We start from the raw sequence: 56,117 nt of genomic DNA, 5'->3' as shown, positions 1-56,117 counted from the left end.
GCGCTCCCACGTTTGCTGGCCCTCCAGTTCGACGGACTTCCGGGTGGCCCGGCTGGATACCACCGTCTGTCGTCGCGCGGACGTCCGCCGAGGAGTGCGAGCGGCTGAGGGAACGTGTGGCGGCTCTGCGAGCAGTCGGCGGGTCGGCCCGTCGACGGTCCGCGGACGACAGCCCGAGCCGCACGCTCGCCGGACGTGGCCGCGCCGCGGGACTGGTCTTGCCCGTGCGTGACGTCGCTGCTCGGCGTTCCATGGGGACATGGCCCTCCAGATCCGCCGCGTCTACGCGGACCCCGCGCCCGACGACGGCTACCGCGTCCTGGTCGACCGGCTCTGGCCGCGGGGGCTGAGCAAGGAACGTGCCCAGGTGGACCGGTGGCTCAAGGAGGTCGCGCCGTCGGGCCAGCTGCGCACCTGGTTCCACCACGACCGTGCACTGTTCACCGAGTTCGCCGCGCGCTATCGCGCCGAGCTCGACCAGAACCCCGCAGTCGGTGAGCTGCGGGAGATCGTCGCCGTGCACCCGGTGGTGACGCTGCTCTACGGTGCGAAGGACGAGCAGGACAACCAGGCGGTGGTGCTGTGCGACTACCTGGGCACGGCGAGGTGACGTGGCGTCCGGTCCTCGCTAGCAGGCACTGGGGCCGGTATCGGTGGCCGCGCGCGAGGGACCCGATATCTCCCGGAAGGTCGGATCGTCCCGTTCGGCGAGCGAGACGCGACGGAGCGTGTCAGGATGCCACCTCCGTCGACTCGAAGGAGAAGCACCGTGCCCACCGGTACCAACCGCACCACGTCAGGGACCGCCCAGCAGCTCCAGCAGAGCAAGGGCTTGCGGGTCCTGGCACGCACCGGGTATGCCGTCAGCGGTCTGCTGCACATCATGATCGGGATCATCGCCATCCGGATCGCCACCGGGTCCGGCGGCGGCCAGGCGAGCGAGACCGGCGCCCTCCAGGAGATCGCCGGGACGACCGGCGGTGAGTTCGTCCTCTGGTTCGCGGTCGTCGCCTTCGTCGCGCTGGGCCTCTGGCAGATCCTCGAGGTGATCGCCGGCACGAGCGGGAGCGTGAAGGACCGCAAGGCCTACCGGGCCAAGTCGGCGGGCAAGGCTGTCGTCTACCTCGCGCTCGCCGTGCTGACGTTCAAGGTCGTGAGCGGCTCGGGCAGCGGCGGGCAGCAGGACAGCCTCACCGCCTCGCTCCTCGCGAACGGCGCGGGCCGGGTCCTCGTCGGTGCGGTCGGGGTCGGCATCGTCGTCGCCGGCGCCTATCACGTGGTCAAGGGGTGGAAGAAGCGCTTCCTCCAGGATCTCGAGGGCAATGCCGGCGGCCAGGTCGGCCATGCCGTCGTCGTCCTCGGCAAGGTCGGCTACATCGCCAAGGGCATCGCCCTCGGCGTGCTCGGAGCTCTCGTGGTGGCCGCCGCCGTGACGGCCGACCCGGCCAAGGCGAGCGGCCTCGACGCGGCCCTGCGGACCATCGGCGAGCAGCCCTTCGGTGCCTTCCTGCTGGCCGCGACCGGCATCGGTTTCGCGGCCTACGGCGTGTACTCGTTCGCGCGTGCCCGGTACGCACGGATGTGAGACGGGCCGGGGCGACATGGAACAATGGCGCCCATGGCGATGAGAGAGATCCGTGTGATCCCGGACCCCGTGCTCCGCACACCGTGCGACGAGATCACCACCATCGACGACCGGGTGCGCTCGCTCGTCGCGGACTTGGTCGAGACCGTCGACTACGAGGGCCGGGCCGGGCTCGCCGCCAACCAGATCGGCGTCAACCTGCGCGCCTTCTCCTGGAACATCGAGGACGAGATCGGCTACGTCCTCAACCCGAAGATCGTCGAGCTCTCGGACGAGGTCCAGGACGGTGACGAGGGCTGCCTGTCGGTCCCCGGGCTCTGGTACCCGACCCGACGCGCCTGGTACGCGCGAGTCGTGGGCATGGACCTCGACGGCAAGGAGATCACGGTCGAAGGGACCGAGCTCATGGCTCGCTGCCTGCAGCACGAGACGGATCACCTGGACGGCATGCTCTACCTCGACCGCCTGGACCGCGCGGTCCGCAAGAAGGCCATGCGGGAGATGCGCGCCCAGCTCTGAGTCACGCCACGTTCCCCCCCGTCCCCGTCCCGGAGTCGGCTGACGAGGGGGGAACGTGGCGTCCTCCCACAGGCGCACGGCTGAGTCGGAACGTGTCCGCATAGGGGCACAAAGCCGTCGGGGAGCGCTACCGCAGCGGGGTGAGATCTGCCATGGGGAGTCCTCCCCTCGCGATCCGGTCGACTCTCAGGCAAGATATGGCTCGTATACCGCTGGTTGATCAGGCATGATGATCCACCCCTGGTGAGGACGTTGGGGAAGACGAAACCTCGACCTAGGGAGGAACGACATGACTGGTGCCATCACACGCGGTGTTCTTTTCGTGCACTCGGCGCCCCGGGCGCTGAGCCCGCACCTGGAGTGGGCTGCCGGGAACGTCCTGGGCGTGCGCGTCACGCTGGACTGGACCGAGCAGCCTGCCGCGCGCGACCTCTACCGCGCGGAGCTCGCCTGGCAGGGCGTGCAGGGCACGGGAGCGCGCCTCGCCTCGGCGCTTCGCGGGTGGTCCCACCTGCGCTACGAGGTCACCGAGGACGCGAGCCACGGCTCCGACGGCGCCCGCTGGTCCCACACCCCTGACCTCGGGATCTTCCACGCCGTGACCGACGTGCACGGCAACGTCATGATCCCCGAGGACCGGGTGCGTGCGGCGCTCGAGGTCTCGCACGACAACCGCGCCATGCGCGACGCCCTCCACCTGGCCCTCGGCAAGGCGTGGGACGACGAGCTCGAGCCCTTCCGCCACGCGGGCGAGGACTCGAACGTGCGCTGGCTCCACCGCGTGGGCTGACCCGCACCTCTTCCAGAGGACCTCGCGGCCTCACGGTCGCTCGATGCCTGCCGGCAACTAGGAGCCGGCAGGCATCGCCGTCTGCGGGGGAGCCGCCTGCGGGTGCGGAGCCGGTACCCCGTCCGGTCCGTCCGTCGCGCCGGAGGGCGGGCCTGGGGCGGCGGCGACCGGTCGGAGGTCGTCGACGTCGGCCGCGGGTCCGGGAGCCTCGGTCGGCGTCGCGGGGCGCCGCCGCACACGGTCCCACCCGCGGCGCAGCACGGGTGCCAGACGGCGCTCGACGGCCTGGTAGGTCACGTCCCGGATGAAGATGGCATCGATGGCGATCATGGTCATCGAGAAGTACATGAGGCCCATGAGCACGCCGATCCCCAGGTGCATGCCCGTGATCGCGACGAGCGCGAGGATGCGCGTCGAGCGACGAAGCAGCAGGAACGGGAAGAAGAGCTGCACGAACACCGCGCTGTAGCTGAGGATCGCGACGAGCACGCCCGAGCGCCCCATGACCTCGGTCACGGCGGGCCAGGTCGAGAACTCGTCGAGCTGGAACACGTAGTAGATCGCGGTGCCGTGCTGCCACATGCCGCCCTGGATCTTGTACATGGCAGAGGCCACGTAGACCACGAAGATCTGGAACGCGATGAGCACCACGGCCCCGTTGTGCAGCAGCGTCGCGAGCCATGCCCAGGACGCGGACCGCGAAGGCTTGCCGGCTTCTGCGGCCGCGCGCCGCCGTCGGGCGTCCAAGGACCAGCGGCCTGACGTGTCGACGAAGACCATGTACAGCAGCACCATGCGCATGAGCTGGATGCCGCCGTCGCCGATGTACGCGTTGGTCCGGAACAGCGCGATGTACAGCACCAGCAGCACCGGGATGACGATGCGCGAGCGCCACCCCAGCACCAGCAGCACCGAGAGCGCGATCAGGGCCAGGTACTGCAGGTCGAACGCCCAGGGCGGCGCCGAGCCGTTGAAGAACGTGTCGAGCCAGGACGGGAACTCGTCGACCTCGACGCGCCCCTGCGCGAACGTGCGCCCGGCACCCCAGGCCAGGCTGCGGTCGCCCCAGTTGGCCGCGAGCTGCACCGCGATGATCAGGCCGAAGCCGATGCGCAGCACCGCCACGCCGTAGGAGGCCTTGCGGGAGTCGAGCATCCAGGACTCGCCGGCCGCCCAGGTGCTGCGCGCCCAGCCGGTCGCGCTCGTCCACAGGCCGGTCGTGCCCGTGGCGCCGGTGTCGCTGCTCATGAGACCCACCCTCCGAAGACGCCGCTGAACCCGGCCCGGGCCTCGGGGGTGACCGGCGACGGGTCACGCCAGCCCAGCCTGGTGAACTGCTCCTCCGGGCGCTGGATGCCCGGCGTGAGCCGTTGCTCGAACGGCACGACGCCCTGCGTGGACGTGCTCATCTGGATCGCGACGAGCTCCGTGTCCGCCCACAGGTCCATGGCCGCGAGCGTGCCGAACTCGTAGAGCGAGTCCTCCGAGAGCAGGTAGTCGTCCATGCTGCTCACGCTCATGCCCGTACCCAGGAGGGCCTTGGCGAGGTCCTGGCGACCGCTGTCGCCGTCGGCCGAGACGTGGTCCCCGTGGACCACGGCCTGCTGCTGGCCCTCCAAGGTGCTGTAGGACGTCGTGTAGAAGCGGTTCATGCTGACCGGGATGCGCCACGTCCGCGTCGGCAGGATCTGGTGCCGGACCTGCTCGTTGAAGACGTCCCCGAGGTTCGCCCACTCGGAGACGGTCTCGACACCTGCCTCGTCCTTCGTCGTCGCGCGCACCCACACGCGCAGGTCCACCGACTGGGGGTCCGGCGCGAAGATCTGCCAGTTCTGCGCGAACAACGGGTACATGTGCTTGGACGTGACGGGGGAGGCCGTGTCGTTGATCGCGGACGTGGGCGCGGCCCAGAGGAAGGTCGAGAACATGTGGAACGCGACCAGCGCGGCCACGACGACCAGGGCGGCGCGTTGTGCGACCGTGCGGGAACCCGCGGAGCTCACCGTGTACCTCCACATCGAGGACGGCCCGAACGACCGCGTTCGAGGAATGATAACCGGTGCTAACGATCCCACGGAATCCCCGCTCGGCCGCGTGAACGCCCGACCGACGGGAGACGTGCGACGCGAGCACGACGACGCCCGGCGGTGGGAGGACCACCAGGTCCTCTCCGCCGCCGGGCGTCGTCGTGTCCCCGGGCGCTCACGCCCAGGAGGGGATCAGGCGTTCGTCACCACCAGGGCCACGTTGTGCCCGCCGAACCCGAACGAGTTGTTGATCGCGGCGATGTCGCCCGCAGGGAGCTCGGCCGGGACGTCGCGCACCAGGGGGACCTGGAGCTCGGGGTCCGGCTGTGCGACGTTGATCGTCGGCGGAGCCAGGCGCTCGTGCACCGCCTTGACCGTGAAGATGGTCTCGAGCGCGCCCGCGCCACCCAGCAGGTGACCGGTCATGGACTTGGTCGCCGAGAGCAGGACGTGGTCCGCGTCGTCGCCCAGCACGGTCCGGATGGACCGGGTCTCGGTGAGGTCGCCGACCTTGGTCGAGGTCGCGTGGGCGTTGACGTGCACGACGTCGCGCGCCTCGACCTTCGCCTCGGCCAGAGCACGGGTCATCGCCGCGACCTGGCCGCGGCCCTCGGGGTCCGGGGAGGTGATGTGGTAGGCGTCGGCCGAGAGGCCCACGCCGCCGATGCGGGCGTAGACGCGAGCGCCGCGCGCCGCGGCGTGCTCGGCGCTCTCCAGCACGACGATGCCCGCGCCCTCGCCGATGACGAAGCCGTCACGGTCGACGTCGTAGGGGCGCGAGGCACCCTGCGGGTCGTCATTGCGCAGCGAGAGCGTGCGCGAGGCCGCGAACGCAGCGATCGGCATGGGGTGGATCGTGGCCTCCGTACCACCGGCCACCACGACGTCCGCGCGACCCGCGCGGATCATGTCGACGCCGTAGCCGATGGCCTCGGCACCCGACGCACAGGCCGAGACGAGCGCGTGCGCACCGGCACGGGCACCGAACTCGAGCGAGACGTACGCGGCAGGGGAGTTCGGCATGAGCATGGGCACCGTCATGGGCAGCATGCGCCGTGCGCCGCGCTCCTTGAGGGTGTCCCAGCCGTCGAGCGTCGTCCAGATACCGCCGATGCCCGAGGACACGACGGCTCCCAGGCGGTCGCCGTCGACGTCGGGGCTGCCCGCGTCGGCCCAGGCCTCGCGCGCGGCGATCATCGCGTACTGCGTCGAGGGGTCCATGCGCTTGATCTCGGGACGCGGGAGGACGTCCTCCGGCTTGACCTTGATCTGGGCCGCGAACGTCACCGGGATCTCGTAGCGCTCGGCCCAGTCGTTCTCGAGCGAGCGGGCGCCGGACTGCCCGGTGAGGGCGGCGGCCCACGTGGAGGCCACGTCCCCACCGAGCGGCGTGGTGGCGCCGAGGCCGGTGACGACGACGTCGCGGAGGGAGGTCATGGCAGCTCCAGGTGTCTGAGGGGGAAGGGAAGGGGGCGGGCAGGCCGGCGGTTCGTCGACCGCCGGCCCGCACCGGCCAGGTCCACGGGACCTGGCGCAGATCGGAAGATCAGGCCTGCGCGCCCGTGATGAAGGACACGGCGTCGCCGACGGTCGCGAGGTTCTTGACCTCTTCGTCGGGGATGCGGACGCCGAACTTGTCCTCGGCGTGCGTGACGATCGTCATCATCGACAGCGAGTCGATGTCGAGGTCGTCCGTGAAGGACTTCTCGGCGAGGACGGCGTCCGTGGGGAGGCCGGTCTCTTCGCTGACGATCTCCGCGAGACCAGCGAGGACTTCCTGCTCGGTGTAAGCCATGGGGTTTCTCCTTGTGATGGGTGCCGGGGCCGTCCGGCACCGGGAACTTGCTGTGGAACGGTGGAAAGGTCGTACGTCGCCCGCCCCTGGTCGGACCGCGGGGAACGCGGCCGGGGGGACGGACAGGATGATTCTCCCCTACGGGAGGACGATCACCTGCGCCGCGTAGACCAGGCCCGCGCCGAACCCGATCTGCAGCGCGAGGTCTCCCGACCTCGCGAGGCCCTCGGCGAGCAGGCGCTCGGTCGCGAGCGGGATCGAGGCGGCCGAGGTGTTGCCCGTCTCCGCGATGTCGCGTGCGACCGCGACCGACTCGGGCAGGCCGAGCTGCTTGATCATCTGGTCGATGATCCGCATGTTCGCCTGGTGCGGGATGAACGCCTGGACGTCCTGCGCGGTCACGCCTGCGGCGGCGAGCGCCTTCTCGGCGATCGGTGCCATCTGGAACGCCGCCCACCTGAAGACGGTCTGCCCGTCCTGGCGCAGGGTCGGCCAGCCCAGCTCGGGGTGCTCCCGCAGGTCCGACCAGGCGTGCGTCTGGCGGATCGCGGGAGCCTTGCCGCCGTCCGAGCCCCAGATCGTCGGGCCGATGCCGGGAGTGTCCGACGGTCCGACGACCGCGGCGCCCGCACCGTCGCCCAGCAGGAACGAGATGGTCCGGTCCGTCGGGTCGACGAAGTCGCTCATCTTCTCCGCCCCCACCACGAGGACGTGCTGCGCGGCGCCCGAGCGCACCAGGGCGTCGGCCTGCGCGATCCCGTAGGCGTAGCCCGCGCACGCGGCCGAGACGTCGAACGCGGCCGCGGGGGTCGCACCGATCCGGTCCGCGAGCACCGCCGCGGCGGCGGGGGTCTGGTGGAAGTAGGTCGTGGTCGCGAACAGGACCGCGTCGATGTCGGCCCCCGTCAGGCCCGCGGCGGCGATCGCCTTGAGCGCCGCGGCCTCCGCCAGGTCGACCACGTCGACCCCGGCGCCCGCGCGGCGGCGCGTGACGATGCCGGTCCGCTGGCGGATCCACTCGTCGGACGAGTCGATCGGTCCGGCGAGGTCGTCGTTCGTCACGACGTTCTCGCCGCGGACCCCGCCGACGCCGAGGACGCGCGAGTACTCGGCGCCCGCCGCCTGACGGATGGTCAGCGCGCTCACGCGGTGGTCTCCGCGGCGGCGGCGCCGTCCGCAGCACCCTCGGGTCCAGCGGCCGACGAGGTGCCCGCGGCGTCGCTGTGACGCGCGATCAGGTCGCGGGCCTTGTCGATGTCCGCGGTCGACTTGACCGCGACCGTCTCGACGCCGGGGAGCGTGCGACGCGCGAGGCCCGTGAGGACCCCGCCCGGGGCGAGCTCGAGGATCGCGGTCACGCCCAGCGAGGCGAGCGTCTCCTGGCACAGGTCCCAACGGACCGGGGCCGCGATCTGAGCGGTGAGGCGCGAGAGCACGTCCTCCTTGACCCCGAACAGGCCACCGGACTCCGCACCCGAGATGCTCGCGTACGCGGCGCCGTCGGCGTTGGAGAGGAACGGCAGGCGCGGGTCCGTGGCGTCCCACCCGGCCGCGACCGGGGCGAACGCGTCGAGCGCGGGCTGCATGAACGGGGTGTGGAAAGCACCCGCGACCTGGAGCGGGATGACGCGCGCCTTGGCCGGCGGGTTCGCGCCCAGGGTCGCGATGCCCTCGAGCGAGCCCGCGGCGACGACCTGGCCGCCTCCGTTGACGTTCGCGGGCCACAGGCCTGCGGCCTCGATCGCTGCGAGGACCTCCTCGGCGTCGCCGCCCACGACGGCGGCCATGCCGGTCGGGGTCGCGGCGGCGGCCTCGGCCATGAAGCGTGCGCGCTGGGTCACGAGGCCCACCGCGGCGGCGTCCTCGAAGACCCCGGCGACGGCAGCGGCGGCGAACTCGCCGACCGAGTGACCCGCGGTCACGTCGACGACCTCGCACGTGTCGCGGCCGTCGAGGATCGCGCGCAGCGCGACCAGCGAGGCGGACACGATGAGCGGCTGGGCCACTGCGGTGTCACGGATCGTGTCGGCGTCCGACTCGGTGCCGTGGGCACGCAGGTCGAGGCCGGACGCGGCGGAGAACGCGTCGAGCTGCGCGGGGACCCCGGGCAGCTCGAGCCAGGGGGCGAGCATTCCGGGGGACTGGGAGCCCTGTCCAGGGCACAAGACGGCTAGCACCCGTCAACTGTGTCAACCCGGTCACCCGGCGTGACGTCACGACGCGCACCAACCTTGTCCGGGCCGTTTGTGTCGAACCTACAAGAGGCGCGGGATGGCGTGGTCCACGCCGGGCTGTCGGACCAGGTGCCCCACGGCTCTCAACGACCCGAGGGCCCCGACGAGAGCTGGCCGAGCGCGAGCGCGACCTGCAGCACGAACGACTCGCGCGCGTCGAGCGGGTCCCAGCCCGTGATCTCGGCTACCTTGCGCAGGCGGTAGCGGACCGTGTTGGGGTGCACGTACAGGCTGCGCGAGGCCGCCTCGAGGGACCGGCCCGTGCCGAGGTAGGCCGACAAGGTCTCGAGGATCGCACCCGTGCTCTCCAGGAGCGGGCGGTACGCCTGGACCACGAGGGTGCGTCGGGCCGTGGTGTCGCCCGTCAGGACGCGCTCGGGCAGCAGGTCGTCGGCGAGGACCGGGCGCGGGGCCTGGGGCCACGCGGGGGCCGCGGCCAGGCCCGCGAGCGCGGCCTGGGCCGAACGGGCGGCGTCGTCGAGCGAGGGGACCGTGGGACCGATCACGACCGGTCCCGGCCCGAAGCGGGGCAGCAGCGACGCGGCCGCGGCCTGCAGGTCGCCCGGCCCGCCGAGGACCAGGACGAGGCGGTCGCCGTGGATGCCCACGAGCGCGTCGCCGGCAGCGCGCCGGGTCGCGCGGCGCAGCTCGGCCGTGCGCAGGTCGTCGAGCGCCGACGTCGCGGTGCCCACCATGACCAGCGTGGATCCCTGGCCGCCCCAGCCGAGGGCCGAGACGCGCGAGCGTAGCGAGTCGTCGCCGTCGCCGCGGATGAGCGCGTCCACGATGAGGGCCTCGAGGCGGGCGTCCCACGCGCCGCGGACCTCGGCCGCACGCGCGTAGACCTCAGCGGCCGAGAACGCGACCTCGCGCGAGTAGCGCAGGACGGCCTCGCGCAGGTCGCGCTCGCCACCGGGGATCGCGAGGCGGTCGGAGTACGCCTCGACGACCTCGACGACGATCCGCACGAGCTGGAGGGTGTGCTGGAGCGAGATGGACCGGGTCAGCTCGGAGGGGGCCGCGGCGAAGATCTCGCTGACGCCGTGCGGCGGGGAGGCCGGGTTCGCGTACCAGGTCACGAACGCCGTGATGCCGGACTGCGCGACCAGCCCGACGTACGAGCGGTCCTCCGCGGGCAGGGCCCGGTACCAGGGAAGGTCCTCGTCGAGTCGCCGCAGGGCGGCGGCGGCGAGCATGCCGCTACCGTCCCGAAGTCGCTGCAGGTTGTCGGTGTTCCCCGTGATCGGCACGCCCCGAGCATACGGCGTGGTTGTGGGGAGTCCACAAAACCTGGACCCGCGCTGTGTGACCTTCCGGGGGCGAGGCGCACCGGAGCCGCTAGTGTCGATCCATGGCCTTGATGCCCCGACTCCGACAGCTCATGCGACGCCCGTCCTCGGCGTCGAAGGTGGGCGCGCGCCGTCCGACCAGCGCCGAACGCCGCGGCGACACGGTGCACGAGGACGCCCTGCGCGCGATGCTCGTCGACGACCCCAACGACGAGCGGGCCTTCCAGGCCCTCGCCGAGATCGTCCGACGCCGTGCGGCCGAGTCGCACGTCTCGGCCGACCCGCTCGCCGCCCCGGCCGACGAGAGCGAGAAGCAGCGCGCCGCCGACCTCGCGGTCTGGGCGCTCGCGGAGGAGCTCGCGGGCCACCCGCGCGGGTGGTACCCGCTCGTCGAGCTGGGGCGGCTCTCGCTCGAGGACGACCAGGAGGCTGCGCTGCGCCGCTTCGCGACGGCCGCCGAGCGTGACCCGTCGGGTCTGGCGCTCGCCGAGAGCATGGAGATCCTGCGCGAGGCGGGTCTGCCGGTCGAGGCGCTGGGGCTCGGGGTGGGTCACTGGCGGGCCAAGGAGCACACGCCGGCTGCGGGCCGCCAGCTCGTCCTGGCGGCGATCGAGGCCGACCGCATCTTCGAGGCCAAGCACCACCTGGCGTCGCTCGCGATGCACCCGGACGCGGCGCTCGTCGCGCCGCTCCAGTCCGAGCTCACGCTCGCGATCGCGCAGGCAGAGCAGCACCGCTCGGGCACGTAGCCCACGAACGCCGACGGCGCCGCCCACCTCGTGAGGTGAGCGGCGCCGTCGGGCACTACGGGCGGGGGACGATCAGGAGTCGCCGCCCGCGTTGCCGGACGTGCCGGCCGTGACGTCCATCAGACGGTACTTCTCGATCGCCTGGGCCGAGGCCTCCGCGGGGACCTTGCCCTGCTTCGCGAGCTGCTGGAGCACACGGACCACGACCGAGGGGCCGTCGATCTTGAAGTGGCGGCGGGCAGCGGCACGCGTGTCGGAGAAGCCGAAGCCGTCCGCACCGAGCACCGCGTAGTCGCCCGGGATCCACTGGCGGACCTGGTCGGGGACGAGGTGGTCGTAGTCGCTCGTCGCGACGAACGGACCCTCGACGCCCTGGAGCTTGGCCGTCAGGTACGGCACGCGCGGCGTCGCGGCCGGGTTGAGGAACGCGTCCTGCTCGGCGGCCAGGCCGTCGCGGCGCAGCTCGTTCCAGCTCGTGACGCTCCAGACGTCCGCGGAGACGCCCCAGTCCTTCTCAAGGAGCTCCTGCGCCTCCAGCGCCCACGGCACGCCCACGCCCGAGGCGAGGATCTGCGCCTTGGGGCCCGAGGCCTCGGACACCTTGATGCGGTGGATGCCGCGCAGGATGCCCTCGACGTCGACGTCCTCCGGCTCGACCGGCTGCTGCATGGGCTCGTTGTAGACCGTCAGGTAGTACATGACGTTCTGGTCGCGCCCGTCCTCGCCGTGACCGTCCTTGCCCGGCCCGTACATGCGCTCGATGCCGTCGCGCACGATGTGGCGGATCTCGTAGCCGTAGATCGGGTCGTACTGGACGATCGCCGAGTTGGTGCCCGCGAGCAGCGGCGAGTGACCGTCCGCGTGCTGCAGGCCCTCACCGGTGAGCGTCGTGCGCCCGGCCGTCGCGCCGATGATGAAACCGCGGGTGAGCTGGTCGCCCGCGGCCCAGAACTGGTCGCCCGTGCGCTGGAACCCGAACATCGAGTAGAAGATGTAGAACGGGATCATCACCTCGCCCTGCGTGGCGTACGAGGTGCCGACCGACTGGAACGCGGCCGCGGAACCGGCCTCGTTGATGCCGGTGTGCATGATCTGCCCGGCCTCGGACTCCTTGTAGCTCAGCATGAGCTCGCGGTCCACGGCGAGGTAGTTCTGGCCCTGCGTGTTGAAGATCTTCGCGGACGGGAAGATCGAGTCCAGACCGAAGGTCCGGGCCTCGTCCGGGATGATCGGCACGATGCGCTTGCCGATCTCCTTGTCCTTGATGAGGTCCTTGAGCAGACGGACGAACGCCATGGTGGAGGCGATCTCCTGGTTGCCCGAGCCCTTCTTGAGGATCTCGTACGTCTTGTCGCCCGGCAGCGTGACCGGGGCCGGCGCCGCACGACGCTCGGGCACGTACCCGCCGAGCTGGCGGCGACGCTCCTGCATGTACTGGATCTCCGGCGCGTCGGCACCCGGGTGGTAGTACGGGGGCTCGTACGGGTTGGCGTCGAGCTCCTCGTCCGTGATCGGGATGCGCAGCGAGTCGCGCAGCGTCTTGAGGTCCGCCAGGCCGACCTTCTTCATCTGGTGCGTCGAGTTGCGCCCGGCGAAGCCCGAGCCCAGACCGTAGCCCTTGACCGTGTGCGCCAGGATGACCGTCGGCTGGCCCGTGTGGGCCGTGGCCGCCGCGTACGCCGCGTAGAGCTTGCGGTAGTCGTGGCCGCCGCGCTTGAGGGCCCAGATGTCGTCGTCCGACATGTTCTCGACGAGCTGCTTGGTGCGCGGGTCGCGCCCGAAGAAGTGCTCGCGGATGAACGCGCCGCTCTCCGCACGGTAGGTCTGGTAGTCGCCGTCGGGCGTGACGTTCATCAGGTTGACGAGCGCACGGTCCTTGTCGGCGTTGAGCAGGGTGTCCCACTCACGGCCCCAGATGACCTTGATGACGTTCCAGCCGGCGCCGCGGAACTGCGCCTCGAGCTCCTGGATGATCTTGCCGTTGCCGCGGACCGGGCCGTCGAGGCGCTGCAGGTTGCAGTTGACCACGAAGTTCAGGTTGTCCAGGCCCTGCTGCGCGGCGAGCTGCAGCATGCCGCGGCTCTCCGGCTCGTCCATCTCGCCGTCACCGAGGAAGGCCCAGACGTTCTGCTGGCTCGTGTCCTTGATGCCGCGGTTGTGCAGGTAGCGGTTGGTCCACGCCTGGTAGATGGCCGAGGCCGGGCCGAGACCCATGGAGACCGTGGGGAACTCCCAGAAGTCCGGCATGAGGCGCGGGTGCGGGTAGGACGGCAGGCCGCCGCCCGCGTGCGACTTCTCCTGGCGGAACCCGTCGAGCTGGTCCGCCGAGAGGCGGCCCTCGAGGAACGCGCGGGCGTAGACGCCGGGGCTCGCGTGACCCTGGAAGTAGACCTGGTCACCGCCGCCCGGGTGGTCCTTGCCGCGGAAGAAGTGGTTCAGGCCCACCTCGTACAGCGTCGCGACGGACGCGTAGGACGAGATGTGCCCGCCGACCCCGATCCCGGGGCGCTGCGCGCGCGTGACCATGACGGCCGCGTTCCACCGGTTCCAGCTGCGGTAGCGGCGCTCCATGGCCTCGTCGCCGGGGAAGTACGGCTCTTCGTGCACACCGATGGTGTTGACGTAAGGGGTGTTCACCGACGTCGGGATCGCCACGTTGCGCTCGCGTGCTCGCTTGAGCATGTTGAGCAGGACGTAGCGGGCGCGGGGGCCGCCACGGTCGTCGATCAGTCCGTCCAGGGACTCGACCCACTCGCTCGTCTCAGCGGGGTCGATGTCCGGTACTTGGCTGAGCAGACCGTTGATCAGCGGTCCGGTCTCGTCAAACGAAGCCACCAGCAACCTCATATCTTGTTCGGAGCGGTATTCGGATTGAATCACGGCGCGGTACACCGTGCCCGCTCACCTCCAGCCACTCCTGCGCGGCGGTAGCAGTCGCTGGTGGCGACTGTGCCTCCACACTCTCGGGTGGTCGAACCATTCTGTTACCCCGCGGCCTGGAAGTCACACCACAAGGGGGTCAAGAGAGCGTGATCTCCACGACACAAGAGTGTGTGCGTCCGGTGCGCAGAGCGTGGAGGAGCGGTTCTGGCGTGGGTCCTCGTCCGTCCGCCGGGCGCCACCGTGGTCTCGACGCGGCCCGACGGCGGCACGTCCGTCGCGCGCTCGGCGAACCTCCCGTGGCGCGCCGACGTTGTGCCGAGTGCCGAACACCGCAACACTGGTGCAACTGCACGGTGAAGAGGCCCGAGCGACGCACCCGCCTCTGCTGAGGCACGCGGGAGTGGTGTGGGCTACCTTTGCCAAGCAGGTCACAGATCATCGAGCAGTACGAAGAAGGGAAAGAGACACAAGTGGGAGCGACGCCGGACCCCCAGGGTGCAGGACGCCTGGGGTTCCTCTCTGGCCATGTGGTGCAGGAGTTCGGTTGGGGTGAGGACGTCGACGACGACCTCCGCGCCGAGATCGAGGAGCTCGTCGGCTCCGAGCTGGTGGACGAGGACTACGGAGACGTCACCGACGGTGTCGTGGTCTGGTGGCGCGAGGACGACGGCGACCTGACCGACATGCTCGTCGACGTCCAGACGGTCCTCGACGACGGCGGTCTCATCTGGATCTTCACGCCCAAGGCGGGCCGCGACGGCCACGTGGGCCACAACGACCTCCAGGAGGCCGCGACCACGGCCGGCCTGCACGCCACGAGCACCTTCGCGATCGCACCGGACTGGTCCGCGACCAAGCTCGGCACGCGTGGCCGTGGCCGCTGAGGCCCCCGAGCTGACGGTCCGGCCGGGCGACCTCGCCCCCGACTTCACGCTCACCGACACGCACGGCACCCCGGTCCACCTCGCGGACCTGCGCGGTCGGCCCGTCCTGCTCGTGTTCGTGCCGTTCGCCTTCTCGGGCACGTGCACGAGCGAGCTGTGCGAGCTCCGCGACAACATCGCGGACTTCGAGACCGCGGGCGTCTCGCTCTACGCGATCTCGTGCGACCCCGTCTTCTCGCTCAAGGCCTGGGCCGCGCAGGAGGGGTACACGTTCGACCTCCTCTCGGACTTCTGGCCGCACGGCGAGGTCGCCCGCCAGTACGGGGTGTTCGACGCCGAGCGCGGCCTCGCGATCCGCGGCAGCTTCCTGATCGACGCAGAAGGCGTCGTGCGGTGGTCCGTCGTGAACCCTCGCGGGCAGCGCCGGGACCTCGCGGGGTACCGGGCGGCGCTCGCGGAGCTCTGACCCGCCCCCTCTCGACGGGCGTGCCGTGGCCTCGTGCCGTGGTACGCCCGTCGGTTGTTCCTGGCCGGGTCCACCCGTGGCAGCCGTACGCCGTCGGGCACGGGATGCCCGATGTGCGGCGGATGTGCGAGGCAGGGCCGGTGACCCGGTAGGCTGTGCACCGCTGTTCTGGGGCCTGTAGCTCAGTTGGTTAGAGCGCCACGCTTACACCGTGGATGTCGGGGGTTCGAGTCCCTCCGGGCCCACCCCAGCTCTCGCTCGGCGAGGGCGTGCGAGGTCGAGCGAACGCCAGGCTCCCTCGCCCCCTGCCCGCCGCACCGCCTGCGTCCTGTCGACCACGGGTCGGAGGCAGCCAGCACCACGCCGGACCCGGCCACCGGGGCCGCGCGGCGCCGTCGGGCGGGGAGGGGGCCGGCCGCGGCGGGCGTCCCCGACCGATTCACCCGGCCGCTCTCCACTGGCAGCATCGACGCCTGTCGGTGGCTTCTCCTACTGTGACCGACGACGCCGCGCCGACGGAGCGCGGCGGCCTCCGGACGCGGTCCGGCGGCCCGGAGGAGACGGTGGGACGCGTGTTCGACAAGATCAAGGGTTGGCTCCAGGGAGACCACGACGGCGCGGTCGAGGGCGGCGGCACGGCGCCCGGCCGTGCAGAGGGTCGGCGGCGCGCCGAGCCCTCGGCTCGGCTGGTCGACGGACTGAAGATCCTGGACGCGGCCACCGAAGGTCTCGCGGCCCGCGCGATCGCCTACGTCCACACGGGTGACGGACCGGAGCTCGTGACCGAGCTGTCGCAGCGCACCGACGACGCGGTGGACCGGTTGCTCAACCGGCCCGCGACGCTCGGCGCCTGGACGTACACGACCCAGGCCGAGGACAAGGCCATCAAGGAGCGCGTGCCCGGCTGGAACGTCAACAAGGGTGCCACCGCCCGCAGCAACCTGTACACGCTGACCGAGCCCGTCGGCATCGACGCGCTCGTGCGCCTGGGCCGCCTGCTCGCGGCCGTCTCGCCCGACGTCTCCCGGGCCTCCGACCGGCTCCCGGCCTGGTTCGCCGCCCTCCTGACCGACGTCGCCAAGACGTGCGGCGACCGCCGCACCACGGGCAAGAACGGCAAGCCGGGCGTGCGCAGCCAGTGGACCCCCGAGCTCCTGACCGCGATCCTGCGCGACGGCGGCGTGGCCGAGGAGAACATCCCGACCGCCGTCGTGGCGGGGATCTTCGACCGCCCCGTCACCGCGGACTACTACGGCGACCCGCTCGCGGTGTTCGCGGCGCAGCCCGGTGTCGAGGAGTACCTGGTCGCGCACCCAGCCGACGTCGCAGCGGTCGCACCCCTGCTGCGCGCGACCGGCAAGGTCGAGCTCCTGCAGTTCCTGCGGACCCGGCCCGCCGCGCTGGACGCGTTCGTCGGGCTCGTCGCCCAGCTCGCGACCGACAACGCCAAGTCCGTGCGCGAGGAGGCTGCCGGGAACCTCGCGGCCCTGCCCGCCGAGCGCCAGGTCACGCTCCTCGAACCCCTGCTCACCACGATGCCCGCGAGCCGGCTCGGGGGACTCGTGACCCACCTCGTCGGGGTCGAGGGCGGCATCGACGCCCTGCGCCGCGCCCATGCGGCCGATGGCCGGGGCGCGCGCGGCACGTTGCTGTCGAACGCGATCGAGCGGGCCACGGCCCTCGACGTCGCGACGGTCGTCGTCGACGAGCCCCTCGACGTCCCGCCGTTCACGCCCCTGCCCGAGGTCGCCCTCGGCGACGCGTTCGTGCGCTCGGCCCGCGACGCGGTGGACCGCAGGCTCGCTGCGGCCCGCGACGAGCTCGCCGCGCTCGAGGCGCTCCCCCAGGCCGAGGCCCAGAGCTGGCGCCTGTCGCACGCCCGGGGAGCCGTCAAGGATCTCGCGGCCATCACCGACGACCACCTCACGCAGGTCGCGCAGTACCTCTCGGGCGCCCTGACCAAGGTGCCGCCGCGCACCGTTCTCGTCGAGCTCCAGGCCCCCGCGATCCGGGGCCGGCTCGACGGTCTGACCATGCTCCACGACATCCGCTTCGCGCGCTCGCACGGTGGCGGCAGGCAGCGCTACCCCTGGTACCAGCTCAACGCGACGACCGACATCGCGGTCGACCTCCGGGTCCTCGCCGACGGGGTCGAGCGGGCCGGTGTGCAGGACTCCGAGTCGGCCGTCGCCGAGCTCGTGTTCGACTCCTGGTTCGCTCGCGGGACGTTCGCCCCCGAGCACCTGTGGCCCTACTTCGCCGAGCACCCGCGCGCGCTCGACACGATCCTGGGGCTGCGGCCGTCGGGCACGGTCCAGACGTACAGTCGTTCGGAGCGGCTCGAGGTCGCGCTCACGATCCTCGGCGGGTTCCCGACGATCCCGAACCGCTACCTCCCGCGGCTGGCCGAGCTCGCGCTCGGCGAAGGCAAGACGCACCGCGTCGCGGCGCAGAAGGTGCTCGAGTCGCGCGTCGGGGCCCGCGAGCTGGCCGAGCAGGGCCTGCGCGACGGGAAGGCCGAGATCCGCGTCACGGCCGCCGTCTGGCTCCAACGCCTCGGCGACCCGGCAGCGGTCCCGGCATTGCGAGCCGCGCTCGCCAAGGAACGTCGCGAGGTGGCCCGCGCCGCGCTCCTCGGGGCCCTCGAGGCGCTCGGTGACGACATCGCCCTCGAGCTCGCACCCGCGACGCTGCTCGCCGAGGCGACCAAGGGCCTCAAGGCCAAGGCACCCGCGAGCATGGCCTGGTTCCCGCTCGACGGTCTGCCCGCGCTCCGCTGGGCCGCCGACGGCGAGCCCGTGCCCGTCGAGGTCGTGCGCTGGTGGGTCGTGCTCGCGGTCAAGCTCAAGGACCCCAGCGGACTGGGCCTGATCGCGCGCTACGAGTCCCTGCTCGACGACGAGAGCCGCGCGGCGCTCGGCCGGTTCGTGCTCGACGCGTGGATCGGCAAGGACACCCAGGGCCCGACTGCCGAGGAGAGCCGGGCTTACGCGGACGGCGAGGCCCAGCAGCGGTACGACCGCTACCAGCACTGGTACAAGCAGCACCCCCAGTACTACGAGGCCGAGGCCTCGCGGACCGTGGACCAGCACCACCAGGACGCGTTCCGTGAGCACCAGGCGAACTACCTCGGGTCGGCCATCGCCGACAAGGGGCTGCTCGCGCTGACCGTCGGCATGCCCGGCGCTGACCTGACGCGTGCCGTGCAGCAGTACCTCAAGACGCACATCACGCGCCGTGCACAGATCGAGGCCCTCGTGCGGGCGCTCGCGGCCAACGGCGATCCCGCGTCGATCCAGCTCCTGCTGTCCGTGGCGCGGCGTCACCGCCAGGCCACGGTGCAGGCGGCCGCGCAGCAGCTCGCCGAGGACCTGGCCGAACGACGGGGCTGGTCCGCCGAGGAGCTCGCCGACCGTACCGTGCAGACCGCGGGCTTCGAGGACGACGGCATCCTGCACCTCGACCTCGGGTCACGCGAGTACACGGGGCGCATCACGCCCACGTTCACGCTCGAGCTCACCAACGACGCGGGCAAGGTCGTCAAGGCCTTGCCCGCGCCCCGCGCGGACGACGACCCCGACCAGGTCAAGGCCGCCAAGTCGCAGCTCTCGACGAGCCGCAAGGAGCTCAAGGCCGTCGTCGCGCTCCAGACCCAGCGCCTCTACGAGGCCATGTGCACGGGGCGCGAGTGGCCCGTCGCCGACTGGCTCGAGTTCGTGGCCGGGCACCCCGTCATGTCCCGGCTCGCGGCCGGGCTCGTGTGGCTCGAGAACCCCGGTCCGGACCAGCGGGCGTTCCGACCGGGCGACGCCGGAGCGCTCATCGACGTCGACGACGAGGACGTGACCCTCGCGCAGGGAGCGACGGTCTCGGTCGCGCACGGCGTGCTGCTCGGCGCGGACGAGGCCGGTCGGTGGCGCGAGCACCTCGCCGACTACGAGATCCGGCCGCTGTTCGACCAGCTCCAGGTGACGGTGCCCGTGACGGACCGCAGCGCGACCGCGATCAGCGACCGCAAGGGCTGGCTCACGGACAGCTTCACGGTCCGCGGGCGGGCGACCAAGCTCGGCTACGCGCGGAGCCAGGCCGAGGACGGCGGCTGGTTCTCGGGCTACGAGAAGGCGTACCCGAGCGTCGGGATCACCGCGGTCATCGAGTTCACGGGCGCGTTCCTGCCCGAGGAGAACATCCCCGCGGCGATCACCGACCTCGTGTTCCGCCGCTCGACCCGGGCCTACGGGCAGAGCGCCGAGGCGCGCCTCGCGGACCTGCCGCCCGTCCTCGTCGCGGAGTCCTACCGCGACTACCTGACCGTCGCTGCCGGTGGCAGCTTCGACGCCGCCTGGGAGAAGAAGAGCGCATGGTGACCACCCCGACCCCCTCGGCGAGCACCCACGACGAGGCAGCGGTCCTCGACCGCGGCCCTGCCCAGGAGATCCGCCCGCCCGCCGAGGTGCGTTTCGCGGACGAGCTCGCGGTCCTCGAGGCGGCCGACCGGGCCAAGGGCTCCGAGCTGCCGCCCGGGTGGCGGCTCAGTCCACGGGCCGTGCGCGCCTTCGTCGTGGGCGACGCCGAGCTCGGGGTGCGACGGAAGTTCTACGGTGACGACCCGCTCGTGGACCGAGCCGTCGTGTCCTTGCTCGGCCGCCAGGGACTCATGCTCGTGGGGGAGCCCGGTACCGCGAAGTCGATGCTGTCCGAGCTGCTCGCGGCCGCCGTGAGCGGGACGTCGAACCTCACGGTCCAGGGCACCGCGGGCACGACCGAGGACCACGTCCGCTACTCGTGGAACTACGCGCTGCTCATCGCCGAGGGACCCAGCGAGCGCTCGCTCGTCCCGTCGGCCGTCCAGCAGGCCATGAGCGCCGGGAAGGTCGTCCGGTTCGAGGAGATCACGCGCTGCGCGCCCGAGATCCAGGACACCCTCGTCTCGATCCTCTCCGAGAAGCAGCTCATGATCCCCGAGCTCGGCAGCGAGGCGCGGGTCTCGGCCCGCCCCGGGTTCAACGTGCTCGCAACCGCGAACCTCAAGGACCGGGGAGTCCACGAGATGTCGGCGGCGCTCAAGCGACGGTTCAACTTCGAGACGATCAAGCCCCTCACTGACCGCCAGTTCGAGATCGACCTCATCGAGGCCCAGCTCACGGCCGAGCTGGGCCCGGCGGGCGAGCGCCCGCCGCTCGCGCGAGACGTCCTGGACGTGCTCGTCACGGCGTTCCAGGACCTGCGGACCGGGGCCACGAGCAACGGTGCGCCCGTCAAGCGTCCCGAGACCGTCATGTCGACGGCCGAGGCCGTGAACGTCGCGGTCGCCGCGTCGCTCGAGGCCCGCTACCTGGGCGACGGCACCGTGACCCCGGCCGAGGTCGCGCGCCAGCTCGCGGGCGTGGCCTCCAAGGGCGACGAGGAGGACGCCCGGCGGCTGCGGCACTACGTCGACAACGTGGTGCGCGAACGGGCGCGACGTGACCCGCGCTGGAAGTCCTTCCTCTCCGCGGCGGAGTCCCTGTGGCAGTAGCGCAGGCGCCGGCGCGAGCCGCGTGGGGTCGTGCGCCCGAGCGCATGCAGGCCGCCGCCGCCGCGGTCCAACGCCTGCGGGCCGACGGGATCTACCTCGCGCCGGTCCGCCACCACAGCCCGGCGTGCGCGCTCGCGGTCGGGGCGCTCGTCGAGGAGGTGCGGCCCGCCGTCGTGCTCGTCGAGGGGCCCGAGGAGTACGGGCGGCTCCTGCCCGCGCTGCTCGACCCGCGCACACGTCCGCCCGTCGCGGTCCTGAGCCTGGGGACCGAGGGCGGCGGCGCGGGCTTCTACCCGCTCGCCGAGTTCTCGCCCGAGTGGGTGGCTCTGCGCACCGGGGCCCGGCTGGGCGCGGAGGTCGCGTTCGTCGACCGGTCGTGGGGCGCGCGCGCCACCGGCGACCGGTCCGGCGAGGTGGCCGGAGGAGTCGCACCCGACGACGGCACGGAGGGAGCAGGCGACGACGCGTTCGCCCGCACGCTCCAGTCCGAGCGCAACCTCGCGCACTCGCGGACGATCGCCGCGGTCGCCGAGCGGCTGGGGTGCCGCGACCACGACGAGGTGTGGGACCACCTCTTCGAGGCACGCACGAGCGAGCGGCTCGCGGACTGGCGCGAGCTGTTCGACGACGTGTTCGCGTGGGCAGGTCTCGCACGTCTCGACTACGAGGAGGAGGTGCTCGACGCCGACGGGTCGCTCGCGCGCGAGGCCCTCATGTCGGCCCGGGTCGCCGAGCACCGGGCCCGGGTCGAGGGGCCCGTGGTCGTGGTGACCGGCGCGTTCCACACGCTCGCGCTCGTCGAGGCGCTCACGGGCGCTCCCGAGGGCGAGGCGGTCCTGAGCCGCCGTCCCGCCGGGGGCTACGGCCCGCCGGCGTCGGCCGACGCCTGGCTCATCCGCTACGACCACGAGCGGCTCGACGGGCTGCGGGGCTACGGGGCGGGCATGCCGTCGCCCGGCTTCTACGAGCGGCTCTGGGCCGCGCACCGGGAGCCGGGTGGGCCGAGCGCGCTGGGCACGTCTCTGCTCGTGGACGTCGCCGCGGCCGCGACCGCGCGCGGGGCGCAGGTGAGCCTGGCCGAGATCGCGTCGGCGGCCGAGCAGGCGACCCGTCTCGCGGACCTGCGCGAGCGCCCGTGGCCGGGGCGGACGGACCTCCTCGACGCGCTCACGTCGTGCTTCGTCAAGGACGACGGCGGGCTCGACGTGGGTATCGGACGCCCGCTCGGGCAGGCGGTCGCCGAGGTGTTCGGCGGGCGCGCGCTCGGCGAGGTGCCGCCCGGCACCGCGTCGCCGCCGCTCGTGCAGCGCGCGAGGGAGCGGGCCGAGGACCTGCGTCTCGTGGTGACGGACTCGACGCCGCGTCGCACGCGTCTCGACGCGCGCCGCACGCCGCGCCACCGCGAGCGCCGGGCCTTCCTGGCGCTCATGGACTTCGTCGGCAGCGGGTTCGCACGCCAGGTCTCGGGGCCCGACCACGTCGCGGGGCGCGGCCTGGGGCTCCTGATCGAGGAGTGGGAGTACGCCTGGACGCCCCTCGTAGAGGCGTCGTTGGTCGAGCTCTCGCACCAGGGTGCGACGCTCGAGGCCGTCGCGGTGCACCGCCTCCACCGCCTCGAGCACGAGCTCGCGACGACGGGGCGCTCGGCGCTCGGTGTGGCCCGCCTCGTGGCCCAGGCCGTCGTCGCGGGACTGTCGGAGCATCTCGACCGCCTGGTCGCGCTCCTGCGCTCGACGCTCGACGTCGACCCCTCGCTCGAGTCCGTCGTGGGCGGGCTGCACCGCCTCGTGGACCTGTGGGACGCTCGCGTCGAGCTGGGCCTGGAGGACCACGCGGACGACCTCCTGGACCTGCTCGACCACGGCCTCGCCACCGTCGCCTACCTCGTCCCGGGCCTCGGTGCGGTCGACGCGGACGCGGAGCCTGCCGCCGTCGGGACGCTCGTCGCCCTGCGCGACCTCCTGCGGGAGGCGGGGCGCGCCGCACGCGCACCCGGTCCCGACGACGGAGCGGACCCCCGCAGGGCAGCGCGCCCCACGAGTGGTGCCGTACCCGCGACGGACCGAGCGGAACCCGTGCTCCGCGAGCTCGACCGGCTCCGCGGAGACCGCAGCGCGGCGCCCGGCGTCCGAGGTGCCCTCGTGGCGCTCGCCGCGACCGACGACGCCCTCGACGACGACGTCCTGGTCGCGGAGGTGCGTGCCCAGCTCAGCCCGGGCGCGGACCCGGTCGCCGCCGTCCGCTTCCTGGGCGGTCTGCTGCGCGTCGCCCCGGACCTCCTGCTGCACACCCCCGAGCTCTTCGACGCCGTCCACGCAGGTCTGCGGGACCTCGACGGGGACGCGTTCCTGGCCGTCCTGCCGGACCTGCGCCGCGCGTTCACGTGGCTCAAGCCCGCCGAGACGCACCGGCTCGCGCAGCAGGTCGCGACACGCACGGGCTCCCGGGCCGAGCGGATCGACGTGCACCTGGCCGCGACCGAACAGGACCTCCACGCCGGGCTCGCGCTCGAACGCGAGCTCTCCGCGATGCTCGCGCGCGACGGGCTCGGCACGTGGGTCGTCAGCACGTCGCAGCGCCCCCCTGCCAACCCTCCGTCCGACCAGGAGAACCTGCCGTGACCGTCCCGACCGCCCGTCCAGGGGCGACCGCCGAAGAGCTCGAGGCCGCGCGCCGCTGGCGGCTCGTCCTGGGCCGCTACGCCGCCCAGGAGCTCCCGCAGGACCCGGCCGACGCCGGTGTCGAGCGCGCGCTGCAGTACCTGTACGACCGCGAGTACGTCGAGCGCGGGCACCGCCTGGGCAAGGCGCCGGGCGGGCGCGGCGGCGGAGGGAGCCTCGACCCGTCGGCGCTCAAGGCTCTCGACTGGCTCGGCCAGGCTCGCACGCTCTTCCCGCGCGAGACGTTCGAGCGCATGCAGGTCGACGCCGTGAGCCGGTACCGGCTCACGGACCTGCTCGCCGACCCGGAAGCGGCCGAGGCCCTCGAGCCCAGCCGGGAGCTCGCGACCGCTCTCCTGCAGGTGCGCGGACGCCTCGACGAGCGCGCCGCCGCCGGGCTCCGCACGGTGATCGCGCGCGTCGTGGAGGACATCGTGCGACGGCTGCGCCCGCAGTTCGCGACCGCGCTCACCGGCCGCAAGGACAGGTCACGCCGCTCGGTGCACAAGGTCAGCCAGAACTTCGACGGCAAGCGCACCCTGGCGGCCAACCTCTCGCGCTACGACCCGGAGTCCGGGCGACTGATCGTGCAGGACGTGCGGTTCGTGTCGAGGGCGCGCCGCACGCTCACCTGGGAGGTCGTGCTGCTCGTCGACCAGTCGGGCTCCATGGCGGCCTCGCTGCTCTACAGCGCGGTGTGCGCGGGGATCATGTCGGCGCTGCCGGGGATCACGGTCAGGCTCGCGGTCTTCGACACCAACGTGGTCGACCTCTCGCACCTCGCGCACGACCCGGTCGCGGTCCTGCTGACCGCGCAGCTGGGTGGTGGTACCGACATCGCCAAGGCGGTGCGCTACGCCGAGCAGCAGGTCACGAACCCGAGCCGCACGGTCGTGGTGCTCGTGAGCGACTTCGAGGAGGGCGGCTCGGTCACCCAGCTCCTCGCGGGCGTGCGGCGGCTCGCGGAGTCCGGTGTCCGGATGCTGGGGCTGGCGGCGCTCGACGAGGCCGCGGAGCCCGTCTACGACCACGGGACGGCCCGCCGCCTCGCCGAGTGCGGCATGCACGTCGCGGCCCTCACGCCCGATCGGTTCGCCGAGTGGCTCGGGGAGGTGCTCGTATGACGCCGGACTGGCTCGCGGTCTTCGCGGGATACGACGACGCCGCGCTCGTCGCGCTCGCCAACGCGGGTCTGCTGCGTCGCGCCCGCAAGGACCTCGCGGCGGGCGACGTGTCGCTCACGTCGGAGTCCGCGGCCGAGGTCGTGGTCGCGTGCGGGAGCGCGGTGGTGCGGCTCGGGCCCAAGGGTCCGGTGGCGGCGTCGTGCTCGTGCCCGACGGCGGGCGTGTGCCAGCACGTGGTCGCGGCGTGCCTGTGGGCCCGCGAGCGCGAGCCCGGCGGCCCGCGGGAGCCCGCCGAACCGGCGCCGGCCACGGCCGACGAGGGCGTCGCCGCGGACCGAGGCGCGCGCGACCGTGCGACCGCCCCGGACGCCCTGGCCGACCTCCTCGCGCTCGAACCCGTCGCCGTGTGCCGGGCTGCGGGCAGGCCCGCGCTGCGACGGGTCGTCGAACGGCTCCCGGCCGCGCTGCTCGCCGGGCTCGCGCAGGACGGCCCGGGCGCGCCCGCCGCGTGCGAGGTCGCGGCCGACGGTGCGCGGCTCACGATCACGTGGACGGACGGCACCGGCACCCCGACCCAGGTCGTCTTCGTGGCCCCCGCGGGGTTCGCGGGCATGGTCGTCGCCGGTGCACGCTCGGCCGGCGAGCAGGCCGCAGCACGGCTCGAGGCAGTCGTCCGGGTCTTCGCCCGCGAGGGCAGGTCGTGGCCGTGGCCCCGTGAGATCGAGGCCGAACGCTCGGGCGAGCTGACCACGGCCCAGCGTGCGGGGATCGAGGAGGCGAGCGCCGTCGTCGGGCACGTGGTCGACGCCGGGCTGTCCCACCTCGGCGCCGACGCGGCCGACCGGCTGCGGGGCGCCGCTGCCCGCGCGCGGCTCGTGGGCCTGCTGCTGCTCCACCGGCTGCTGCTCGTCGCGGCGGGACTCGTCGACGGCCTCGCGACGCGCGACGACGACGTGAGCGAGTCCGACGCGCTCGGCGCCCTCGCCGAGGCGTGGGCGCTCGCGGCGGCGCTGCGGGACGCACCCGCTGGAGCCCTGCCCGACCTGGTGGGGGCACCAGTGCGCAGGTCCGCCGACGCGGAACCCGGCGACGAGCTCCCCGGTCGCCTGGTGCCGCTCGGCGTGCGGTGGTGGCAGGCACCCAGCGGTGCCCGCGGCCTGACGCTCACGGCCTGGGACGCACGCCACGGGACGTTGCGGACCGCGACGGTCGCGCGGCCATCTGGCGCGGACCCGACCTTCCGCCGGGACGTCGACCTGCCGCTGCTCTGGAAGGCGTCGGTCACCGCGGTGTGCGCGGGTCCGTTCGAGCTCGCCGACGCCGAGCCGCGGCCGGACGGGTCGATCAGCACGACCTCGCGCACGAGCCTCGTCCCCGGCGGGGGCTTCGACGTCGCCGAGCTGCGGGAGATCGCGCAGCACCTGGACGGGGTGACCGCCGGGACGGTCGGGTTCGGCCGGGCTCGGCGCCGCGTCCGTCTCGTCATGGTGCGCGAGACCGGGGCCGTCGGGGTCGACGAGGTCCGTCGCGACGTCACCTGGCCGGTCACGTCCGCCGACGGCGTCACGCACGTCCTGCGCGTCGGCGTCGAGCACGAGCGCAGCGTCGAGGCCCTGCTCTCGGTCGTGGCGTCGCGCAAGCAGGTGGTCGCGGTCCTCGTCGAGCGCGACGCCTCGAAGGGGTCGGAGGAGCCTGTCGGAGTGTTCCTACGGACCGGACAGGGGAGCGTCGAGCTCTTCTCCCCGTCGATGTCCCCGGCGTTCCGTGCGGTGAGCTGGACGGCGTTGCGCCGGCTGCGGGCGCGGATCGCCGCCCTGCACCGCGGCGCGGCGGTCCACGTGGCCGAACCGGAGCCGCGCGGACCGGTGACCCGCGTGTGCGAGCCCGCACGCGACGTCGTGGACTCCCTCGGCGCGACCGGACGCCGCAGGCTCACCGCGCACCAGCAGAGCGTGCTCGACGACCGGGCGCGGCTCGCCCACGACCTCGGGATGGTGACCGTGGGACGCACGATCGAGGCGCTGACGACCAGCACGACGACCGCGACGCTCCTCCGGGCACGCTTCGTGCTCGGACGGGCGGAGGCGCTCGCGGACGCGTAGCGCAGCGCCGCGACGTGTACGGGTGGGCGTGGCGTCTTCGCACCTCGCAGAGTTCTGGTCATTTTCGTCACGGCGTTTTCGGTGCCCTGAAGTGCATTCTTCGTTGCCCCAGGCGATGTGAAGATGATGTGTTTGAGGTGTCGACGTCCTGTTTGTGGCTCAATGATCGGCGAATTGTGCGCATAGTGTCCTGCGGGCCGGACGGGGGAAGACGTATCCGGCCGGAAGGATTCGGCGCACCGTCGATTTCTTCCGCCATGTGCGACCGATACCTGTGATCGGAGTTCCGTATGACGAAGTACGCAGCTTTCTACGTTCCCTTGACCGCCGCGGCGCTCGCCCTGACCGGCGGCGTGTCCGCGTGGGCGGCGCCCGCGAGCGCACCCACGAGCACCGCGGCGCTCGCCCCGGCGAGCATCCCGGCGGGCGCGCTCGAGCTCGCGCCTCCCGGCGGCGGATGGTCCTCCGAAGGGGGTACCGGCCCTGAGCACCGGGGCGAGATCGCCTCGACGTGCGCGTCGACGCCGACGAGCAGGCAGTCGCCGGTAGACATCCGGCTGCGCTCCCTCACGGAGAGCCGCAAGGTCAAGGCGCCCGTGCTCGACTACGAGCGGTCCGCGTTCACGGTCCGCGACACCGGGGAGACCATCCAGGGCGACCTGACCACGGTCGGCTCCAACGCCATCACGCTCGACGGCACCCGCTACGAGCTCCGGCAGTTCCACCTGCACACCCCGAGCGAGCACACGATCGACGGCGAGCCGGTCGCGATGGAGCTCCACCTGGTGCACCAGAGCGCCGAGGGCGAGCTCGCGGTGCTCGGGGTGCTGCTCGAGCTCGGCCGGGAGAACGCAGCGCTCGCCGGGTTCTTCGACGCGATCCCGTCGGCCGCGGCCGCGACCTCGTCGGTCGCGCCCCGGCCTGTCGAGATCAACCCTGCGCACCTGGTGCCCGGGTGGTCGGACCTGATCCGCTACGACGGGTCGCTCACCACTCCGCCGTGCAGCGAGGGAGTGCTCTGGAACGTCTACGAACGTCCTCGGACGATCTCGACGTCCCAGCTCGCCGCCTTCACCGCGGTGCACCCGGAGAACAGCCGCCCGGTGCAGCCGCTCAACGGTCGGAGCCTGTTCGAGGTCGACGCGGACTGACGCCTCGTCCGGCGGGAAAGGCGTTCGGTCGCCGACTTCTGGTCGGCGGCCGGGCGCCTTTCCTCTACCGGCTCCGGAGGTGCAAAGGGGAATGCTCTCGTTCGGCGGGCGGATTTCTGGATCCGTCGTTCAGGAATCGCCGACAATATCTGTGATCGTGACGGCGCGTATCGATGGCCCCGGCAGGCGGGCAGCGGGAAGCCCCGGATGTCAGACCCTCGCGGCAGACTCTGGGTCGTGTACTCGGTCCCGCTCCGCACGTCGTCCGCAGACCCGGGCGTCGTCGACGTCGAGGACCTCGACCCCCGCGGCGGCCGGCAGCGCCCCGCCCCGCGCCGCGCGACCTGGCCGGGTGCCGTCCTCGAGCAGCCCGACCCCCCGAGCCCCGCGGTGGACACGGCCACCCCCGGCGCGCCCCCGGCCGCGACGCCCACGACCCGCTGGGTGTGGGACGACACCAACCTCTGGTACCCGGCCGCCCTCGCAGCGGGCCTGCGCGTCGAGCGCGCGCACGACCTGCGCCTGACCCGGGCCGTCCTGCGGCGGTCGGTCCTCACGACGAGCACGCCCCTGGCGCAGGCCCCGCGGGACGCCTGGGACGACATGCAGCCGGTCCCCACGGCCCCCGTCCCGGGGATCGAACGCCCGGACGCCCTCTTCGACCTGGGTGACCGGCGGGCCGTCGCCCCACCCGACCCGGTGGAGGAGCTGCGCCGACAGCTCGAGGCCGTCGCGACGTCGTCGGGCCCGGGACGGCTGCGCCTGCTGATCGCGGCCGAGTCCGCGGGCGCGCTCGTGGCCGCCGAGATGAGCCACGCCGGACTGCCGTGGCGCGAGGACCTGCACGACGCGATGCTCACCGGCATCCTGGGTGCGCGGCCGCCGCTCGGACTGCGGCCCGCGCGGCTCGAGGCCCTGGCCGAGCACGTGCGTGCGGCGCTCGACGCGCCCGCCCTGAACCCCGACTCGGCGCCCGAGCTCCTCAAGGCCCTCGAGTACGCGGGCGTCGGCGTGAGGTCGACGCGCAAGTGGGACCTCGAACGCGTCGACCACCCCGTCGTCGCGCCGCTCCTCGAGTACAAGAAGCTCAGCCGCCTCCTGACCGCCAACGGCTGGAACTGGCTCGACACCTGGGTGCGGGACGGCCGCTTCCGGCCCGAGTACGTCGTCGGAGGAGTCGTGACCGGACGCTGGGCCGCCAACGGCGGGGGAGCCCTCCAGCTCCCGCACCAGGTCCGCTCGGCCGTGGTCGCGGACCCCGGGTGGAAGCTCGTCGTCGCCGACGCCGCACAGCTCGAACCCCGGGTGCTCGCCGGTCTCTCAGGCGATCTCGTCATGGCCGAGGCCGGGCGCGGTGGCGACATGTACCAAGGCATCGTCGACACGGGTGCGGTCGAGACGCGCGCCCAGGCCAAGATCGGCATGCTCGGCGCCATGTACGGCGGGACGACGGGCGAGAGCGGGCGCATGCTCCCACGGCTCGCGAAGGCGTTCCCGCGTGCTCTCGACCTCGTCGAGCAGGCTGCGCGGGCGGGCGAGCGCGGCGAGATCGTCACCACGCGCCTCGGCCGGAGCTCGCCCCCACCCGGGTCGGGCTGGGACGAGACGCAGGGCAGCGCGTACGACGAGTCCGCGTCGAGCGACGCCCAGTCCCGGGCCCGCAGCCAGACCCGCGCCTGGGGCCGGTTCACCCGGAACTTCGTGGTGCAGGGGACGGCCGCCGAGTGGGCGCTGTGCTGGATGGCCTCCCTGCGCGGGCGCCTCGCCGCGATGCCCGGGGCGGCGCGGCCGGGACGCGCCCCCGCGCCCTTCACCGAGCAGCCGCACATGGTGTTCTTCCTGCACGACGAGATTATCGTGCACGCCCCCGCAGAGCTCGCCGAGCAGGTCGCGGACGAGATCCGGGCCGCGGGCGCAGAGGCCGGGAAGCTGCTCTTCGGAGACTTCCCCGTCGACTTCCCGCTCACGGTCGCGATCGTCGACGACTACTCGCAGGCGAAGTAGCGCTCTCGCTCAGGCGGCCCGCGGCTCGCCCCGGTACGTCCCGACCGACCAGAGGTTGCCCTCGGGGTCCGCGAGCACCAGCTCACGGCTGCCGTAGTCGGTCTCGCGCAGGGGAGCGAGCACCGCGCCGGCGCGCTCCGCCCGGCCCGCGATCTCCTCGATCCCGGTCCCGCTGCCGGGCTCCCCGGCGACCACGTAGCCGCCGAACGCTCCCGGCGGACGTGACCACTCGCCGTCGGGCTTGAACGAGCCCAGCATGATGCCGCCGCCCGGCGGCCAGTCGAGCTGGGCGTGCGCGACGCCCCCGTCGCCGGTCATGACCGTGTTGCGTCGGAAGCCCACCACGTCGACGAGGAAGTCGATCAGCCCGGACGCGTCGTGCGCCTGGAGGGTGGGCCAGACCTGAGCCGGGGGTGCCTGTGTCGTGTACGTGTCCATGACCTCAGCCTGCTCGCGGTGCACCGCCCCCGGCTTGGATGTTTGCGCGCTCCTCGGCGAGCCACGCCGTGGGGCTCAGGCCCGCGAACGCGTGGAAGTCACGCACCAGGTGGGAGTGGTCGGCGTACCCGGTGCGGGCCGCGACGTCCGCGAGGCGCGGGCCCGACGGCGCCAGGAACCCCGCGCGCACCTCGTCCCTGGCCGCGTCGAACCGGACCAGGCGGCACGCCGCGCCGGGGCTCAGGCCGAGCTCGGCCGAGAAGAGCGACGTGAGCTGGCGAGGGCTGAGCCAGACGTGCGCGGCGACGTCGGGCACGGACACCCGGCCGCCCCGGCGCAGGATGTGGCGCCACGCCTCGGCGACCTCGACCCGGACCGGTCCGAGGCCAGGGCTGCGGGCAGCGGCCACGCGACGCAACGCCTCGCCGACGAGCGTGAGCCGCTCGTCCCACGACGCCGTCCCGCCGACCCGCTCCCGCAGGTCGCGCGAGAGAGGGCCGAGCACGTCGTCGGCGTCGGTCACCATGCCCAGCTCGCGAGGCGGCACGCCCAGCAGCGCGCGGCTCGCGAGCGGGTCGAGCGCGAGCTGGACACCCTCCTGGTGCGCGGGCTGATGGATGTAGGCGGGGGACAGGTGCAGCCCCCCGACGAGCGAGGAGTACCGGTGCAGCGGTGCGTCACCGGGACCCGTCGCGGTGGGTACAGGACCGTCGAGGCTGATGACGAACGTCAGCCACGGCGAGGGCAGCCCACGGTGGACCGAGGGGGCCTCGTCCGAGATCTCGTAGCCCAGGATCGAGCCGACCGCGGACCCCAGCGGCCCGGTCGGGGAGGCGCGCACGTAGTGCTGTCCCATGCCCCCACGGTAGGTCGCGGGGGTCGCTCGGCGCGCGTCGTCGCCGGCCCGCGGCGGATAGCCTGGTCCCGTGACCGCACACCCCACGCTCGCCGACGTCGTCCGGACCCTCGAGGCGCTCTACCCGCCGTCGACCGCGGAGGGGTGGGACGCCGTCGGGCTCGTCACCGGGGACCCTGCCCAGCCCGTGCGCAAGATCCTCTTCGCGGTCGACCCCGTCGCGACCGTCGCCGACGAGGCGATCGAGTGGGGCGCCGACCTGATCGTGACCCACCACCCGCTCTTCCTGCGGCCCGTGCACTCGATCGCCGCGACGACGTTCAAGGGTTCGCTCGTGCACCGCCTCGTGCGGGCCGGGACCGGGCTGTACGTCGCGCACACCAACGCCGACGCCGCGCCGCGCGGGGTCGCCGACGCGCTCGCGGACGCGATCGGCCTCGTGGACCGGACGCCCCTCGTCCCGTCCGCACCCGACGGCGCCGCCGCCCTCGCGGAGACCGGCATCGGACGGGTGGGCCGCCTCGAGGAGCCGACGACGTTGCGCGCCTTCGCCGAGCGTGTCGCTGCCGCGCTGCCCGAGACCGAGCAAGGAGTGCGCGTCGCGGGCGACCTCGACGCGACCGTGCGCACCGTGGCCGTCGTCGGCGGCTCGGGCGACTCGCTGTTCGACGCCGTCCGCAGCGCGGGCGCCGACGTCTACGTCACCGCGGACCTGCGCCACCACCCCGCGTCCGAGCTGCGCGAGCGCGCCGAGTTCGAGGGGGGCGCCGCGGGCGGGCCGTTACTCGTCGACGTCGCGCACTTCGCGAGCGAGTGGCCCTGGCTGCGCTACGCGGCCGCCGACCTGACCGAACGGCTCGCAGATACGGGTACGGTGGATACCCGCGTGAGCGTCCGCCGGACCGACCCCTGGACCGCCCGGATCGGCTCCGCGCACCGCGCCTGACACGGCGCCCCACAACTGCATCGAAAGGAACGCATCCTGTGAGCACTGCACCCCCCGAGGACCAGCGACGACTGCTGGAGGTCCAGGCACTCGACACCCGCCTGCAGCAGCTCACGCACAAGCGCGCCTCCCTGCCCTCGATCGCCCGCATCGCGGAGCTCGACGCGCAGATCTCCGACCTCAGCACCTCGCTCGTCGCGTCCCGCACCGCCGTGAGCGACCTCAAGCGAGAGCTCACCAAGGCCGAGGGCGACGTCGAGCAGGTCCGCAACCGCGCGGCGCGCGACCAGACCCGCCTCGACTCCGGCCAGGTCGGCGCCAAGGACGCCCAGGCGCTCGTCGGTGAGCTCGAGTCGCTGTCCCGCCGCCAGGGAGTTCTCGAGGAGATCGAGCTCGGCGTCATGGAGCGCCTCGAGGCCCACGAAGAGGCGCTCGCCAAGCTCGACGCCGCCAACGACGAGCTCGTCGCCGCCAAGCGCGAGGTCGAGGCCGAGCGCGACGCACAGCTCGCCGAGGTCGACGCCGAGGTCGCGACCGTCACCGCCGCACGCGCCAAGGCCGTCGACGGGATCGACGCCGGGCTCGTCACCCTCTACGACCGCCTGCGCAACCAGCTCGGAGGCCTGGGCGCCGCCGTGCTCAACGGCCGCCGCTGCGAAGGCTGCCGCCTCGAGCTCAACCCGTCCGACGTCGCCGCGATCAAGGCCAAGGGACCCGAGCAGGTCGCGCGCTGCGAGGAGTGCTCGCGCATCCTGGTGCGGCTCGACGCCTGACCCGTCCTGCTGCGGCCTGAGGCCCTGTCCCCGTCGTCGGGGGCGGGGCCTCGGTGGTTTCCGGGGGGTTCTGCTGGGGGCGGTGTGCCGGGGCGGGGGCGGGGTCGGTGCCGGGGCGGGTCGCCGAGAACGAGGTTGAGGTCGTTGCGGGGCGGTTGACGGCCTCAAGGTCGTGGTCGAAGCGGCGGAAGGTCGTGGTCGGGGTTCCCGTTCCGATGGATGGCAGTGGCTGCTGGGTGGTTGCGGAACGAGGCGTCGAGTGGCAGTTCGGGTGGTCGGGACGAGGGTGTGGGCGACCTGAACTGCACACTCGGTGGGCGTGGTCATGCCCGGTCTCGGGCTTGAGGGCGTCGGTGCCGAGCATGCGGTTGGCGTCGTGTTCTTCGGGGGTCTCGGCGTCGAACATGCTGTTGGCGTTGAGATTGGGCCGGATTGGGACGCCAACCGCATGCTCGGGTGACGGTAGCCGCATCTTCGGCTCGTGCTGGGTGCTGGGTGTTGGGCTGCGGGTTGCGGGTTGCGGGGCGGGACCAGCGTGGGCGAGAGATTGATGGTTGTCCACAGCCTGGGACGAGGGGTTCCGGTGGGGTGGTTTGACCCGTTAGGTTCCTGGGGAGGCAGGGGCGGTGTGGCCCTGTGCCGGGTACCTACCGAGGGGGCAGGGATGGGTTCGCAGGGGTTGGCCGGGCGCGGCAGACGGCGTGCCGCACAGGTCGTGGGCTGGGAGGGTCCGGGAAGCGGTCCTGCTCCCGCTGCAGGTGCACGACGGCGTCGGGGTGCGCTGGTGCTGATGGGCGCGGTGCTCGCCAGCCTGGTGGCGGGGTGTTCGTCGACTGATCCGGTGATCGAGTCGCCGGCACCGGTGGTGAGTGAGGAGCCGAGCCCGACGCCCACGTCGACACCGACGGCGACAGGGCCGGTCAAGCCCGAGAGGCCAGCGGACATGGACCGTACCGACGAGGTCGGGGCTGCTGCGGCGGCGACGTACTTCCTGGAGCTCTATCCGTATGTCATGGCGACCGGCGATCTGACGGAGTGGGACGCCATGACCTGGGCGGAACTCTGCGGATTCTGCACCGCGGTGCGAGACCAGGCGCAGGAGATCTCTCGTGATGGAAACACCTATGTCGGGGGCGCGGTCGATGCCGAGGTGATCAGGACTTACGCTCTTGACGATCTGGTTGGCGGCTACCCCCTAGACGTCCAGGTCGCGATCGCGAGCGCGGTTCTCCTTGATCCGTCGGGAGTGGAGGTTGATCGTCAGGAAGCGCAGTCCGACCCGTACCGGGTTGAGTTGCTGCATGACGGCACCACATGGCGTCTCCTAACGGTTTCGACCGAGATGCCAGTCTCGTGACCCTTGGGGCCGTGGCGACGGCGGTGACAATCTCGACCCTTATCGGTGGCCTCCTTGTAGCATCGAGCTCCATCGACTTCGATAGCAAGGCGGAGAAAGACTCAATCGACGTCAAGGCTGTCGATGTGTCCGCCGACGGATCCGCGCATCGGCCGCGGAATGCGGATGGTTCGCCAGCGTCGGAGGAGTTTCGGCGGATGCCCGCGTCGATCTGTTTCACGGATGACTTCCCGACGACCAAGGGGCAGGTGGGGGCGTGCGGGCCGGGGGAGCGTGAGGGGGCACTGGTCGTGGCGTGCGACGCGGAGCAGGTGGCGCTGGACCCGATCTTCAAGCGGACCTGGGTCAACAACCCGGACGGCACGATCAGTGGCCTGTCCGGCTGGGAGCTGCAGAACCCGGCCGATCCGGGGGACTGCCTGGCCGCAGTGGACCTGGTGCCCCTGGCCGAAGCCGAGTTCCAGCGCCTGACGATCGCCCCGTCCCCGGTCACGATCCAGCCCCCTGACGGGTGGACCCTGGTCAACGTCGACACGATCACCTACACCAGCCCCACACCCCAGACGTTCACGACGACCCTGCTGGGTATCCCCGTCACGATCGAGGCCACGCCGGTCAGCTTCACCTGGAACTACGACGACGGCACCACGCCCGTGACGACCTCGGACCCGGGCCAGGCCTACCCCTATCACACCGTGGCGCACGTCTACACCCAGGAAGCGACCGCGACCATCACCTTGGCCACGACCTGGCAGGGCCGCTTCCAGATCACCGGCTCCGCCACCTGGACCCCCATCACCGGCACCGCCCACACCACGACCACCGCCCCGCCCCTGACCGTCCACGAAGCCCGCTCCCGCCTCGTCACCGAGCCCCTCGACTGAACGAGATGCTGCTCGTTGTCGCCCGGCAGCACTCACGAGCGACAACGAGCAGCATCTCGGTGCCAGCCAGCGACCCAGCCAGCCAGCGACCCAGCCAGCCAGCGACCCAGCCAGCCAACGACCCGGCGAGCCAGCGGCCCCGCAGCCAGCCGCTGCGGGGAGTGCCTCCAACGCCGTCGGTTCGACGCCAGCAGCCGGCGCGAGGAACACTGAGGCGACCGCTCGGTGCGGGTCCCGGCCATGAACGGCGACTCAGCGGGGTCCGGACAGCGACGTTCGCCCGGGACGGACGGCCGGTCAGACCGACCGACCGGACAGACCGACCGACCGGTCAGACCGACCGACCGGACAGACCGACCGGCCGACCGGTCAGACCGACCGGGCACACCGACCGAGCGGATCGACAGGACGATGGCAGACGTGGAGGACGAGGCATGGGTAGGACGTTGATCGTCGAGGCGGACGGGGGGTCGCGCGGCAACCCCGGTCCTGCGGGATACGGTGCGCTCGTCCGCGACGCCCTGACGGGCGAGGTGCTGGCTGAACGCGCTCGGTACCTCGGCGTCGTGTCGAACAACGTCGCCGAGTACTCCGGGCTGGTCGCGGGGCTCGACGCCGCGCGGAAGATCGACCCCGAGGCGCGCGTGGTCGTCCGCATGGACTCCAAGCTCGTCGTCGAGCAGATGTCGGGACGCTGGAAGATCAAGCACGAGGACATGCGGCGGCTCGCGGCCGAGGCGGCGCTGATCCTGCCCGCGTCGCAGGTCACCTACGAGTGGGTGCCGCGCGCCGACAACTCCGATGCCGACGCCCTCGCAAACCAGGTCATGGACTCGCGCGGTGAGATCGCCCACGACTACTCGGCGGCCGACACCACACCTGTGACCGACCAGGGGCAGGCGGACCCGGACCCGGCAGTCGAGGAGCCGGCCGACGCGAGCGGTGCGCCCGGTGCCGTCGCTGCTGGCCCTGGTTTCGACACACCCACGCGCCCCTCGGGGGCCCGCGCCCGGTTCGACGGTGCCGAGCCGTTGACCGTCGTCCTGGTCCGGCACGGCCAGACGCCGCTCACCGTCGCGGGGGCGTACTCGGGCTCATCGGTCCCTGGCCCGTCGCTCACGGCGCGGGGTCGGGTACAGGCCGCCCAGGCGGCCGACCTGATCTATCGCGTCGGTCGGGACCGCTGGACCGACCTGCCGAAGCCGACCGAGATCGTCGCGTCGCCCATGGTCCGTGCGCAGGAGACCGCGCGGGCGGTGAGCCGCCGACTGGGCCTGCACGTCCGCACCGACGAGCGCTTCGCCGAGGTCCACTTCGGCGAGTGGGAAGGGCTGACGGCTGGCCAGATCGCCGAGCGCTGGGACGGGCATCCCGAGCAGTGGCTCGTCTCGGGCACCGAGGTGGCGCCGGGCGGAGAGTCGATGGCTGACGTCGGGGACCGAGTCTGGGCCGGGCTGCAGGATCTTCTCGCGCAGGGCACCGGCCGGACCGTGGTCGTGGTGGGTCACGCGGTGCAGGTGCGCGCCGCCGTCGGGCGGGCGATCGAGGCACCGCCCTCGCGCTGGGCGGGCTTCCGGGTTCCGCCGGGGTCGGTGAGCATCGTGCGGCTGTGGGCCGACGGCGCGACCGAGCTGACCGTCGTCGGGTGCCCGAGCGAGCCCTGAGCCCCCCGCTCGCCAGTGCGCGCCCGGTGCCGAGAACGACCTCGAGGTCGCCATGAGGCCCCCATCGACCTCCACCTCGTTCTCGACCACGCGGAACCTCGTCCTCGGCGACCTGACGCCCCGGTCTCGAGCATGCGCGGCACCGTCAGGTCGCACGGCTTCGACAGAACCTCAGGAGACGACGAGCTCCAGCGTCGACCTACCGCGCGCCCCGGGGAGCAGCGTCGCGTCGAGCAGCGCGGTCCCGACCAGCTCGTACGCGGCCTTGAGCAGCTCGTCGGCCGTGTGCACGGGCTCGGCGCGTGTCAGCAGGTGTCCGGTGAGGACGCCGCGCGTGTGCTTGGCGTTGTGCGACACCACGCTGCGCTTGCCGTCGAGCTCGCGCAGCACCCGCACCGCGACGTGCTCGGCCCCGGCGGGCACCTTCCACGCGGCCGCGTAGGGCGCCGAGCGGCAGTCGATCACGACTTCGCCGGTCGCCCGCGGGTCCAGGGCTGCGGCGAGGTGGGGGCGCCACGTCGGGGCGAGCGCCCCGAGCGGCGGGAGCTTGGTGCCCATCGACAGCCGGTAGGCGGGGATGCGGTCGGCGGGGGAGACCGCGCCCCACAGCGCCGACACGATCCGCACCGAGTCCTCGGCCCGCGCCGCAGCGGCGGGCGGCAGGTCGGCCAGGCCGGCGGCGGCGTACAGCACCCCGCTGTAGATCTCCGCGGCGGGAGCGGTCGGTGCGGTGGCGAGCGACACGTTGCGCGCCACCTCGTCGGCGAGACCGCTGCTCACGCCCAGGACGTCGAGCGCGTCACGTCGCCTGCTCGCGGCGACGAGCGCCTTGAGCACGGCCTTGCGGTGCCGGGTGAGCTGCGGCGAGCTGAGGGACGTGAGGTCGAGGGGAGCGCCGTCGTCGGGCACGGACTTTCCCTCGGAGGGCGGCAGGAGCAGAAGCACACCGCCACTCTAGGGCGGGCGCGGCGGCCCTCCCGCCCGTCGCGCGCGTGGCGATGGTCACCCGTGGCACACCCCGGGCTGCGGCGCTAGGTTGTGCCGCATGGTCCAGGTCAAGATCTACGGCACCCGCACTGTCTGGGAGATGAAGCGCGAGGACATCTCCGACGCGATCCACCGCGCGGTCGTCGGCGCCTGGGGGCTGCCCGAGGACAAGCGGTTCCACCGCTTCCTCCTCATGGAGGACGGCGACCTGGTCGCACCGGCGCGCAGTGACGCGTACCTCGTGATCGAGGTGGTGTGCTTCACGGGCCGCTCGCGCGAGGCCAAGCGGGCGCTCATCGCCGCGATGTTCGACGACGTCGCGCCCTTCCTGGGACTGGCGGCGGACGACCTCGAGGTCGTCATCCTCGAGAGCCCGCCCGAGAGCTGGGGCATCCGCGGCAAGAGCGGCGACGAGCTCGCGCTGGGCTACCGCGTGGACGTGTAGGCTGCGTGAGCGGATGAGTCGGTCAGACGGCCGCGTCGGCGCCCTCGTGGCGTCGCCGAGGAACGTCCGGGCTCCACAGGGCAAGGTGGTGGGTAACGCCCACCCGGGGTGACCCGCGGGACAGTGCCACAGAGAACAGACCGCCTCCCACGACTCCGGTCGCGGGCGGTAAGGGTGAAACGGTGGTGTAAGAGACCACCAGCGGGCCAGGTGACTGGTCCGGCTAGGTAAACCCCACCTGGAGCAAGGTCAGACAGACTGTGTTGGAGGGCGGCCCGCCCGATTCTCTGGTGAGAAGCACAGTCGGGTAGACCGCTGGAGGCGTGCGGCAACGTACGTCGTAGATGGATGGCCGTCACCCGTGCGGGGGCAACCGCGCGCGGGGACAGAACCCGGCGTACCGACCGACTCATCCGCCCTGTCGTCCATCTCTCCCCGTCAGTAGGCTAGCGGGATGAGGATCGTCGAGTGCTTGGCTCCCCTCGTGGGGCAGTGGCAGGGCGTGCACCGCCAGCGTCTCCTCCCGACCGACGAGTTCGTCGCGTCGGCCGCGACCGCGTCGGTCACGGTCACGGCGCGCGAGTACGTCTCGCTCGCCTACACGTGGTCCGACGGCGACGCACCCCAGGAGGGGCTGCTCCTCCTGAGCGGCGGCTCGGGCGAGGAGGGGGTGTCGGCGGTGTGGCTCGACTCGTGGCACTCGTCGCCCGCGTGGATGCTCTTCAGCGGGACGGTGGGGGACGACGCCGTCGTGCGACTCACGGGGAGCTACGCGGCACCGGAGGGCCCCGACTGGGGCTGGCAGATCTTCGTCGCGCCGGTCGAGGGCGGTGGCGGGCGCATGACCATGCTCAACCTGGTGCCGGGCGAGGCCGCGTACGAGGCCGTCGAGGCCGTCTACGACCACCGGGTCTGAACGCCGCGACCGGCTACTCTTCGCCCGCTCGCCCTACTCGTCGCCCGCTCGCGCCCGCCGCATCAGCCCGAGCGGCAGCGCGACCCAGAGCAGCGCGAACAGCACGAGCGCGCCGACCGCTGCGATGACCGCGGCCGTCCAGCCGACGACGACGTCGAAGATCAGCAGCACCGTCCCCGTGACGACGAGCGCGAGGACCACGAGCCCTACCCGCGCCAGCCGGTCGGCCGACGTGACGAGTCGCGCTTTGAGGTGCTGGCGGAACAGCATGCGGTGCAGCGAGACGGGGGCCACGAGGAGCCCCGTCGCGAGCACCGAGAGCACCACGAGGCACAGGTAGACGTTGCGCTGCGCGGAGTCGAGCTCGCCGAAACGCTGCTGGAACGGCAGCGTGAGCAGGAAGCCGGTGAGGATCTGCACGCCCATCTGCGTGACGCGCAGCTCCTGGAGGAGCTCGGCCCAGTTCCGGTCGGCCCGCTCGTCGTCGCTCTCGTCCCGCGAGTCGTGGCGCGGTCGGTCCCGCACGCCATCGGGCTGCCCGGTGCCGGCCCCGTCGCCCGAGGTACCCGATCCCGCGGGGCCGCCGGCGTCGGCCCCTCTGTTCATCCGGCTGCCCCGCTCAGTGGTTCCGCAGTGCGGAGATGAGCTCGCCCTTGCGCATGGTCGAGCGGCCCTCGACGCCGACCTCGCGGGCGCGCTTGCGCAGCTCGGCGACGCTCCACTCCTCGTAGGCGGGTGAGGAACCTCCCTTGGCCCCGACCTCGCTCCGGGACGACGCGGCGGCCGCGTTCGCGATCCGCGCGGACTTCTCCTTCGAGTTCCCCTCGTCGCGCAGCGACTCGTACAGCTCCTTGTCCTTGACGGACGGGCCGGGGTCTCGCCTGGGCATGGTGTCCACCTCTCGGGTCGGGTAGTGGCAGGTCGTCCGACCGTACGACGACGGCGCTCCACTCGCGCGAGAAGGTGCGCTCAGGTGGTGCAGACCCGGTCAGACCGCCACGAGCAGGGGGAGGATTCGCCCGGAGATGCACCTGATGCCCGCTCCAGGTAAAGCAATCCCCAGAATGCTGTCATGCGGGCGCCTGGAGGGGGTACTCTTGCTCTGTTGGCGGCACTGCAGGCGTCGGGTGCCGAGAACGCGACGAGCGGGGGCTCACGTCATGACTGCGAGCAGGACAACGACGACGACAGGCGGGATCACGCTCTTCGAGCAGCCCGACACGAGCGTGGTGGACATGTGGGGCGAGATCGACGTCGCCCTGCGGAGCGAGGCGAGTGCGGCCCTGGCGAACGCCCTGGACCGTGACGTGCCCGTGGTGATCGACACCTCGAAGGTGACGTTCATGGACTCGACCGGGATCGCCTTCCTGGTGCAGTTCTACACGATCGGCAGCGAGGAAGGGCTCCAGGTGAGCCTGCGCAACCCGCCGACGGTCGTGACCGACGTCCTGGAGATGCTGGGCGTGATCGACATCTTCCCGTCGCTGCCGCACCACCAGATCGAGCATCCGGTCGAGGACAGGCATCACAGCACGGTCTGAGCCCGGACGACCGGTCGGCCTGACCCGCCGGGCGGGTCAGGCCGAACCGAGCCAGGCCCACAGGCGGAGCCAGGCCGACCGCACGTCGGGCGACCGGCACGGGCTCTTACGCGAGCCCTGCCCCTTCGGCGGCCAGCGCCGCCGCCCCGACGATCCCGGCCGCGTTGCGCAGCTTCGCGGGGACGATCGGCGCCTTGAGGTCGAGCAGCGGCAGGAAGTTCTCGTGGTGCTTGGAGATGCCGCCACCGACCACGATGAGGTCGGGAGAGAAGAGCATCTCGACGACGTCGAAGTAGCGCTGGAGCCGCGCGGCCCACTCCTCCCACGAGAGGTCCTCGCGGCTGCGCGCCGACTCCGCGGCCCGGGACTCGGCGTCGAACCCGTCGATCTCGAGGTGGCCCAGCTCGGTGTTGGGCACCAGGACGCCGTCGACGACGAGCGCGCTGCCGATGCCCGTCCCGAGCGTCGCGAGCAGCACGGTGCCGCGTGCGTCCTTCGCGGCGCCGTAGCGGACTTCGCCGATCCCCGCGGCGTCGGCGTCGTTGACGGCGACGACGTGCCGACCGGTCTCCTTCTTGATCAGCGCGGGCAGGTCGACGCCCTTCCACGACTTGTCGAGGTTCGCGATGAACCCGATGACGCCGTGGCGGATGGGCCCGGGGAACGCGACGCCGATCGGGACGTCGTGCGGCAGGTCGTACTCGTCGACGAGCTCGGCGATGACCTTGGCGACGGCCTCGGGGGTCGAGGGCTGCGGCGTCGGGATGCGGTGGCGCTCCTGGGCGAACTCGCCCGTCGAGAGGTCGACCGGCGCGCCCTTGATGCCGCTGCCACCGACGTCGATCCCGAACGCGAGGCCGTGGTGGTGGTGTGAGTGCTTGCTCATGGCAGGGTCAGGATCTCCGCTCCGTCTTCGGTGACGACCAGGGTGTGCTCGAACTGGGCGGTCAGTGACCGGTCCGCGGTGACTACGGTCCACCCGTCGTCCCACATCTGCCACTCGGGGCCGCCCAGCGTCAGCATGGGTTCGATGGTGAAGACCATCCCTGGTTCGATGATGGTGTCGTGGTCGGGGGCCGCGTCGTAGTGCGGGATCACGAGGCCCGAGTGGAAGGCCTCCCCGACGCCGTGACCGGTGTACTCGCGCACCACGCCGTACCCGTGGCGGTGCGCGTACTTCTCGATGACGCGGCCCAGGACGTTGACCTCGCGCCCTGGGCGCACGGCCTTGATGGCCCGGTCGAGGGATTCGCGCGTGCGCTGGACGAGCAGCGCGGCCTCCTCGCTGATCTCGCCGACCGCGAAGGTCGCGTTGTTGTCGCCGTGGACGCCGCCGACGTACGCGGTGATGTCGACGTTGACGATGTCTCCCTCGACCATCTCGGTCGAGTCGGGGATCCCGTGGCACACGACCTCGTTGAGGGACGTGCACAGGGACTTGGGGAACCCGCGGTAGCCCAGCGTCGAGGGGTAGGCGCCGTGGTCGAGGAGGAACTCGTGCCCGATGCGGTCGAGCTCGTCGGTGGTCACCCCCGGGGCGACGTGCATCCCGACCTCGGCGAGGGCCTGGGCCGCGATGCGGCTCGCGACGCGGATGCGGTCGAGCGTCTCGGGGTCCACGACGTCGTCGCCCGTGAACGGCTGCGGGCCGGGCTTCCCGACGTACTCGGGCCGCGCGATCGAGCGCGGCACGGCGCGTGGCGGTGAGACCGTCCCGGGGACCAGAGGTCCGCGCGGGGCGGTCAGGGCGGGGGGACCGGGCATCGTGCCAGTCTACGGAGGTGAGCGCCGCCGGGTCGTCCATCCTCGCCGCGCGCGTCCGCCCGTCGCGCGCGAGGACGCGTCGGTGCGGCAGGATCGTCCTATGACGAAGGAACGATTCTCCGACGACGGTGACCCGGCCACCGAAGACCAGTACTACTTCGACACGCGCACGGGTGAGGTGTCGAAGGGCCCGCAGTCGACGTGGTCGTCGCGCATGGGGCCCTACCCGACGCGGGAGGCCGCGGCCAAGGCGCTCGAGCTCGCGCGTGCTCGCTCCGAGGCGTGGGACGAGGAGGAGCGCGAGCGCGAGCAGGACCGGTGACGTCCTGCCCGACGGCGCCGCTCGCCCGGGTGCACCGGTGCACCCGGGCGCGCGCCGCCGTCGGGCGGGGGAGGGCTACTTCTCGAAGCTGTGCGCCGAGTCCGGGAACGTCCCGCCCTTGACCTCGGCCGCGTAGTCCTGCGCGGCCCTGCCCAGGGCCGCGCCGATCTCCGCGAAGCGCTTGGCGAAGCGCGGCGACCACTCGGTCATGCCCGCGAGGTCGGTCCAGACGAGGACCTGGCCGTCGCAGTCAGGGCCGGCACCGATGCCGATGGTCGGGATGCGCACGATCTCGGTGACGCGCGCGGCGACCTCGACCGGGACCATCTCCAGGACGAGGGCCACTGCCCCGGCGTCCGTGACCGCGAGGGCGTCCTCGCACAGGATCTCCGCTGCCTCGTCCCCGCGGCCCTGCACGCGCGGCCCGCCCAGGATGTTCTCCGACTGGGGCGTGAACCCCAGGTGCGCGACGACGGGGATGCCCGCGTCGGTCAGCGCACGGATCTGCGCGGCCGACCGGCGCCCGCCCTCGAGCTTGACCGCGTGCGCGCCCGTCTCCTTCATGATGCGCACGCCCGTCGCGAGGGCCTGCTCGGCCCCGGCCTCGTACGAGCCGAACGGCAGGTCGACGATCACGAGCGCGCGACGGGCGGCCCGGGCGACGCCGCGCGCGGCCGGGATCATGTCGTCGACCGTCACGGGCAGCGTGGTCTGGTGACCGTGCATGGTGTTCCCGATCGAGTCCCCGACGAGGAGCATGTCGATGCCCGCCTCGTCGAAGATGCGGGCGGTCACCGCGTCGTACGCGGTGAGCATCGTGAGCTTCTCGTGCCGCGCCTTGGCCTCCGCGAGGTGGTGGACGCGGAAGCGCTTGACGGGCGTGGCCGGGGTCTGGCCGGGCTGGGTGTGTGCGGACATGCTCTCGTCTCTCCAGGTCGTGCGGCCCGTCGGTGGTCGGCGGGCCGGTCGTTCGGGAAGCGGATGGGTGGCGTGCGGCGGGCGCGCGGGCCTGCCGGTCGGGGCTACTCGACCGGCTCGCGCCAGCGGGACGTGACGGGCAGGCGACGGTCGCGGCCGAAGGCCAGCGACGTGACCTTGGGGCCGAGCGGGTACTGGCGGCGCTTCCACTCGGCGCGGTCGACGAGCGTCACGACCTTGTCGACGACCTCGGGGTCGAACCCGCGCGCGAGCAGCTCGGCGCGCCCCTCGGCGTGCTCGATGTACGCGTCGAGGACCTCGTCGAGCAGGTCGTAGGGCGGCAGGGAGTCCTGGTCGGTCTGGCCGGGGCGCAGCTCGGCCGAGGGCGGCTTGGTGATCGAGGACTCGGGGATCGGGGGGAGCTCGCCCGCGTCGAGCGCGGCGTTGTTGCGCCAGCGGGCGAGGGCCCACACGCGCGACTTGTCGACGTCCTTGAGCGGGGCGTACCCGCCGATGCTGCCCGCGTCGTAGATCGTCGCGTACCCGACGGCGAGCTCGGACTTGTTGCCGGGCGCGATGACGAGGTGGCCCTCGCGGTTGGAGATCGCCATGAGGACCACGCCGCGCACGCGCGCCTGGAGGTTCTCCTCGGCGACGCCCTCGAGCGCGAGCTCACCCTGGAAGGCGTCGACCATGGGCGCGATGGGCTGCACGCGGTAGTCGGCGCCGAGCCTCTTGGCGAGGTCGGCGGCGTCGTCCTTGCTGTGCTCCGACGAGTACGTCGAGGGCATCGAGACGCCGACGACGTTCTGCCCGCCGATCGCGTCGGCCGCGATCGTCGCGGACAGCGCCGAGTCGATCCCGCCCGACAGGCCCAGGACGATCGACCGGAAGCCGTTCTTGCGCACGTACCCGGCCAGGCCCGTGACGCACGCCCGGTACACCTCCTCGTCGGGGGGCAGCGGGGCCGCGACGCGGCCCGTCGGGTAGGTGGTCGCCGCGGCGTCGCCGGCGATGCCAGCCGCGGACGAGGGTCGCTCGGGCAGGTCCCAGACCAGCAGGTCCTCGACGAACTGCGGCGCCGAGGTGAGCAGCGCGCCGTCGGGCCCGACGACGAACGACCCGCCGTCGAACACCAGGTCGTCCTGGCCGCCGACCATGTTGACGTACGCGACCGGGGCGTCCACCTCGCGCGCCCGACGCGCGGCGAGGTCGGTGCGGACGTGCCCCTTGCCCTCCTCGTAGGGCGAGCCGTTGAGCACGAGGAGCAGGTCGATCCCGTGCCCGGCCTCGTCGAGCGCACCGAGCGTCGCGACGGGGCCGCCGTCCTGCCAGATGTCCTCGCAGATCACGATGCCCACCGATCGACCGGCGATCTCCAGGACGAGCGGCTCGGTGCCGGGCGCGAAGATGCGGAACTCGTCGAACACGCCGTAGTTCGGCAGGTGGTGCTTGTCGTAGGACGCGACGACCTTCCCGTGCTGGATCGCGACCGCTCGGTTGGTCGGGAGGTCGGCGGGAGAGCCCGACGCCTCACGCTCGGTGGCGCCCGCGCCGCGCGGGAGCGCGGTCTCGGAGGTGCCCACGGTGCCCAGGACGACCGTCACGTGACCCAGGCCCTCGCGCTCGAGCTGGGCGGCGACGTCGGCCGCCGCGTCCCAGGCCGCGCGACGGAACGAGGCACGCAGCGCGAGGTCCTCGATGGGGTAGCCCGTGAGGGTCATCTCGGGGAAGGCCACGACGTCGGCGCCCTCGCCGGCCGCCCGCCTGGTCCACTCGAGGATCGCCGCCGTGTTCTGGTCGATCGCTCCCACGCACGTGTCGATCTGTGCGAGGGCGATCCGCAGGTCTGCCATGCCCGCCAGCCTATGCGAACCCGCCGGTCAGGTGCCCACCCGCCCCCGACCTGCGCCGGTCGTGGCACGCTGGGGACACGTCGGCCGCGTCAGGGCGCGACGTAACCCGCTCGTCACACTCTTCAGGCAGGATGTAGCCCATGGACAGGCAGCAGGAGTTCGTGCTCCGCACGGTCGAGGAGCGCGACATCCGCTTCATCCGTCTCTGGTTCACCGACGTGCTGGGGATGCTCAAGTCGGTCGCCGTGGCTCCCGCGGAGCTCGAGTCCGCGTTCGCGGAGGGCATCGGCTTCGACGGCAGCTCGATCGAGGGCCTCACTCGTGTGTACGAGGCCGACATGATCGCGCGCCCCGACCCCACCACGTTCCAGGTGCTCCCGTGGCGCGGGGAGCGGCACGGGACCGCGAGGATGTTCTGCGACATCCTCACCCCGGACGGCGAGCCCTCGCTCGCGGACTCGCGCAACGTGCTCAAGCGCGCGCTCGCCAAGGCGAGCGACAAGGGCTTCACGTTCTACACGCACCCCGAGGTCGAGTTCTACCTCTTCAACCACCCGGCCGACGCCTCGGCGCCGCTCGTGCCGGTCGACCAGGGCGGGTACTTCGACCACCTGGCCCGGGGATCGACGCACGACTTCCGCCGCGCCGCGATCACGATGCTCGAGTCGATGGGCATCTCGGTCGAGTTCTCCCACCACGAGGCGGGCCCCGGCCAGAACGAGATCGACCTGCGCTACGCGGACGCCCTGACGACGGCCGACAACCTCATGACGTTCCGCACGGTCGTCAAGGAGGTCGCCCTGGAGCAGGGGGTCTTCGCGTCGTTCATGCCCAAGCCCATGGCGGACCAGCCCGGCTCGGGGATGCACACGCACCTGTCGCTGTTCGAGGGGGACCGCAACGCGTTCCACGAGCCCGGCGCGCAGTTCGAGCTGTCGAGGACGGCGCGCTCGTTCATCGCGGGCCTGCTGGTCCACGCGGCGGAGATCACCGCGATCACCAACCAGTACGTCAACTCGTACAAGCGCCTGTGGGGCGGGGCCGAGGCCCCGAGCTACGTGTGCTGGGGCCACAACAACCGCTCGGCGCTCGTGCGCGTGCCCATGTACAAGCCGGGCAAGGGGAACTCGAGCCGCATCGAGTACCGCGCGCTGGACTCCGCGACCAACCCGTACCTCGCGTACGCGGTCATCCTCGCGGCGGGCCTCAAGGGCATCGAGGAGGGCTACGAGCTGCCCGAGGCGACCGAGGACGACGTGTGGGAGCTGACCGACGCAGAGCGCCGCGCGCTCGGCATCAAGCCGCTGCCGCAGTCGCTCGACGCCGCGATCCAGATCATGGAGACGTCCGAGCTCGTCGCCGAGACCCTGGGCGAGCACGTGTTCGACTTCGTGCTGCGCAACAAGCGCCAGGAGTGGGACGCGTACCGGTCGCAGGTCACGCCGTTCGAGCTGAAGCGGTTCCTCCAGGTCCTGTGAGCCAGTCCTCCCGTCGGTCGGTCGGGTCCCGGTGGTCGTCATGACCTCGGGGCCCGACGACGTCACGCCCCTCGGGCGCATCGGCGCACCGAACGGGTCGCGCCGCCCCACCCTGAGCTCGCGCCTGCGCCGGCTCGGGTTCGCCGACGTGACCCGCTCGGCGTCGCTGCTCGACGACAAGGACCTCGTGGGCGTCCTCGGGCCGCTGCCCGAGGACGTGCTGGTCGCGCTCGGCGCGACCGCGGACCCCGACCTGGCCCTGCTCCAGCTCGCGCGGCTGTCGACCGCAGCGGCCGGGGACGAGGCGTCGTGCCGGACGTTCCGCGACCTGCTCACCGGGGAGCCCCCGGCGACGGAGGTCGCGACCCCCTCGGGGCGCGACCGCCTGCTCGCGGTGCTCGGCGCGTCGGTCGCGCTCGGCGACGAGCTCGTGTCCCACCCGGACCTGCTGGCGGTCGTCGCCGACCCGGCGCCCGGGACGGGCGTCGACGCGGGCGCCGTCCGGGCCGAGCTGCTGCGCGCGGTCGAGGCGGACGCCGAGGCCCACCAGCCCGTCGCGGCGCTGCCGGCCCCCGTCGCGACCGACGTCATGCGCCGCGCCTACCGGTCCCACCTCCTGCGCATCGCCGCGACCGACCTCACGTCGCACGAGCCGCTCACGCGGATGCCGGCCGTGGCGGCGGCGCTCGCGGACCTCGCGGCCGCGGCGCTCGAGGCCTCGCTCGCGATCGCGCGCTCCGAGCTCGACGACCACGGGGCCGGCGTGCGGCTCGCGGTCATGGGCATGGGCAAGTGCGGAGGCCGCGAGCTCAACTACGTCTCGGACGTCGACGTGGTCTACGTCGCCGAGCCGGTCGACGGCTACGACGAGGCGTACGCGACGAGCGTCGGCGCGCGGCTCGCGACGGGTCTCGCGCGGGCCTGCCAGGGGACGTCGTCGGAGCCGCCGCTGTGGCCCGTCGACGCGGCGCTGCGCCCCGAGGGCAAGAACGGCCCGCTCGTGCGCACGCTCGCGAGCCACCTCGCGTACTACGAGCGCTGGGCCAAGACGTGGGAGTTCCAGGCGCTGCTCAAGGCGCGCCTGGTCGCGGGCGACCAGGAGCTCGGGGCGGCGTACCACGACGCGATCAACCCGTTCGTGTGGTCGGCCGTGACGCGCGAGAACTTCGTCGAGGACTCCCAGGCCATGCGCCGGCGCGTCGAGGACCACGTGCCCGCGGCGGAGGCGGACCGCCAGCTCAAGCTCGGCAAGGGTGGCCTGCGCGACGTCGAGTTCACGGTCCAGCTCCTGCAGCTCGTGCACGGGCGGGCCGACGACTCGATCCGCAGCCCCAGCACCCTCACGGCGCTCGCGGCCCTGGCCGCGGGCGGCTACGTCGGGCGCGAGCATGCCGCGCGCCTCGCGGTCTGCTACCGCTTCCTGCGCTCGCTCGAGCACCGCATCCAGCTCTTCCGGCTGCGCCGCACGCACCTGGTGCCCACGGGCGAGGACGACCTGCGCCGTCTGGCACGGTCGTTGGGCATGCGCGCCGAGGGGGCCGAGGGGCTGCTCGAGCGGTGGCGTTCCACGCGCCGCGAGGTGCGCGCGCTGCACGAGGAGCTCTTCTACCGGCCCCTGCTCCCGGCCACGGCCCAGCTCTCGGCCGAGGAGGCGAGCCTGGCCCCTGAGGCCGCCAAGGCACGCTTCCAGGCGATCGGGTACCGGGACCCGGCGGGCGCGATGCGGCACGTGCTCGCCCTGACCGAGGGCGTGAGCCGGCGTGCCGCGATCCAGCGCCAGCTCCTGCCGGTCATGCTCGGCTGGTTCGCCGAGGGCGCGGACCCCGACGCGGGGCTGCTCAACTTCCGCAAGCTGTCCGAGGAGCTCGGCTCGACGCACTGGTACCTCAAGCTGCTGCGGGACTCGGGCTCGGCCGCGTACCGGCTCGCGACGCTCCTCTCGAGCTCGCGGTACATGGCCGACGCGCTGTCCCGTTCTCCCGAGTCGGTGGCCTGGCTCGCCGACGACGCCGACCTGGTCCCGCGTGGGGCCGAGCGCCTCGCGAAGGAGGCCGACGCGATCCTCACGCGCGCCGACGTCGCCGCCCCGGCCGCCACCGCGCTGCGGGCCGTGCGCCGCCGCGAGCTCGCGCGCACCGGGGCCGCGGAGATCCTCGGCGTCGTGGACCCGGTCGACGCCGCGCGCGCGATCTCCGACGCCGCCGACCTCGCGCTCGTCGGCGGGCTGCGGGTCGCGCAGTTCGTCGCCCGGGGCGAGCTCGGCGTCGCGGGCCCGGACGACGACCCGGCCCGGTTCGCGATCATCGCCATGGGCCGCCTGGGCGGGCGCGAGATGGGCTACGGCTCGGACGCCGACGTCATGTTCGTCCACGAACCCACCGAGGGCGCGAGCGACCGCGACGCACAGGCGTTCGCGCTCGTCGTCGCGACCAGGTTGCGCTCGCTGCTCGGCGACATGGGCCCCGAGCCCGGGCTGCCCGTCGACGCCGACCTGCGCCCCGAGGGACGCAACGGCCCGCTCGTGCGCTCGTTCGACTCCTACGCCGAGTACTACGACCGCTGGTCGGCCCCCTGGGAGTCCCAGGCGCTGCTGCGCGCCCGACCGGCCGCGGGCGACGCGGGGCTCGGCGAGCGGTTCATGACGCTCGTCGACCCGCTGCGCTACCCGGCTGGCGGGCTCGATGCCGCGACCGTGCGCGAGGTGCGGCGCATCAAGGCACGCGTCGAGTCGGAGCGGCTGCCACGCGGCGTCGACCCGTCGCGCCACCTCAAGCTCGGCCGGGGCGGCGTCTCGGACGTCGAGTGGACGGTCCAGCTCCTGCAGCTCCAGCACGCCCACGAGGTCGCGGGCCTGCGCACGACGTCGACCATCGACGCGCTCGAGGCCGCGGCGCTCGCGGGCATCGTCACGTCCGACGACGCCGCGACCCTGGGGGAGTCGTGGCACCTCGCGTCGCGGTTGCGCAGCGCGCTCGTGCTCTGGTCCGGTCGCTCGGGCGGACCCACGGCTGACGTCCTGCCGCACGAGATCCGGGCGCTGTCCGGGCTCGCACGGGTCATCGGCGACGAGGAGTCCGGGGCCGAGCTCGAGGAGCGCTACCTGCGGACCGCGCGACGGGCCCGGGCCGTCATGGAGCGCGTGTTCTACGGCGAGGACTGAGCCCGGCCCTGCTCGTCGCACGGCGGGTCGACCGTCAGGCCCGCCGCGCTCACCTGCTGGTCGATCAGCACGAGCGTGCGCTGCATCGCGACCGGTTGCAGCTTGCCCACCTGGTGCCCGTGCGGGTGGTCGAAGAACACGAGCAGGCTCAGCATCAGGGCGATCACGAGCGTCACGCTGCCCATGAGGACCGACTGCGTGACGGCACCTTCGCCCGAGTCGGCGAAGAACAGCATGAACACGAAGATCGTCGCCGAGATGACGAACAGGACGAGCCACAGGGGCAGCGGGATCAGTCCCTCGGCGCCGTGGACGCGCGCCTGGCGCGCCTGCTCCCGGTCGGACGTCTGGTCCATCCACCGGTCGTACGCGGACTGCTCGGTGTCCGTCGCCGGCTCGACCCCGCGGATCGTGCGGAACATCTCGACGCCCCACGGGTTGACGGCCTCGCCCAGCCGGCCGTCGGCCATGGCCTCCCACTCGGTCGTCGCGACCGACCGGGCGTAACAGACGAGCTGCCCCGAGAGCTCGGCCGCGGCGTCGGGTGGGAGGAACTGCGCGGTCTGGAGCTGCTGCGCGACGACCTGCGCCTCCTCCTCGGCACCGCTGCGGGCGTCGTCGTAGGACTCGAAGGCCAGGAAGATGATGAAGCCGAGCAGCACAGAGAAGCCCGTCGCGAGCACCCCGAAGACCCCCGACGCCCGGTCGCCGTCGCGGAACCGGCTGCCGTCGGGCGCGCGCGAGCGCACGAGGAGCATCGCGGTGACGGTGATCGCGGTCGCGCCTACCGTGCCGAGGGCGGCGATCAGGAGGTTCATGGCCTCACACCTTGATCGGGTAGGCGAGGAGGACGCCGAGCGTGGCCAGCAGCACCACCGCGCCGAGCCCGACCATGGCGAGCCGCAGACGGGGGGACGCGAGCTTGGCGCCGATCCCGCCGAAGAAGAGCACCGACGCGCACATGACCGTGGCCAGGACGTAGTTGTCCTTGACGCCGTTCGCCTGGTGCGCCCGCGCGGCCAGCACGTCGGCCTTCTTCTCGAGCCGCTGCGACTCCTGGGACGAGGCCAGGACGTACTCGTCCATCGCGAACGGGCTGGGCGGCGCGGCCGGGTTGGTCGAAGGGTCCTGCGCGACCCACGCCTCGACCGCGGGCTGGAACTCCTCGCGGAAGCGCGCGTAGAGGAACCCCGAGTAGGTCGCCGGGTCCGGCTCGTAGCCGGGGGCCGGTCCGACCCTGCCCTGCTCGGCATCGAGCGCGCTGAGCCAGCCGGTGAAGAGCTGGACGTCGATGATCGTCTCCTGACCGGCGCGCGTCGAGGCCCGGTTGCTCTCGGTGCGCGCCGCGCCGGCCGCGCTGTACGACGTCGCCATCTCACCGCCCCAGCGCGCGCTCTGGAACGCCGACCACGCCGTCATGACCGTCGCGATCGCGAGCAGCACCGCGGCGACGAGCTCGAGGTGCCGGTGCACCGACGCCACCGGGCCGCGGGAGTCGCTGCTCCCGCGGTCGGCGGCGTCGGTGGGGCCGCGCGTGTCGGCCGTGCCGGCCACGTCGGTCCTGCGGCCCGGTCCTGGGACGCCCCGCCCCTCAGGCCAGGGCCTTCGCCTTGAGCGCCGCGAACTCGTTCTCGTCGATCACGCCCGAGTCGAGCAGGGCCTTGGCGTCGGCGATCTGGGTGACCGGCGAGGAGTCGGCCCCCGCCACGCCTCGGATGTAAGCGTCGGTCTGCACCTTGGCCTGCGACATGTCCTGCATCTGGCGCTCGGCCATCCCGCGCCCGCGGGCGATGATGTAGACCAGCGCGGAGAGGAACGGGACGACGATGAGGGCGACGACCCACAGCGCCTTCCACCACCCGTTCAGCGTGTGGTCGCGGAACAGGTCGGCGAGGATCCTGAACAGGATCATCAGGTACATGAAGAAGAAGAACCACCAGACCATCAGCCAGAACCAGTCCATGAAGCTGTCCATGCGAACTCCTCCTCAGGTGGGTGCCGGTCAACCGGCGAGGATCTGAGCCTTCTGCGCCTCGAACTCGGCAGGGCTCAGCACTCCCTGGTCACGCAGCGCGGCGAGCTGCGTGAGCTGGGCGATCTTGGCATCCATGCCGGCGGAGGCGGGCGCGGGGGCCGGGGCAGGCGGCGGCGCGGCGTAGGTCTGCTGCGGCGCCTGCTGCGGAGGCGGTTCCTCCTGGGCGGCCCAGCGGCCGGCCTGACGGCGCGAGACGCGGTTGGAGACGGCGGTCGCGGTCCCTGCGACGACGGCGGTGCGTGCGACGCCTCGGATGAGTCCGGGCATGGTGTTCCTCCTCTGTCGGGACGTGGGTCAGGCGTTCTCGGCGGCGTCGAGCGCGGCGAGCACGGCCTGCACCGGGATGCGTCCGCTCGCGACGAGCTGGGCACCACCGCGGCGCAGGGCGGACGCGAAGGGGGCGGCCCACACGTTCTCGTAGACCAGGACGGCCGCCGTCTTCCCGGGCTCGACAGCCTCGGCCGCCTCGGTCAGGTCCTCGTGCCCCAGGAGCCCCGACGAGGCGCCCGCGAAGATCTCGAGGCCGGTCGAGCCGTCGGCGAGCTCGTCGAGCTCGACCCCCACCACGCTCCCGTCGTCCTCCTTGCGCAGCACGAGCAGGTCGAGGACACGGACGATCCCCTGCTCGACCAGGTCGACGAGCAGCGGGAAGGCCTCGCCCGTCATGGCGTCGGACTCGAACTCGACGACCAGGTAGTCGATCGGTCCGGTGTCCTGCAGGTCGTTCGGGTCCTGGGTCATGGGTCGTCGTTCCTCTCCTCCGGGACCTCGCTCGCCCCTCACGTCAGGGGCGCCCCGTGCGGGGCGAGGTCGATCGTCTCGTGTCGCTCCTGCCCAGGATCCGGCGCTCGGCGGTCGCCGTCGTCATGCAGACCGCATGAACTTGGTCGTACCGGCACGCGGTGGGACAGCGCGGCCGGATCATGTGATCGGGGTGATGCGAGCCCCCCGCGGGCGTGCGGCAATGGGAGGACATGACGAGAGGATGGCCAGACCGTGGACTACACCGACCGACTTCGGCGCTTCGCGATCAACGACGCGCGCCTCGAGGAGGACCTGGAGCTCGAGTCGACCGTCCTCGAGCCCAAGACGCTCGCGCTGATCCGGCTCGCCGCGCTCGTCGCGGTCGGCGGCGCCGAGCCGACGTACGGCAGCGAGGTCGACGAAGCGGTCACGGCAGGTGCGACCACGGCGGAGATCGTCGACGTCCTGGCCGCGACCATCCCGATCGTCGGGCTGCCGGCCGTCGTGGCCGCGGCCCCCAAGCTCGCGCTCGCGCTCGGCTACGACCCGTTCGACGCGCGCGAGCCGGGGTGAGGGCTCACGCGCCCAGCAGGCCCTGGTCGACCGCGCGCGCCACGGCGTCGCTCCGGCTCGAGACCCCGAGCTTGCGGTAGATCGACCCGATCTCCGAGCTGGCGGTGTTCCGCGACACGAAGAGCCGCTCGCCGATCTCCCGGATCGTGAGGTGGGTCTGGAGGTAGGGCAGGAGCCGCAGCTCCGCGGGTGTGAGCGGAGGTCTGGGGCCCACGGCGGTGCTCGCGTGCTCGGCCGCGTCGAACGACTTGCGCAGGTCCGCGACCTCGTCGGTCAGCACGCCGAGCGACGGCCGACGGAGCAGCACGTCGTCGATCTCGCGCAGGAGGTGCCGGACCGCCGCGACGTCGTCGATCGCCCAGCTCGTCCGCGCGAGCCGCAGACGCACGCGCACCGCGAGCGTCGGGAACGCATACGTGCAGAACGTCCTGGTGCGCATCCCTCGGGTCAGGAGGTCGTTCGTCAGGGCGGGGTCGTGGTCGTGGTGGGCCAGGCGTGCGGCCACCGCGTAGCCGAGAGCACTCGTGGGGTAGTCGTCCATCCGGTGGTCCTCGATGACGGCCAGGACCCGCTGGACCCGGATCCGGGCGCTGTCCCACCGGCTGCGGTCCATGTCGACGTCGGCGAGCTGCGCCTCGGCGTAGACGAGCGTGTCCGCGTCGCCGAGGGCGCTCGCGGCCTGGATGCCGAGCTCGAGGTGTCGGACGGCGGACTCGTCGTCTCCGGTCAGGCGGAGCGCGTCGCCGCTCAGCACGAGCGCGGTGTCGCGCCACGAGCTCCACTCGGGCTCGGCCGCCAGGGCGAGACCGACGTCGTCGAGCATCCGTTGCGGACCGTCCGGGCACCGCAGCGCCCGGTACATGGCGCGCGCCGAGTCGAACGAGGCCGACCCGTCCCCGGGGGGGCCGTCGAACGCGGCCGCGTCCGCGACGGCTCCCCAGCGCTCGGCGGCCCCGGGACGTCCCTCGTACACCGCGACGAAGCCTGCGAGCACCGCGAGCGGGGGGTGGCGGCGGATCGCCTCGTCGCCCAGGACGCTCAGCCACCGGTCGATCGTGGAGATCTGGCCGGCCTGGAAGAGAGACATGACGACCCGGGTGACGAGCCGGGTGGCCCGCTCGCGCTCGCCCGTCGCGAGGAGCTGATCGACGGCGCGGGCCGGGGAACCGTTCGCCTCGTACCAGCCGGCGGCCCTGACCCGGAGGTCGTCGGCGAGCTCGGGCTCGGTCGTCAGGAGGTCGTCGAGCAGCAGCTCGCGGAAGAGGGAGTGGTAGCGGAACCAGCGGCGGTGCCGGTCGAGCGGGACGAGGAAGAGGTGGGCGGACTCGAGCTCGCGAAGGTGCCGCAACGACGAGCTCTCGCCGAGGACGGCGTCGCACAGGGGAGCGGTCAGGTCGTCGAGGATCGCGGTGCGGCGCAGGAACCTCCGCGTCTCGTCGGGCAGCCGTCGGAGCGTCTCCCGCCGGAGGTAGTCCGCGACGTATCGGTCGGTGCCCGTGACGGCCGCGGCGTCCGCCGCGTCTCCGCCGTCGCGCGCGACGAGTGCCGCGAGGTGCACCCCCACGGGCCAGCCCTCGGTCCGTGTCCGGACGGCGGCCGCGACGTCGGGCGTGAGAGGCACGTCCGACGCGGCGAACACCTGTGCCGTGCCAGCGGTGTCGAGAGCGAGCTCGTGCACCCCGATCTCGACCGTCCCGTCCGTCGCGCGCAGCCGCGCCAGGTGGGGTTGCTCGTCGCGGCTCGCGGCGACGAGCTGTGACCCGTCCGGGATGCCCGCGACCACGATGCCCAGCACGTCGTGGCAGGCGGCGGACCGCACCTCGTGCAGGTCGTCGAGCACGAGGACGAAGGGGACGGGGCTCGTCCGGAGGACCGACGCGAGGCGAGGAGCGGCTCGGCCCAGCAGCGAGGCGTCGGGCCCGACCACGTCCGCTCCGAGGCCCGGCAGCCCGATCCCGTGGCGGGCGAGGGCGGAGGCCAGCACGGCGAGCAGGGCGAGGGGGGCGTCGTCGAACCGGTCGAGCGTGATCCAGACGACCGTCCTGGGGTCTGTCCGAGCCCATTCCGCGAGGAGCGTGGACTTGCCGTAGCCGGGAGGAGCGGTGACCCCGACGACCCGTCGTCCGCTGGCACGCGCCGCGTCGATCAGGGCAGCCCGGCTCACGTCGGGGGCACGATGCCGGGGCGCGGTGAACTTGATGCCGACGAACGGGTCGTCGAGATCCTCGGACGCAGGCGCCTTCACCGGCTCGTCGCTCACCTCTCCACGGTAGGGCCGTGGTCGGTGGTGCGCCTGATGACGGTGTGCGATCACCCTGTCTGGGTGATGTGCGCCGAGGCGCTCGTTCCTAGCGTGGGGAAGGACCGTGCCCAGCGTCCGACCGAGCGGAGTCCCCTCATGCGTCCCGACAAGCACGCCCGCAGCATGCTGCCCATCCCGGATCGTCCGGCCCCGGGGCTCACGACCTACGACGCGAAGGACCCCGACACGTCGTACCCGCCCATCGAGCCGCTGCTCCCGCCCGAGGGGGCTCCGAACGTCCTGATCGTCCTGCTCGACGACGTGGGGTTCGGCGCGTCGAGCGCTTTCGGCGGGCCGTGCCGGACTCCGAACGCCGAGCGCCTGGCCGCGGGAGGGCTCACGTACAACCGGTTCCACACCACGGCGCTGTGCGCGCCG

The 56,117-nt window shown here is 72.6% G+C and carries 50 protein-coding genes, 1 tRNA gene and 1 other RNA gene (1 of these 52 running past the window's edge); 29 read left to right on the top strand and 23 right to left on the bottom strand.

The features are described from left to right. The first annotated feature begins 259 nt into the window (after nt 1-259). The 4 genes from ACZDYF_RS08225 to ACZDYF_RS08210 all read left to right on the top strand — a co-directional run bounded on the left by ACZDYF_RS08225 (nt 260) and on the right by ACZDYF_RS08210 (nt 2,894). Nucleotides 260-610, top strand: coding sequence for a DUF488 domain-containing protein (locus ACZDYF_RS08225; RefSeq protein WP_475055335.1), 351 nt, complete (start codon nt 260-262; stop codon nt 608-610). 159 nt (nt 611-769) lie between these two features. Beyond that, on the top strand, nt 770-1,585 hold the full coding sequence (locus ACZDYF_RS08220; RefSeq protein ID WP_475055332.1) for a DUF1206 domain-containing protein: 816 nt from the start codon (nt 770-772) through the stop codon (nt 1,583-1,585). A 33-nt stretch (nt 1,586-1,618) separates the two neighbouring features. Beyond that, nucleotides 1,619-2,104 (top strand): peptide deformylase, encoded by a 486-nt coding sequence (def, locus tag ACZDYF_RS08215; protein WP_475055329.1) that lies wholly within the window; start codon nt 1,619-1,621, stop codon nt 2,102-2,104. A 289-nt stretch (nt 2,105-2,393) separates the two neighbouring features. After that, complete coding sequence (locus ACZDYF_RS08210) at nt 2,394-2,894, top strand: DUF3145 domain-containing protein (RefSeq protein ID WP_191789011.1); 501 nt, start codon at nt 2,394-2,396, stop codon at nt 2,892-2,894. 57 nt (nt 2,895-2,951) lie between these two features. Here ACZDYF_RS08210 and ACZDYF_RS08205 read toward each other — a convergent pair whose 3' ends face one another. The 7 genes from ACZDYF_RS08205 to ACZDYF_RS08175 all read right to left on the bottom strand — a co-directional run bounded on the left by ACZDYF_RS08205 (nt 2,952) and on the right by ACZDYF_RS08175 (nt 10,146). Continuing rightward, complete coding sequence (locus ACZDYF_RS08205; RefSeq protein ID WP_475055326.1) at nt 2,952-4,142, bottom strand: HTTM domain-containing protein; 1,191 nt, start codon at nt 4,140-4,142, stop codon at nt 2,952-2,954. Next, nucleotides 4,139-4,897 (bottom strand): DUF5819 family protein, encoded by a 759-nt coding sequence (locus tag ACZDYF_RS08200; RefSeq protein WP_475055324.1) that lies wholly within the window; start codon nt 4,895-4,897, stop codon nt 4,139-4,141. Before ACZDYF_RS08200 ends, ACZDYF_RS08205 begins: the two co-directional genes overlap by 4 nt. A 216-nt stretch (nt 4,898-5,113) precedes the next feature. Beyond that, entirely contained in the window at nt 5,114-6,358 is a 1,245-nt protein-coding gene (locus tag ACZDYF_RS08195; protein ID WP_475055322.1) for a beta-ketoacyl-[acyl-carrier-protein] synthase family protein, read from the bottom strand. Nucleotides 6,359-6,467: 109 nt separating this feature from the next. Beyond that, nucleotides 6,468-6,716 (bottom strand): acyl carrier protein, encoded by a 249-nt coding sequence (locus ACZDYF_RS08190; protein ID WP_030151686.1) that lies wholly within the window; start codon nt 6,714-6,716, stop codon nt 6,468-6,470. Between the two features lie 138 nt (nt 6,717-6,854). After that, on the bottom strand, nt 6,855-7,862 hold the full coding sequence (locus ACZDYF_RS08185; protein WP_475055319.1) for a beta-ketoacyl-ACP synthase III: 1,008 nt from the start codon (nt 7,860-7,862) through the stop codon (nt 6,855-6,857). Further along, entirely contained in the window at nt 7,859-8,893 is a 1,035-nt protein-coding gene (locus ACZDYF_RS08180) for an ACP S-malonyltransferase (protein WP_191789016.1), read from the bottom strand. Before ACZDYF_RS08180 ends, ACZDYF_RS08185 begins: the two co-directional genes overlap by 4 nt. Before the next feature lie 140 nt (nt 8,894-9,033). Beyond that, on the bottom strand, nt 9,034-10,146 hold the full coding sequence (locus ACZDYF_RS08175) for a PucR family transcriptional regulator (protein ID WP_191789161.1): 1,113 nt from the start codon (nt 10,144-10,146) through the stop codon (nt 9,034-9,036). Nucleotides 10,147-10,301: 155 nt separating this feature from the next. Between ACZDYF_RS08175 and ACZDYF_RS08170 the strand changes: the two genes are divergently transcribed. Beyond that, a complete protein-coding gene (locus ACZDYF_RS08170) occupies nt 10,302-10,988 on the top strand; it encodes a hypothetical protein (RefSeq protein WP_191789017.1) in 687 nt (228 codons plus the stop codon). Nucleotides 10,989-11,060: 72 nt separating this feature from the next. Here ACZDYF_RS08170 and aceE read toward each other — a convergent pair whose 3' ends face one another. Next, nucleotides 11,061-13,823, bottom strand: a complete 2,763-nt coding sequence (gene aceE, locus ACZDYF_RS08165; RefSeq protein ID WP_191789018.1) for a pyruvate dehydrogenase (acetyl-transferring), homodimeric type — start codon at nt 13,821-13,823, stop codon at nt 11,061-11,063. A 518-nt stretch (nt 13,824-14,341) separates the two neighbouring features. Here aceE and ACZDYF_RS08160 point away from each other — a divergent pair. The 10 genes from ACZDYF_RS08160 (at nt 14,342) to ACZDYF_RS08115 (ending at nt 29,780) form a co-directional block, all read left to right on the top strand. After that, a complete protein-coding gene (locus ACZDYF_RS08160; RefSeq protein WP_030151692.1) occupies nt 14,342-14,755 on the top strand; it encodes a DUF3052 domain-containing protein in 414 nt (137 codons plus the stop codon). Then, entirely contained in the window at nt 14,745-15,221 is a 477-nt protein-coding gene (locus ACZDYF_RS08155) for a peroxiredoxin (RefSeq protein WP_307824302.1), read from the top strand. Before ACZDYF_RS08160 ends, ACZDYF_RS08155 begins: the two co-directional genes overlap by 11 nt. Nucleotides 15,222-15,392: 171 nt before the next feature. After that, a tRNA-Val gene (locus tag ACZDYF_RS08150) sits at nt 15,393-15,466 on the top strand. Between the two features lie 327 nt (nt 15,467-15,793). Then, nucleotides 15,794-19,588, top strand: coding sequence for a DUF4132 domain-containing protein (locus ACZDYF_RS08145; protein WP_475055314.1), 3,795 nt, complete (start codon nt 15,794-15,796; stop codon nt 19,586-19,588). After that, nucleotides 19,582-20,739: an ATP-binding protein gene (locus tag ACZDYF_RS08140; RefSeq protein ID WP_475055312.1), complete on the top strand. Its 1,158-nt coding sequence runs from the start codon at nt 19,582-19,584 to the stop codon at nt 20,737-20,739. Before ACZDYF_RS08145 ends, ACZDYF_RS08140 begins: the two co-directional genes overlap by 7 nt. Then, nucleotides 20,730-23,360: a DUF5682 family protein gene (locus tag ACZDYF_RS08135; protein ID WP_475055310.1), complete on the top strand. Its 2,631-nt coding sequence runs from the start codon at nt 20,730-20,732 to the stop codon at nt 23,358-23,360. The genes ACZDYF_RS08140 and ACZDYF_RS08135 overlap by 10 nt, the downstream gene beginning before the upstream one ends. Then, nucleotides 23,357-24,523, top strand: a complete 1,167-nt coding sequence (locus tag ACZDYF_RS08130; protein ID WP_475055308.1) for a VWA domain-containing protein — start codon at nt 23,357-23,359, stop codon at nt 24,521-24,523. Before ACZDYF_RS08135 ends, ACZDYF_RS08130 begins: the two co-directional genes overlap by 4 nt. Further along, entirely contained in the window at nt 24,520-26,625 is a 2,106-nt protein-coding gene (locus ACZDYF_RS08125; RefSeq protein WP_475055306.1) for a hypothetical protein, read from the top strand. Before ACZDYF_RS08130 ends, ACZDYF_RS08125 begins: the two co-directional genes overlap by 4 nt. A gap of 290 nt (nt 26,626-26,915) precedes the next feature. Beyond that, nucleotides 26,916-27,776 carry a carbonic anhydrase gene (locus ACZDYF_RS08120; protein ID WP_475055304.1) on the top strand — a complete coding sequence of 287 codons (861 nt, stop codon included), beginning with the start codon at nt 26,916-26,918 and terminating at the stop codon, nt 27,774-27,776. 207 nt (nt 27,777-27,983) lie between these two features. Further along, nucleotides 27,984-29,780: a bifunctional 3'-5' exonuclease/DNA polymerase gene (locus tag ACZDYF_RS08115; RefSeq protein WP_475055302.1), complete on the top strand. Its 1,797-nt coding sequence runs from the start codon at nt 27,984-27,986 to the stop codon at nt 29,778-29,780. 9 nt (nt 29,781-29,789) lie between these two features. Here ACZDYF_RS08115 and ACZDYF_RS08110 read toward each other — a convergent pair whose 3' ends face one another. Together ACZDYF_RS08110 and ACZDYF_RS08105 are read right to left on the bottom strand one after the other, a co-directional pair. Continuing rightward, complete coding sequence (locus ACZDYF_RS08110; protein WP_400273425.1) at nt 29,790-30,218, bottom strand: VOC family protein; 429 nt, start codon at nt 30,216-30,218, stop codon at nt 29,790-29,792. Nucleotides 30,219-30,222: 4 nt separating this feature from the next. Next, on the bottom strand, nt 30,223-31,074 hold the full coding sequence (locus ACZDYF_RS08105) for an AraC family transcriptional regulator (RefSeq protein WP_475055300.1): 852 nt from the start codon (nt 31,072-31,074) through the stop codon (nt 30,223-30,225). Between the two features lie 70 nt (nt 31,075-31,144). On the opposite strand from ACZDYF_RS08105, the gene ACZDYF_RS08100 reads away from it, so the two are divergent. The 5 genes from ACZDYF_RS08100 to ACZDYF_RS08080 all read left to right on the top strand — a co-directional run bounded on the left by ACZDYF_RS08100 (nt 31,145) and on the right by ACZDYF_RS08080 (nt 36,698). After that, on the top strand, nt 31,145-32,020 hold the full coding sequence (locus tag ACZDYF_RS08100; RefSeq protein ID WP_475055298.1) for a Nif3-like dinuclear metal center hexameric protein: 876 nt from the start codon (nt 31,145-31,147) through the stop codon (nt 32,018-32,020). A gap of 38 nt (nt 32,021-32,058) precedes the next feature. Further along, nucleotides 32,059-32,793: a zinc ribbon domain-containing protein gene (locus ACZDYF_RS08095; RefSeq protein ID WP_191789029.1), complete on the top strand. Its 735-nt coding sequence runs from the start codon at nt 32,059-32,061 to the stop codon at nt 32,791-32,793. A gap of 790 nt (nt 32,794-33,583) precedes the next feature. Continuing rightward, nucleotides 33,584-34,150 carry a DUF6318 family protein gene (locus tag ACZDYF_RS08090; protein WP_475055296.1) on the top strand — a complete coding sequence of 189 codons (567 nt, stop codon included), beginning with the start codon at nt 33,584-33,586 and terminating at the stop codon, nt 34,148-34,150. Nucleotides 34,151-34,347: 197 nt separating this feature from the next. Next, on the top strand, nt 34,348-35,034 hold the full coding sequence (locus ACZDYF_RS08085; protein ID WP_475055293.1) for a hypothetical protein: 687 nt from the start codon (nt 34,348-34,350) through the stop codon (nt 35,032-35,034). A 434-nt stretch (nt 35,035-35,468) separates the two neighbouring features. Further along, nucleotides 35,469-36,698: a bifunctional RNase H/acid phosphatase gene (locus tag ACZDYF_RS08080; protein ID WP_204809250.1), complete on the top strand. Its 1,230-nt coding sequence runs from the start codon at nt 35,469-35,471 to the stop codon at nt 36,696-36,698. A 171-nt stretch (nt 36,699-36,869) separates the two neighbouring features. On the opposite strand, the gene ACZDYF_RS08075 is transcribed toward ACZDYF_RS08080, so the two are convergent. Next, nucleotides 36,870-37,643 (bottom strand): YaaA family protein, encoded by a 774-nt coding sequence (locus ACZDYF_RS08075; protein ID WP_475055290.1) that lies wholly within the window; start codon nt 37,641-37,643, stop codon nt 36,870-36,872. A 100-nt stretch (nt 37,644-37,743) separates the two neighbouring features. On the opposite strand from ACZDYF_RS08075, the gene ACZDYF_RS08070 reads away from it, so the two are divergent. From ACZDYF_RS08070 to ACZDYF_RS08060, 3 genes are all read left to right on the top strand, one after another. Continuing rightward, entirely contained in the window at nt 37,744-38,130 is a 387-nt protein-coding gene (locus ACZDYF_RS08070; RefSeq protein WP_138824158.1) for a tautomerase family protein, read from the top strand. A gap of 14 nt (nt 38,131-38,144) precedes the next feature. After that, nucleotides 38,145-38,546: RNase P RNA component class A (gene rnpB, locus ACZDYF_RS08065), an RNA gene on the top strand. Between the two features lie 38 nt (nt 38,547-38,584). Then, complete coding sequence (locus ACZDYF_RS08060; protein ID WP_475055287.1) at nt 38,585-39,046, top strand: DUF1579 family protein; 462 nt, start codon at nt 38,585-38,587, stop codon at nt 39,044-39,046. 33 nt (nt 39,047-39,079) lie between these two features. Here ACZDYF_RS08060 and ACZDYF_RS08055 read toward each other — a convergent pair whose 3' ends face one another. Next, nucleotides 39,080-39,571 carry a DUF6328 family protein gene (locus ACZDYF_RS08055; RefSeq protein WP_475055284.1) on the bottom strand — a complete coding sequence of 164 codons (492 nt, stop codon included), beginning with the start codon at nt 39,569-39,571 and terminating at the stop codon, nt 39,080-39,082. Between the two features lie 94 nt (nt 39,572-39,665). Beyond that, nucleotides 39,666-39,935 carry a DUF7218 family protein gene (locus ACZDYF_RS08050; protein ID WP_475055282.1) on the bottom strand — a complete coding sequence of 90 codons (270 nt, stop codon included), beginning with the start codon at nt 39,933-39,935 and terminating at the stop codon, nt 39,666-39,668. Between the two features lie 271 nt (nt 39,936-40,206). On the opposite strand from ACZDYF_RS08050, the gene ACZDYF_RS08045 reads away from it, so the two are divergent. Next, nucleotides 40,207-40,587, top strand: coding sequence for an STAS domain-containing protein (locus ACZDYF_RS08045; RefSeq protein WP_204809242.1), 381 nt, complete (start codon nt 40,207-40,209; stop codon nt 40,585-40,587). A 106-nt stretch (nt 40,588-40,693) separates the two neighbouring features. Here ACZDYF_RS08045 and ppgK read toward each other — a convergent pair whose 3' ends face one another. Both ppgK and map read right to left on the bottom strand, forming a co-directional pair. Then, on the bottom strand, nt 40,694-41,473 hold the full coding sequence (ppgK, locus tag ACZDYF_RS08040) for a polyphosphate--glucose phosphotransferase (RefSeq protein WP_191789038.1): 780 nt from the start codon (nt 41,471-41,473) through the stop codon (nt 40,694-40,696). Further along, entirely contained in the window at nt 41,470-42,351 is an 882-nt protein-coding gene (map, locus tag ACZDYF_RS08035; RefSeq protein WP_475055279.1) for a type I methionyl aminopeptidase, read from the bottom strand. Before map ends, ppgK begins: the two co-directional genes overlap by 4 nt. A gap of 100 nt (nt 42,352-42,451) precedes the next feature. Here map and ACZDYF_RS08030 point away from each other — a divergent pair, with 100 nt between their 5' ends. Further along, nucleotides 42,452-42,673, top strand: coding sequence for an SPOR domain-containing protein (locus ACZDYF_RS08030; RefSeq protein ID WP_138824166.1), 222 nt, complete (start codon nt 42,452-42,454; stop codon nt 42,671-42,673). A 75-nt stretch (nt 42,674-42,748) separates the two neighbouring features. Here the strand turns inward: ACZDYF_RS08030 and panB are convergent, their stop codons facing one another. Both panB and ACZDYF_RS08020 read right to left on the bottom strand, forming a co-directional pair. After that, nucleotides 42,749-43,591 (bottom strand): 3-methyl-2-oxobutanoate hydroxymethyltransferase, encoded by an 843-nt coding sequence (gene panB, locus ACZDYF_RS08025; protein WP_475055276.1) that lies wholly within the window; start codon nt 43,589-43,591, stop codon nt 42,749-42,751. Nucleotides 43,592-43,695: 104 nt separating this feature from the next. Then, nucleotides 43,696-45,447, bottom strand: coding sequence for an NAD+ synthase (locus tag ACZDYF_RS08020; RefSeq protein WP_475055274.1), 1,752 nt, complete (start codon nt 45,445-45,447; stop codon nt 43,696-43,698). 140 nt (nt 45,448-45,587) lie between these two features. On the opposite strand from ACZDYF_RS08020, the gene ACZDYF_RS08015 reads away from it, so the two are divergent. Both ACZDYF_RS08015 and ACZDYF_RS08010 read left to right on the top strand, forming a co-directional pair. Then, nucleotides 45,588-46,925: a glutamine synthetase family protein gene (locus tag ACZDYF_RS08015; protein WP_204809233.1), complete on the top strand. Its 1,338-nt coding sequence runs from the start codon at nt 45,588-45,590 to the stop codon at nt 46,923-46,925. Between the two features lie 40 nt (nt 46,926-46,965). Beyond that, the gene (locus tag ACZDYF_RS08010) at nt 46,966-50,085 is read left to right on the top strand and encodes a bifunctional [glutamine synthetase] adenylyltransferase/[glutamine synthetase]-adenylyl-L-tyrosine phosphorylase (RefSeq protein ID WP_475055272.1); all 3,120 of its coding nucleotides are present in this window, start codon (nt 46,966-46,968) and stop codon (nt 50,083-50,085) included. Here the strand turns inward: ACZDYF_RS08010 and ACZDYF_RS08005 are convergent. Genes ACZDYF_RS08005 through ACZDYF_RS07985 form a run of 5 tightly spaced genes read right to left on the bottom strand, consistent with a single transcriptional unit; the run spans nt 50,070 to nt 52,861 of the window. After that, nucleotides 50,070-50,903: a bestrophin-like domain gene (locus ACZDYF_RS08005; RefSeq protein ID WP_475055269.1), complete on the bottom strand. Its 834-nt coding sequence runs from the start codon at nt 50,901-50,903 to the stop codon at nt 50,070-50,072. The two genes, ACZDYF_RS08010 and ACZDYF_RS08005, sit on opposite strands and share 16 nt — an antisense overlap. A 4-nt stretch (nt 50,904-50,907) precedes the next feature. Beyond that, nucleotides 50,908-51,639, bottom strand: coding sequence for a hypothetical protein (locus tag ACZDYF_RS08000; RefSeq protein ID WP_475055268.1), 732 nt, complete (start codon nt 51,637-51,639; stop codon nt 50,908-50,910). 37 nt (nt 51,640-51,676) lie between these two features. Next, complete coding sequence (locus tag ACZDYF_RS07995; protein WP_475055267.1) at nt 51,677-52,060, bottom strand: SHOCT domain-containing protein; 384 nt, start codon at nt 52,058-52,060, stop codon at nt 51,677-51,679. A 27-nt stretch (nt 52,061-52,087) separates the two neighbouring features. Then, nucleotides 52,088-52,387 carry an SHOCT domain-containing protein gene (locus ACZDYF_RS07990; RefSeq protein WP_475055266.1) on the bottom strand — a complete coding sequence of 100 codons (300 nt, stop codon included), beginning with the start codon at nt 52,385-52,387 and terminating at the stop codon, nt 52,088-52,090. A 27-nt stretch (nt 52,388-52,414) separates the two neighbouring features. Next, the gene (locus tag ACZDYF_RS07985; RefSeq protein WP_475055265.1) at nt 52,415-52,861 is read right to left on the bottom strand and encodes a DUF6325 family protein; all 447 of its coding nucleotides are present in this window, start codon (nt 52,859-52,861) and stop codon (nt 52,415-52,417) included. A 255-nt stretch (nt 52,862-53,116) separates the two neighbouring features. On the opposite strand from ACZDYF_RS07985, the gene ACZDYF_RS07980 reads away from it, so the two are divergent. Further along, nucleotides 53,117-53,437, top strand: a complete 321-nt coding sequence (locus ACZDYF_RS07980; protein WP_030153209.1) for a carboxymuconolactone decarboxylase family protein — start codon at nt 53,117-53,119, stop codon at nt 53,435-53,437. A gap of 4 nt (nt 53,438-53,441) precedes the next feature. Here the strand turns inward: ACZDYF_RS07980 and ACZDYF_RS07975 are convergent, their stop codons facing one another. Beyond that, entirely contained in the window at nt 53,442-55,697 is a 2,256-nt protein-coding gene (locus tag ACZDYF_RS07975; RefSeq protein ID WP_475055264.1) for a winged helix-turn-helix domain-containing protein, read from the bottom strand. A 138-nt stretch (nt 55,698-55,835) separates the two neighbouring features. Between ACZDYF_RS07975 and ACZDYF_RS07970 the strand changes: the two genes are divergently transcribed. Beyond that, a protein-coding gene (locus ACZDYF_RS07970) for a sulfatase-like hydrolase/transferase (RefSeq protein WP_475055263.1) crosses the window boundary here: on the top strand, nt 55,836-56,117 show its 5' end (the start). Its footprint extends 2,085 nt past the window's final position; 282 of the gene's 2,367 nt are visible here — the first part of the coding sequence; it begins with the start codon at nt 55,836-55,838; its stop codon lies beyond the right edge, outside the window.

It is taken from the genome of Oerskovia sp. PE-21s, from assembly GCF_056158145.1.
This window is presented reverse-complemented; position numbering and strand designations above follow the sequence as displayed.

What these genes read in the sequence shown, in the direction of transcription:
- ACZDYF_RS08110 (WP_400273425.1), bottom strand. Translation starts at nt 30,218, where the DNA reads ATGGACACGTACACGACACAGGCACCCCCGGCTCAGGTCTGGCCCACC.
- ACZDYF_RS08085 (WP_475055293.1), top strand. Translation starts at nt 34,348, where the DNA reads ATGCCCGCGTCGATCTGTTTCACGGATGACTTCCCGACGACCAAGGGG.
- ACZDYF_RS08190 (WP_030151686.1), bottom strand. Translation starts at nt 6,716, where the DNA reads ATGGCTTACACCGAGCAGGAAGTCCTCGCTGGTCTCGCGGAGATCGTC.
- ACZDYF_RS08015 (WP_204809233.1), top strand. Translation starts at nt 45,588, where the DNA reads ATGGACAGGCAGCAGGAGTTCGTGCTCCGCACGGTCGAGGAGCGCGAC.
- ACZDYF_RS08210 (WP_191789011.1), top strand. Translation starts at nt 2,394, where the DNA reads ATGACTGGTGCCATCACACGCGGTGTTCTTTTCGTGCACTCGGCGCCC.
- ACZDYF_RS08115 (WP_475055302.1), top strand. Translation starts at nt 27,984, where the DNA reads ATGTCAGACCCTCGCGGCAGACTCTGGGTCGTGTACTCGGTCCCGCTC.
- ACZDYF_RS08070 (WP_138824158.1), top strand. Translation starts at nt 37,744, where the DNA reads ATGGTCCAGGTCAAGATCTACGGCACCCGCACTGTCTGGGAGATGAAG.
- ACZDYF_RS08060 (WP_475055287.1), top strand. Translation starts at nt 38,585, where the DNA reads ATGAGGATCGTCGAGTGCTTGGCTCCCCTCGTGGGGCAGTGGCAGGGC.
- ACZDYF_RS08020 (WP_475055274.1), bottom strand. Translation starts at nt 45,447, where the DNA reads ATGGCAGACCTGCGGATCGCCCTCGCACAGATCGACACGTGCGTGGGA.
- ACZDYF_RS08175 (WP_191789161.1), bottom strand. Translation starts at nt 10,146, where the DNA reads ATGCTCGCCGCCGCCGCCCTGCGGCGACTCGACGAGGACCTTCCCTGG.
- def (WP_475055329.1), top strand. Translation starts at nt 1,619, where the DNA reads ATGGCGATGAGAGAGATCCGTGTGATCCCGGACCCCGTGCTCCGCACA.
- ACZDYF_RS08205 (WP_475055326.1), bottom strand. Translation starts at nt 4,142, where the DNA reads ATGAGCAGCGACACCGGCGCCACGGGCACGACCGGCCTGTGGACGAGC.
- ACZDYF_RS08140 (WP_475055312.1), top strand. Translation starts at nt 19,582, where the DNA reads ATGGTGACCACCCCGACCCCCTCGGCGAGCACCCACGACGAGGCAGCG.
- ppgK (WP_191789038.1), bottom strand. Translation starts at nt 41,473, where the DNA reads ATGAGCAAGCACTCACACCACCACCACGGCCTCGCGTTCGGGATCGAC.
- ACZDYF_RS08105 (WP_475055300.1), bottom strand. Translation starts at nt 31,074, where the DNA reads ATGGGACAGCACTACGTGCGCGCCTCCCCGACCGGGCCGCTGGGGTCC.
- ACZDYF_RS08005 (WP_475055269.1), bottom strand. Translation starts at nt 50,903, where the DNA reads ATGAACCTCCTGATCGCCGCCCTCGGCACGGTAGGCGCGACCGCGATC.
- ACZDYF_RS08080 (WP_204809250.1), top strand. Translation starts at nt 35,469, where the DNA reads ATGGGTAGGACGTTGATCGTCGAGGCGGACGGGGGGTCGCGCGGCAAC.
- ACZDYF_RS08010 (WP_475055272.1), top strand. Translation starts at nt 46,966, where the DNA reads ATGACCTCGGGGCCCGACGACGTCACGCCCCTCGGGCGCATCGGCGCA.
- panB (WP_475055276.1), bottom strand. Translation starts at nt 43,591, where the DNA reads ATGTCCGCACACACCCAGCCCGGCCAGACCCCGGCCACGCCCGTCAAG.
- ACZDYF_RS08170 (WP_191789017.1), top strand. Translation starts at nt 10,302, where the DNA reads ATGGCCTTGATGCCCCGACTCCGACAGCTCATGCGACGCCCGTCCTCG.
- ACZDYF_RS08195 (WP_475055322.1), bottom strand. Translation starts at nt 6,358, where the DNA reads ATGACCTCCCTCCGCGACGTCGTCGTCACCGGCCTCGGCGCCACCACG.
- ACZDYF_RS08120 (WP_475055304.1), top strand. Translation starts at nt 26,916, where the DNA reads ATGACGAAGTACGCAGCTTTCTACGTTCCCTTGACCGCCGCGGCGCTC.
- ACZDYF_RS07990 (WP_475055266.1), bottom strand. Translation starts at nt 52,387, where the DNA reads ATGCCCGGACTCATCCGAGGCGTCGCACGCACCGCCGTCGTCGCAGGG.
- ACZDYF_RS08225 (WP_475055335.1), top strand. Translation starts at nt 260, where the DNA reads ATGGCCCTCCAGATCCGCCGCGTCTACGCGGACCCCGCGCCCGACGAC.
- map (WP_475055279.1), bottom strand. Translation starts at nt 42,351, where the DNA reads ATGCCCGGTCCCCCCGCCCTGACCGCCCCGCGCGGACCTCTGGTCCCC.
- ACZDYF_RS08125 (WP_475055306.1), top strand. Translation starts at nt 24,520, where the DNA reads ATGACGCCGGACTGGCTCGCGGTCTTCGCGGGATACGACGACGCCGCG.
- ACZDYF_RS08030 (WP_138824166.1), top strand. Translation starts at nt 42,452, where the DNA reads ATGACGAAGGAACGATTCTCCGACGACGGTGACCCGGCCACCGAAGAC.
- ACZDYF_RS08045 (WP_204809242.1), top strand. Translation starts at nt 40,207, where the DNA reads ATGACTGCGAGCAGGACAACGACGACGACAGGCGGGATCACGCTCTTC.
- ACZDYF_RS07995 (WP_475055267.1), bottom strand. Translation starts at nt 52,060, where the DNA reads ATGGACAGCTTCATGGACTGGTTCTGGCTGATGGTCTGGTGGTTCTTC.
- ACZDYF_RS08050 (WP_475055282.1), bottom strand. Translation starts at nt 39,935, where the DNA reads ATGCCCAGGCGAGACCCCGGCCCGTCCGTCAAGGACAAGGAGCTGTAC.
- ACZDYF_RS08090 (WP_475055296.1), top strand. Translation starts at nt 33,584, where the DNA reads ATGGGCGCGGTGCTCGCCAGCCTGGTGGCGGGGTGTTCGTCGACTGAT.
- ACZDYF_RS07985 (WP_475055265.1), bottom strand. Translation starts at nt 52,861, where the DNA reads ATGACCCAGGACCCGAACGACCTGCAGGACACCGGACCGATCGACTAC.